The 57,671-nt window shown below is 39.7% G+C and carries 52 protein-coding genes and 1 pseudogene (2 of these 53 cut by a window edge); 27 read left to right on the forward strand and 26 right to left on the reverse strand.

The genetic code is table 11. The annotated features are described in order from the left end of the window. Window positions 1-205 carry the 3' end of a Maf family protein gene (locus tag NWP25_RS01440; protein WP_280652467.1) on the forward strand. Its footprint begins 389 nt before the window's first position, so the window shows 205 of its 594 coding nt (coding positions 390-594); its start codon lies off the left edge, out of view; its stop codon occupies window positions 203-205. A gap of 166 nt (window positions 206-371) precedes the next feature. Here the strand turns inward: NWP25_RS01440 and NWP25_RS01445 are convergent, their stop codons facing one another. After that, complete coding sequence (locus NWP25_RS01445; RefSeq protein ID WP_280698744.1) at window positions 372-1,004, reverse strand: hypothetical protein; 633 nt, start codon at window positions 1,002-1,004, stop codon at window positions 372-374. 407 nt (window positions 1,005-1,411) lie between these two features. On the opposite strand from NWP25_RS01445, the gene NWP25_RS01450 reads away from it, so the two are divergent. The 7 genes from NWP25_RS01450 (at window position 1,412) to NWP25_RS01480 (ending at window position 11,221) form a co-directional block, all read left to right on the forward strand. Further along, window positions 1,412-2,167, forward strand: coding sequence for a phycocyanobilin:ferredoxin oxidoreductase (locus NWP25_RS01450; protein ID WP_280652465.1), 756 nt, complete (start codon window positions 1,412-1,414; stop codon window positions 2,165-2,167). Between the two features lie 609 nt (window positions 2,168-2,776). Beyond that, window positions 2,777-4,216 (forward strand): HlyD family efflux transporter periplasmic adaptor subunit, encoded by a 1,440-nt coding sequence (locus NWP25_RS01455; RefSeq protein ID WP_280698745.1) that lies wholly within the window; start codon window positions 2,777-2,779, stop codon window positions 4,214-4,216. Between the two features lie 83 nt (window positions 4,217-4,299). Beyond that, the gene (gene devC / locus NWP25_RS01460) at window positions 4,300-5,454 is read left to right on the forward strand and encodes an ABC transporter permease DevC (protein ID WP_280652463.1); all 1,155 of its coding nucleotides are present in this window, start codon (window positions 4,300-4,302) and stop codon (window positions 5,452-5,454) included. A 249-nt stretch (window positions 5,455-5,703) separates the two neighbouring features. Further along, window positions 5,704-6,423 carry a DevA family ABC transporter ATP-binding protein gene (locus NWP25_RS01465; protein WP_280652462.1) on the forward strand — a complete coding sequence of 240 codons (720 nt, stop codon included), beginning with the start codon at window positions 5,704-5,706 and terminating at the stop codon, window positions 6,421-6,423. Between the two features lie 6 nt (window positions 6,424-6,429). Then, a complete protein-coding gene (locus NWP25_RS01470; protein ID WP_280652461.1) occupies window positions 6,430-7,248 on the forward strand; it encodes an HAD-IIB family hydrolase in 819 nt (272 codons plus the stop codon). A 507-nt stretch (window positions 7,249-7,755) separates the two neighbouring features. Next, window positions 7,756-10,338 carry a GAF domain-containing protein gene (locus tag NWP25_RS01475; RefSeq protein ID WP_280652460.1) on the forward strand — a complete coding sequence of 861 codons (2,583 nt, stop codon included), beginning with the start codon at window positions 7,756-7,758 and terminating at the stop codon, window positions 10,336-10,338. 388 nt (window positions 10,339-10,726) lie between these two features. Beyond that, window positions 10,727-11,221, forward strand: a complete 495-nt coding sequence (locus NWP25_RS01480) for a hypothetical protein (RefSeq protein WP_280652459.1) — start codon at window positions 10,727-10,729, stop codon at window positions 11,219-11,221. A gap of 21 nt (window positions 11,222-11,242) precedes the next feature. Here the strand turns inward: NWP25_RS01480 and NWP25_RS01485 are convergent, their stop codons facing one another. The 3 genes from NWP25_RS01485 to NWP25_RS01495 all read right to left on the reverse strand — a co-directional run bounded on the left by NWP25_RS01485 (window position 11,243) and on the right by NWP25_RS01495 (window position 12,515). Continuing rightward, a complete protein-coding gene (locus tag NWP25_RS01485; protein ID WP_280652458.1) occupies window positions 11,243-11,536 on the reverse strand; it encodes a TMEM165/GDT1 family protein in 294 nt (97 codons plus the stop codon). 47 nt (window positions 11,537-11,583) lie between these two features. Beyond that, on the reverse strand, window positions 11,584-12,015 hold the full coding sequence (locus tag NWP25_RS01490; RefSeq protein WP_280698784.1) for a TMEM165/GDT1 family protein: 432 nt from the start codon (window positions 12,013-12,015) through the stop codon (window positions 11,584-11,586). A gap of 149 nt (window positions 12,016-12,164) precedes the next feature. Further along, the gene (locus NWP25_RS01495; RefSeq protein ID WP_280652457.1) at window positions 12,165-12,515 is read right to left on the reverse strand and encodes a YkgJ family cysteine cluster protein; all 351 of its coding nucleotides are present in this window, start codon (window positions 12,513-12,515) and stop codon (window positions 12,165-12,167) included. 124 nt (window positions 12,516-12,639) lie between these two features. Between NWP25_RS01495 and psb30 the strand changes: the two genes are divergently transcribed. Then, window positions 12,640-12,762 carry a photosystem II reaction center protein Ycf12/Psb30 gene (gene psb30 / locus NWP25_RS01500; RefSeq protein ID WP_280652456.1) on the forward strand — a complete coding sequence of 41 codons (123 nt, stop codon included), beginning with the start codon at window positions 12,640-12,642 and terminating at the stop codon, window positions 12,760-12,762. A gap of 25 nt (window positions 12,763-12,787) precedes the next feature. Here the strand turns inward: psb30 and recJ are convergent, their stop codons facing one another. Next, window positions 12,788-14,944, reverse strand: a complete 2,157-nt coding sequence (recJ, locus tag NWP25_RS01505; protein WP_280698747.1) for a single-stranded-DNA-specific exonuclease RecJ — start codon at window positions 14,942-14,944, stop codon at window positions 12,788-12,790. 254 nt (window positions 14,945-15,198) lie between these two features. Here recJ and NWP25_RS01510 point away from each other — a divergent pair, with 254 nt between their 5' ends. Continuing rightward, complete coding sequence (locus tag NWP25_RS01510; RefSeq protein WP_280652454.1) at window positions 15,199-16,371, forward strand: polysaccharide deacetylase family protein; 1,173 nt, start codon at window positions 15,199-15,201, stop codon at window positions 16,369-16,371. Between the two features lie 7 nt (window positions 16,372-16,378). After that, window positions 16,379-18,007, forward strand: a complete 1,629-nt coding sequence (locus NWP25_RS01515; protein ID WP_280698749.1) for a protein kinase domain-containing protein — start codon at window positions 16,379-16,381, stop codon at window positions 18,005-18,007. 137 nt (window positions 18,008-18,144) lie between these two features. Here NWP25_RS01515 and NWP25_RS01520 read toward each other — a convergent pair whose 3' ends face one another. The 4 genes and pseudogenes from NWP25_RS01520 to NWP25_RS01535 all read right to left on the reverse strand — a co-directional run. Continuing rightward, window positions 18,145-19,401 carry an exonuclease SbcCD subunit D gene (locus tag NWP25_RS01520; RefSeq protein WP_280656459.1) on the reverse strand — a complete coding sequence of 419 codons (1,257 nt, stop codon included), beginning with the start codon at window positions 19,399-19,401 and terminating at the stop codon, window positions 18,145-18,147. Window positions 19,402-19,443: 42 nt separating this feature from the next. Beyond that, a complete protein-coding gene (locus NWP25_RS01525; RefSeq protein ID WP_280652451.1) occupies window positions 19,444-20,067 on the reverse strand; it encodes a tetratricopeptide repeat protein in 624 nt (207 codons plus the stop codon). 10 nt (window positions 20,068-20,077) lie between these two features. Next, the gene (locus NWP25_RS01530) at window positions 20,078-20,287 is read right to left on the reverse strand and encodes a hypothetical protein (RefSeq protein WP_280652450.1); all 210 of its coding nucleotides are present in this window, start codon (window positions 20,285-20,287) and stop codon (window positions 20,078-20,080) included. Between the two features lie 826 nt (window positions 20,288-21,113). Next, window positions 21,114-21,245: pseudogene (locus NWP25_RS01535) on the reverse strand (RNA-guided endonuclease TnpB family protein); the annotation flags it as partial. A 170-nt stretch (window positions 21,246-21,415) separates the two neighbouring features. On the opposite strand from NWP25_RS01535, the gene NWP25_RS01540 reads away from it, so the two are divergent. After that, entirely contained in the window at window positions 21,416-21,703 is a 288-nt protein-coding gene (locus NWP25_RS01540; protein ID WP_280651799.1) for a glutaredoxin family protein, read from the forward strand. A gap of 52 nt (window positions 21,704-21,755) precedes the next feature. Further along, window positions 21,756-23,240: a UDP-N-acetylmuramoyl-L-alanyl-D-glutamate--2,6-diaminopimelate ligase gene (locus NWP25_RS01545; RefSeq protein WP_280698751.1), complete on the forward strand. Its 1,485-nt coding sequence runs from the start codon at window positions 21,756-21,758 to the stop codon at window positions 23,238-23,240. A gap of 154 nt (window positions 23,241-23,394) precedes the next feature. Here NWP25_RS01545 and NWP25_RS01550 read toward each other — a convergent pair whose 3' ends face one another. Next, a complete protein-coding gene (locus tag NWP25_RS01550; protein ID WP_280651801.1) occupies window positions 23,395-24,834 on the reverse strand; it encodes a sensor histidine kinase in 1,440 nt (479 codons plus the stop codon). 289 nt (window positions 24,835-25,123) lie between these two features. Between NWP25_RS01550 and NWP25_RS01555 the strand changes: the two genes are divergently transcribed. Then, window positions 25,124-26,224, forward strand: coding sequence for a TRAP transporter substrate-binding protein (locus tag NWP25_RS01555; protein ID WP_280651802.1), 1,101 nt, complete (start codon window positions 25,124-25,126; stop codon window positions 26,222-26,224). 53 nt (window positions 26,225-26,277) lie between these two features. On the opposite strand, the gene NWP25_RS01560 is transcribed toward NWP25_RS01555, so the two are convergent. Both NWP25_RS01560 and NWP25_RS01565 read right to left on the reverse strand, forming a co-directional pair. Next, window positions 26,278-27,615 (reverse strand): TRAP transporter large permease, encoded by a 1,338-nt coding sequence (locus NWP25_RS01560; protein WP_280698753.1) that lies wholly within the window; start codon window positions 27,613-27,615, stop codon window positions 26,278-26,280. Continuing rightward, entirely contained in the window at window positions 27,599-28,069 is a 471-nt protein-coding gene (locus NWP25_RS01565) for a TRAP transporter small permease subunit (protein WP_280656494.1), read from the reverse strand. The genes NWP25_RS01560 and NWP25_RS01565 overlap by 17 nt, the downstream gene beginning before the upstream one ends. A gap of 291 nt (window positions 28,070-28,360) precedes the next feature. Here NWP25_RS01565 and NWP25_RS01570 point away from each other — a divergent pair, with 291 nt between their 5' ends. The 3 genes from NWP25_RS01570 to NWP25_RS01580 all read left to right on the forward strand — a co-directional run bounded on the left by NWP25_RS01570 (window position 28,361) and on the right by NWP25_RS01580 (window position 31,247). Beyond that, window positions 28,361-28,960, forward strand: a complete 600-nt coding sequence (locus tag NWP25_RS01570; RefSeq protein ID WP_280656463.1) for a cytochrome b/b6 domain-containing protein — start codon at window positions 28,361-28,363, stop codon at window positions 28,958-28,960. Between the two features lie 77 nt (window positions 28,961-29,037). Then, window positions 29,038-29,745, forward strand: a complete 708-nt coding sequence (locus tag NWP25_RS01575; protein WP_280651805.1) for a molybdopterin-dependent oxidoreductase — start codon at window positions 29,038-29,040, stop codon at window positions 29,743-29,745. Window positions 29,746-29,813: 68 nt separating this feature from the next. Continuing rightward, complete coding sequence (locus tag NWP25_RS01580) at window positions 29,814-31,247, forward strand: bifunctional orotidine-5'-phosphate decarboxylase/orotate phosphoribosyltransferase (RefSeq protein WP_280651806.1); 1,434 nt, start codon at window positions 29,814-29,816, stop codon at window positions 31,245-31,247. Between the two features lie 256 nt (window positions 31,248-31,503). On the opposite strand, the gene NWP25_RS01585 is transcribed toward NWP25_RS01580, so the two are convergent. The 6 genes from NWP25_RS01585 to bioB form a co-directional block, all read right to left on the reverse strand. After that, window positions 31,504-31,779 carry a hypothetical protein gene (locus tag NWP25_RS01585; protein ID WP_280651807.1) on the reverse strand — a complete coding sequence of 92 codons (276 nt, stop codon included), beginning with the start codon at window positions 31,777-31,779 and terminating at the stop codon, window positions 31,504-31,506. A 474-nt stretch (window positions 31,780-32,253) separates the two neighbouring features. Further along, window positions 32,254-33,057, reverse strand: a complete 804-nt coding sequence (gene pstB, locus NWP25_RS01590) for a phosphate ABC transporter ATP-binding protein PstB (RefSeq protein WP_280651808.1) — start codon at window positions 33,055-33,057, stop codon at window positions 32,254-32,256. A 61-nt stretch (window positions 33,058-33,118) separates the two neighbouring features. Continuing rightward, window positions 33,119-34,000, reverse strand: a complete 882-nt coding sequence (gene pstA / locus NWP25_RS01595) for a phosphate ABC transporter permease PstA (protein ID WP_280651809.1) — start codon at window positions 33,998-34,000, stop codon at window positions 33,119-33,121. A gap of 19 nt (window positions 34,001-34,019) precedes the next feature. Beyond that, window positions 34,020-34,973 carry a phosphate ABC transporter permease subunit PstC gene (gene pstC / locus NWP25_RS01600; RefSeq protein ID WP_280651810.1) on the reverse strand — a complete coding sequence of 318 codons (954 nt, stop codon included), beginning with the start codon at window positions 34,971-34,973 and terminating at the stop codon, window positions 34,020-34,022. Between the two features lie 216 nt (window positions 34,974-35,189). Next, complete coding sequence (gene pstS / locus NWP25_RS01605) at window positions 35,190-36,359, reverse strand: phosphate ABC transporter substrate-binding protein PstS (RefSeq protein WP_280651811.1); 1,170 nt, start codon at window positions 36,357-36,359, stop codon at window positions 35,190-35,192. A gap of 537 nt (window positions 36,360-36,896) precedes the next feature. Beyond that, window positions 36,897-37,901 (reverse strand): biotin synthase BioB, encoded by a 1,005-nt coding sequence (gene bioB, locus NWP25_RS01610; RefSeq protein ID WP_280651812.1) that lies wholly within the window; start codon window positions 37,899-37,901, stop codon window positions 36,897-36,899. Window positions 37,902-38,258: 357 nt separating this feature from the next. On the opposite strand from bioB, the gene NWP25_RS01615 reads away from it, so the two are divergent. Then, window positions 38,259-38,834: a GNAT family N-acetyltransferase gene (locus tag NWP25_RS01615; protein ID WP_280651813.1), complete on the forward strand. Its 576-nt coding sequence runs from the start codon at window positions 38,259-38,261 to the stop codon at window positions 38,832-38,834. Between the two features lie 106 nt (window positions 38,835-38,940). On the opposite strand, the gene NWP25_RS01620 is transcribed toward NWP25_RS01615, so the two are convergent. Further along, the gene (locus NWP25_RS01620) at window positions 38,941-41,832 is read right to left on the reverse strand and encodes a glycerol-3-phosphate acyltransferase (RefSeq protein WP_280698755.1); all 2,892 of its coding nucleotides are present in this window, start codon (window positions 41,830-41,832) and stop codon (window positions 38,941-38,943) included. Between the two features lie 156 nt (window positions 41,833-41,988). Continuing rightward, on the reverse strand, window positions 41,989-42,129 hold the full coding sequence (locus tag NWP25_RS01625; RefSeq protein WP_280651815.1) for a hypothetical protein: 141 nt from the start codon (window positions 42,127-42,129) through the stop codon (window positions 41,989-41,991). Window positions 42,130-42,385: 256 nt separating this feature from the next. On the opposite strand from NWP25_RS01625, the gene NWP25_RS01630 reads away from it, so the two are divergent. Further along, the gene (locus NWP25_RS01630; protein ID WP_280688386.1) at window positions 42,386-43,348 is read left to right on the forward strand and encodes an SGNH/GDSL hydrolase family protein; all 963 of its coding nucleotides are present in this window, start codon (window positions 42,386-42,388) and stop codon (window positions 43,346-43,348) included. Window positions 43,349-43,581: 233 nt separating this feature from the next. Here NWP25_RS01630 and NWP25_RS01635 read toward each other — a convergent pair whose 3' ends face one another. Both NWP25_RS01635 and NWP25_RS01640 read right to left on the reverse strand, forming a co-directional pair. Further along, a complete protein-coding gene (locus tag NWP25_RS01635) occupies window positions 43,582-44,604 on the reverse strand; it encodes a tetratricopeptide repeat protein (RefSeq protein WP_280698757.1) in 1,023 nt (340 codons plus the stop codon). 253 nt (window positions 44,605-44,857) lie between these two features. Beyond that, window positions 44,858-45,451, reverse strand: coding sequence for a hypothetical protein (locus NWP25_RS01640; RefSeq protein WP_280651818.1), 594 nt, complete (start codon window positions 45,449-45,451; stop codon window positions 44,858-44,860). A gap of 184 nt (window positions 45,452-45,635) precedes the next feature. Between NWP25_RS01640 and NWP25_RS01645 the strand changes: the two genes are divergently transcribed. Next, complete coding sequence (locus NWP25_RS01645) at window positions 45,636-46,202, forward strand: pentapeptide repeat-containing protein (protein WP_280651819.1); 567 nt, start codon at window positions 45,636-45,638, stop codon at window positions 46,200-46,202. Window positions 46,203-46,300: 98 nt separating this feature from the next. Here the strand turns inward: NWP25_RS01645 and NWP25_RS01650 are convergent, their stop codons facing one another. The 4 genes from NWP25_RS01650 to cas6 (NWP25_RS01665) all read right to left on the reverse strand — a co-directional run bounded on the left by NWP25_RS01650 (window position 46,301) and on the right by cas6 (NWP25_RS01665) (window position 50,103). Then, a complete protein-coding gene (locus NWP25_RS01650) occupies window positions 46,301-46,663 on the reverse strand; it encodes a hypothetical protein (RefSeq protein ID WP_280651820.1) in 363 nt (120 codons plus the stop codon). Window positions 46,664-46,992: 329 nt separating this feature from the next. Then, entirely contained in the window at window positions 46,993-47,643 is a 651-nt protein-coding gene (folE, locus tag NWP25_RS01655; RefSeq protein ID WP_280651821.1) for a GTP cyclohydrolase I FolE, read from the reverse strand. Window positions 47,644-47,757: 114 nt separating this feature from the next. Then, window positions 47,758-48,777 (reverse strand): CobW family GTP-binding protein, encoded by a 1,020-nt coding sequence (locus NWP25_RS01660; protein WP_280651822.1) that lies wholly within the window; start codon window positions 48,775-48,777, stop codon window positions 47,758-47,760. A 180-nt stretch (window positions 48,778-48,957) separates the two neighbouring features. Next, window positions 48,958-50,103 (reverse strand): CRISPR-associated endoribonuclease Cas6, encoded by a 1,146-nt coding sequence (cas6, locus tag NWP25_RS01665; protein ID WP_280651823.1) that lies wholly within the window; start codon window positions 50,101-50,103, stop codon window positions 48,958-48,960. A gap of 596 nt (window positions 50,104-50,699) precedes the next feature. Between cas6 (NWP25_RS01665) and cas10 the strand changes: the two genes are divergently transcribed. From cas10 to csx2, 7 genes are all read left to right on the forward strand, one after another. Beyond that, window positions 50,700-53,003: a type III-A CRISPR-associated protein Cas10/Csm1 gene (gene cas10, locus NWP25_RS01670; RefSeq protein ID WP_313959056.1), complete on the forward strand. Its 2,304-nt coding sequence runs from the start codon at window positions 50,700-50,702 to the stop codon at window positions 53,001-53,003. Window positions 53,004-53,079: 76 nt separating this feature from the next. After that, on the forward strand, window positions 53,080-53,484 hold the full coding sequence (csm2, locus tag NWP25_RS01675; protein ID WP_390902752.1) for a type III-A CRISPR-associated protein Csm2: 405 nt from the start codon (window positions 53,080-53,082) through the stop codon (window positions 53,482-53,484). A 2-nt stretch (window positions 53,485-53,486) separates the two neighbouring features. Next, window positions 53,487-54,464, forward strand: coding sequence for a type III-A CRISPR-associated RAMP protein Csm3 (gene csm3, locus NWP25_RS01680; RefSeq protein WP_280651825.1), 978 nt, complete (start codon window positions 53,487-53,489; stop codon window positions 54,462-54,464). 2 nt (window positions 54,465-54,466) lie between these two features. Further along, window positions 54,467-55,540 (forward strand): type III-A CRISPR-associated RAMP protein Csm4, encoded by a 1,074-nt coding sequence (gene csm4, locus NWP25_RS01685; RefSeq protein ID WP_280651826.1) that lies wholly within the window; start codon window positions 54,467-54,469, stop codon window positions 55,538-55,540. After that, window positions 55,524-56,810, forward strand: a complete 1,287-nt coding sequence (csm5, locus tag NWP25_RS01690) for a type III-A CRISPR-associated RAMP protein Csm5 (protein ID WP_280698759.1) — start codon at window positions 55,524-55,526, stop codon at window positions 56,808-56,810. The genes csm4 and csm5 overlap by 17 nt, the downstream gene beginning before the upstream one ends. A gap of 4 nt (window positions 56,811-56,814) precedes the next feature. Then, window positions 56,815-57,576, forward strand: coding sequence for a CRISPR system precrRNA processing endoribonuclease RAMP protein Cas6 (cas6, locus tag NWP25_RS01695; RefSeq protein WP_280656475.1), 762 nt, complete (start codon window positions 56,815-56,817; stop codon window positions 57,574-57,576). A 23-nt stretch (window positions 57,577-57,599) separates the two neighbouring features. After that, on the forward strand, window positions 57,600-57,671 hold the 5' end (the start) of the coding sequence (gene csx2 / locus NWP25_RS01700) for a TIGR02221 family CRISPR-associated protein (protein WP_280656476.1). It continues 1,173 nt past the right edge of the window; the window shows 72 of its 1,245 coding nt (coding positions 1-72); it begins with the start codon at window positions 57,600-57,602; the stop codon falls past the right edge of the window.

The following is a 57,671-nucleotide window of genomic DNA, read 5'->3' on the forward strand; positions in this document are numbered from 1 at the left end:
CAAAATGAGCGATCGCACCATCAAAGCCTATGTTGCCACAGGGGAACCCCTCAAGTGTGCTGGTGGTTTTGCTCTTGAGGGTTTTGGTAGTTTATTTGTAGAAAAAATCGCAGGTTGTCATAGCAATGTGATTGGATTGAGTTTACCTCTGCTGCGACATATGTTAGAAGATTTGGGATACGATGTTACTGATTTCTGGCATTAGCATTAGTTAATATTGCGTCAACCAGTGGGTGTTTGAGAAACAAAGTGGATTTTAATGTGGCAAATGCTTGCACCGTCTGCTTTTGAATCTCTAATTCAAATATTGAGGTTGACGCAGGTGTATTAAACTAGTTGAGAAAGAATCTCAAATTATGTATTTGTTAACATTAGTTAGGGAAAAGGTATCGGAAAAAACCGACTCCTGTTAAAGCTAGACCGATGAGTGGTGTAATATTTGTTGGTTCTGGAACTGATTGAGGAACTGTAATATAACCGTTGACTAAAGCCACACCATTTAAAATGGTAGTTTGGCCTAAATTTACGGTGTCTTCTTGAATAAAAGTTAGTGTACCTGTAGCATTTTTAAACATACCTGTACCCCCAGTAATGTTCAAAATACCGGAACCTTTAGCTGTTAAATTCTCAAAATCAATTGAAGCATTAGCATCAGCATTTCCAAATATTGTATTAGCACCATTGCCAAATGAGATGTAGCCCAATGGATATCCTTCCATACCAAACACTGTGGGGTCTATATTAAATGCTACGTTTCCGTTTTCATCGGTGAAAGAATATGTCAGACCTTCATATAGTCCTAAATTATAGGGGGCATTATCACTTACAGCTCTCTCAGATACTTGTGCAAGATTGTCTGAGATAGGTTCGATGATAATTGTGGTTTCATATTCACCACTAAATGGATATACAGTTTGTGCTAATGCTTTCGCCGGGTTTGAGTAAAGACTGACTGTAGTTACAACCAGTGGAATTAACCATCTATTAAATGAATCGAGTACCATTTAAAATCTCCTATACGGAAAATCATTGAATTTTTAAAAAGCCAAATTTTAAATTCTGATAGGATATTTAGAAAGTCCTGAGGAAATAAACAATTTAGGCATGTGAATTTAAGGGGTTAACAGAAATATCCTTGAAGCTTTTTAAAATTTAAAATATTTGAAATATAGTTATAATAAAAAATATTTTGATTAGGGTGTCAATTTTTTATTGATATTAAATTTTATATCCTCGACTTCTTGGAAAAGTGGGGAATATATTGTTGAATTTTTTACCAGTTGTCTGTAACTGAGCTCTTCTTTGGGTTTTTGCGGCCTGGTCAAAAAAAATATTTTCTTATGTTGCCAATTAAAACGAAGGGGTACAGCAGAAGGTAGACTGACAAATACATAGTATTTGTAAGAAAAAGATGTCAATTATTCCCACTACCTCGCTGCGAAAACAACAACATCCTTTAATTGAGGAATTAGCTAATTGTATTGAAGAAGTTTGGCATAACCACCTAGATCTGTCTCCTTACATTCTACCTTCAGAATTGGGGTATGTGGAGGGAAGACTAGAAGGCGAAAAACTAGTGATAGAAAATCGCTGCTATCAAACACTACAATTCCGCAAAATGCACTTAGAATTGGCGAAAGTGGGAAATATGCTAGATATCTTGCATTGTGTCATGTTTCCGCGTCCAGAATATGATTTACCTATGTTTGGTTGTGACGTGGTAGGCGGTAGAGGTCAAATTAGTGCGGCTATCGCTGACTTATCTCCTGTAGACTTGGAAGGCAAGTTACCATCCTCATATTATGGCAAACTCTCAGCATTGGTGGGGTTGAACTTTGCCCAACCCCGGGATTTACCGGAATGGGGTCATATATTCTCAGAATTTTGTATTTTTGTCCGTCCTAGTTCCCCGGAAGAAGAGACAAGGTTTGTTAACCGTGTGCAAGAATTTTTAGAGATACATTGCACTCAAGCCATGGCTTCCAGTCCAGTTGACCCAGAAAAATCTTTGCAAATCTTAGCCGGGCAACGCAACTATTGTACACAACAGCAACAAAATGACAAAACCCGTCGAGTATTAGAAAAAGCCTTTGGTAAAGACTGGGCAGAAAATTACATGACTACGGTATTATTTGATTTACCAGACTCAAAAAAGCTTGCTTTTTGAGATCCAGCATATTTGATTTTTGTGAAGTACACTGGGGTGGGCAAAATGCTGACCCCACAAGAGTTTTACCATTTATTTCTGTAATTTATCTACGGAAAAACTTTTTTATCTGTACATTATGTTACCTTTTTTGATAATTAATGAATGTAGAATTCATTCACAGACATTTTAACGGAGTGAAACAACAATAATAAAGTCTGCAATCAAGTTTAGGGATATTAGTTGACAGTATCCCAACATAAAAGACTAGGTAAGCAAACTTACTAATTGGTTGATGAAAAAGTTAAAGAAAAAGGTTTTTTTGCCACCGTTGGTGTAGTTTTTAATACTAAAAAGACTGTTTAGCAAGCACCATTGTAAAAGACTGTAGAGTTGAGTATACATCTGACAGTAAATTGTCAGCACTTACCAAGTTTTAACAATTGTTGTTTGTGTTTGTTGTTATCAGTGTGCTAATTACTAAAAACTGGTTGACTAAATTTAATGCCAATTGCAAAAAAGAGTGCAATAGATACAAAACTAATGCTTCTTAATTAGGAATTGGTATAGCTACCTCCGAATTACTTTTTTTTATTTCCATAAGCACTATTCAACAAACGAGCAACAACCATGTCAAGGGTGACTGAGAAGCAAAGCTCAAAAGAACTGCTACTTGATCCGGAACAACCTAAGATTTGGTGGGGTATCGCCGTGGCCTTACCAATTGTTATCGCTGCTGGGTTACTAACTACAGCTAAAGTTGAGCAGTTGAAAAAAGTCAATTTACCTGTCCCTGTAAAACCACTGGCTAACAGTATTAGCGCCGTGGGACGTTTAGAACCAAGAGGAGAAGTTGTGAAAGTTTCTGCACCAGCTGCTGGTTTACAATCTTCTTCACGAGTTAAGCAAATCTTCGTTCAAGAAGGTGAGCGAGTCAGGAAAGGTCAAGTACTGGCAATTTTAGATAACCACGATACCCAATTAGCAGCTGTAGAAGAGGCAAAAGCCAGACTGCAAGAGGCCCGGGCTAATTTAGCTCAGGTAAGAGTTGCTTCCCCTAGAGATATTGAAACTCAAACAGCAGTAATTGCTCGCTTACAAGCCCAGTTTATCGGAGAAAGGGATGCTCAACAAGCAGTAATTGCTCGGATAGCTGCTCAATTGAGTGGAGAAAAATTAGCTCAACAAGCAGGTATTAATCGCTTAGAAGCTGAACTCAGAGGACAACAAGAGAATTTAAGAGCAACTATTACCCGCATTCAAGCTGAACAGCGCAATGCTCAAGTTGATGCAGAAAGATATGAGATGTTGTACCGAGAAGGGGCTATTTCTCAGCAAGAACGGGATAGAAGAAGACTAAGTGCGGTAACTGCTAATCAACAACTTATAGAAGCCCAAGCTACTCTAAGACAAGCTCAGGGGACTTTAAGACAACAACTAGCTGAGGCGAGAGCCAATCAAGTACAAACTTTAGCAACCTTGCAACAACAACTGATTGAAGCTAAAGTAAACCGTGATAAAACTATGATGACTTTGCAAAGTCAAATTAACGAAGAACAATCAAGACTTAACCGAATTAGAGAATTTAGTCCTACTGATATTCAGAAAGGACAAGCTCAAGTAAGTAATGCTATCGCTAATGTTAAAAAAGCGGAAGCAGAACTGAAATTAAGTTATGTTCAAGCCCCAATTACGGGAGAAATTTTAGCAGTTCACACTAAATCTGGAGAAGCTATTAGTACGAATGGTATTGCTGAGATGGGAGACACCAATCAAATGACTGTTGTTGCAGAAGTTCCTGAAGATACTATTGGTGAAGTGCGTATAGGTCAAAGTGCTACTGTCATCAGTGAAAATGGAGCATTTAGCGGGGAATTAAAAGGTACTGTTATTCAGGTTGGCAGAAAAATTGGTAAAAAAGATGTTTTAAGTACGGATCCAGTTGCAGATGTAGACGCTAGAGTTGTGGAAGTAAAAATTGCTTTGCTTCCCGAAGACAGTCAGCGAGTTTCTGGTTTTACTAATGCTAAGGTAGTTGCCCAAATTAACAAACAAACAAATTCTGATTGATCTGATTGAATTGTAATTATTATCAATTTCAGCTTTGGCTCAAATATTACTGTCAAAATTGCATTAATTACGAATTAAACATAATGGCTCCTAAAATTCCTCTGTCTTGGCTACAACTGACTAGAGAAAAAAGTCGCCTCGTTGTGGCGCTAGCAGGTATTGCCTTTGCGGATATTCTGATGTTTATGCAAATTGGTTTTCGGGATGCACTTTATTATAGTAATGTTCGGTTGCATAGTAGCTTAAAAGCCGACATTGTTTTGATTAATAAACAATCTAATGCTTTATTAGCAATGCAACCTTTTTCTCAGCGCAGGTTGTATAAAGCTTTAGAGTTACAAGGGGTAGAATCTGTACATGCAATATATTTGGATTATACGATTTGGAGAAATCCATTTACAGGTCGTCCCCGGAGCATTCTTATATTTGGTATGAATCCAGAATCTCATGTGTTTGATTTACCTGGTGTGAAGGAGAACTTAGATAAGCTGAAACTACCTGATGTAGTGTTATTTGATGGTTCCTCTCGAGAAGAATATGGCCCGGTGGCGGCGGAATTGGAGCGAGGAAATACTTTAACCGCAGAAGTACAAAGAAGACGGGTGAAAGTAGATGGATTATTTACCTTAGGTACATCTTTTGGAGCAGATGGTAATTTGATTACTAGCGATGTTAATTTTCTGAGGATATTTGCTAACCGTCAACGCGGTTTAATTGATATTGGTCTGATTCGATTACAGCCGGGAGAAAACAGTAATGTTGTTGCTGAACAATTGCGGAATTATTTACCTGAAGATGTTAATATTTTAACTAAACAAGAATTTATAGATTTTGAGCGTAATTACTGGGCTAGTAGTACGGCAATTGGATTTATTTTTAGTTTAGGTACAATTATGGGTTTTATTGTAGGTACTGTAATTGTTTATCAAATCCTTTATACAGAAGTTTCTGATCACTTATCAGAGTATGCGACATTAAAGGCTATTGGTTATACACATCAATACTTATTAATGGTCATACTTCAAGAGGCTTTTCTATTGGCTTGCTTCGGATATATTCCAGGATGGCTTTTTTCTATGTTTATGTATTCCAAAGCCAGAGAAGCCACATTACTGCCAGTGTTGATGAGTTATGAGCGGGCAATAACTGTGTTAATTTTGACTATAACTATGTGTTTTATCTCTGGGGCGATCGCTGTACGTAAATTACGTTCTGCCGACCCCGCAGATATTTTTTAAGTTATCAATGATAAATTACGAATTAAATGTAAATTACTCATGTTTGTTAAAAAAACTCATTTATAATTGTCGAATGATATATAATTACTTTTGAGTTAAAAACTGCATTTATAACTCAGTACCACAAGATCTAATTACCCACTAACGGCATCTTGCAGGAATCTGAGGTACAGATAATGATAAAACCTTTGTGGGGTGGGCATTTTGTCCGCCCTTTTGTACCTAAGTCAGATGAAAGGCACTGTAAATATGAGACAAGAACCTGTAATTGCCATAAAAAATCTCAATCATTACTATGGCAAAGGCACACTAAAAAAACAAATTTTATTTGACATTAACCTAGAAATTTATCCTGGGGAAATCGTAATTATGACCGGACCTTCTGGTTCAGGTAAAACAACATTATTGAGCTTGATTGGTGGTTTGCGGTCTGTACAAGAGGGAAGTCTCAAATTTTTGGGTGTAGAAACATTTGGTGCTAGTCAGAGTAGATTAGTACAAATTAGGCGTAATATTGGTTATATTTTTCAGGCTCACAATTTGTTGGGTTTTTTAAGTGCTACACAAAATGTGCAGATGGCGGTGGAACTCAATGATAACCTTAGTGCTCATGAAGCAATTTCTAGGTCACAAGCTATGCTTGCAGCTGTTGGTTTAGGAGAGAAAGTTACTTACTACCCGGACAGCCTATCTGGAGGACAAAAACAAAGAGTGGCTATCGCTCGGGCTTTAGTCAATAATCCTCCATTGGTGTTAGCGGATGAACCAACAGCGGCTTTGGACAAACAGTCAGGACGGGATGTAGTAGAAATCATGCAGGGGCTGGCGAAAGAACAGGGAACTTCGATTTTACTGGTAACTCATGATAACCGCATTTTAGATATAGCTGATCGGATTGTAGAAATGGAAGATGGTGTTTTAGCCCGTGATTCCCAAACTGTAATCATCGCCGACAAGCGTAATTCATAAATCTATATGTACAGTTACCCAAATTTTTCTTTGGAACATCAATCAACTCTGAGACAACTGTCTGAGGCTTCATTCAATAATATTCGTGTAGTTGCTACAGATATGGATGGTACACTCACGACAAGAAACAAATTTTCTGGGAGATTGCTGCAAGCTTTAGAAAATTTAGCGGCTGGAGGGATAAAAGTATTGATTGTCACTGGGCGGTCTGCGGGTTGGATGAGTGCATTAAGTCACTTAATGCCAATTATAGGTGCGATCGCTGAGAATGGGGGTCTGTTCTATCCTTCTGGGTATGATCAACCAGTAACTTTAACACCTATTCCTGACCTAGAGGCCCATCGTCGGAGTTTAGGTCTGGCCTTTGCAGAATTAAAACAGAAATTTCCTCAAATCCAGGAATCAGCCGACAATCGTTTCCGTGTTACCGATTGGACATTTGATGTGGCGGGTTTGAGTTTAGATGAATTAAAAATATTGAATAATCTTTGTCAAGAAATGGGTTGGGGATTTACTTATAGTAATGTGCAATGTCACATTAAACCCCAAGAACAAAATAAGGCTGTAGGATTATTGGAAGTGTTGCGCGGATACTTGCCGGAATTTTCTCTGGAACAAGTGCTTACTGTTGGGGATAGTCCCAATGATGAAAGTTTATTTGATCCTGAGTATTTTTCTGTTTCTGTAGGTGTAGCAAATGTACGTAAATATGTAAATCAGTTGGAACATCAACCTACTTATATGACTACTGCTGCTGAAGGAGAAGGATTTTGTGAGTTATGTGATTATATTTTGCAAAGTGTGGAAATACAGCCAAAAATTTAATTAATCTTCATCGGTCATCCCTCAGCAGTTGTAAATTTTCTCGGTTTCACTAAAGGAATCAATTTCTAAGTTTTGTAGTTAACAAAGATGAGATGGTTAAATAGTTGCCAAAAAAGAGTAATTAAGGATATATTTACGGAAAAGCACTAATTTAGCCAGTTTTTGGGGAACTATATATTTAAAATAATCGTCTGTTAGGTAGCTAATTCCATATCTTGTAACTTATGAGCAAATTTGCATCTACCCAAACAAAGAATAGCCACCAAGGCTACAAAACCTTAATTTTTCTGTTTCCTTACCTGAAAACTTGGTTTGTACAGCCAAGTTATTATGGGGGTGTTCTTTCACTAACAACTGTAAGCTTTTGGGCATTTTCTCTCCTATCAACTAGGGTTGAAGTTATATTAGTTTAAGCTTGGTGTAAGATGTAACTAATGGCTGAATAGTTAGGTAAGGTCTTTGCTGTTGGTGATTGCTAAAATCTAAGGTTTATATCAAAAATTATTTATGTCAGTCCATGAAAATAGTTTTGGGGAGAATGCAGACTTAATTATTGGTATTAGCAACCAAGAACATCGATATTTGCAAGCAGGTTCTGCTGTAAATCATTTGGCGAGACAAAAAGGGACTATTTCAAAATTTCTCGCTCCTTTAACTCAGGATACTTTTAAACAAGTGGTTACAGAAGTTGAGCAAAAATTACAGATTGTGCATCAAACCTTATCAATGTTAAATTCTCAGGGGTTTGAAACAATTCTGCAAGAAATGCTACATTCGATTACTTTCAAAACAGGAGAATTGCTGGGAGCAGAACGGACGACGATATTTTTATTGGATGAAGAGAAAAAGGAACTGTGGTCAATTTTAGCTGAGGGGGAAGGAGAAGCTTCTCTAGAAATTCGGATTCCAGCAGATAAAGGAATTGCAGGTGAAGTTGCTACTTTGAAGCAAGTAATAAATATTCCTTTTGATTTTTATGAAGATCCGCGTTCAGGTTTTGCTAAACAGCAAGATAAAAGAAACGGGTATCGTACTTATACAATGTTAGCGTTGCCGCTATTGAATGAACAAGGAAAATTAGTAGCGGTAGTGCAATTACTAAATAAATTAAAATCTTCAAATAATCCAGATGATCCAATATCAGAGCGTATTGATACTGAAGGGTTTACCAAGGCGGACGAACAATTATTTCAAGAGTTTGCTCCTTCAATTCGATTGATGTTAGAGTCGTCACGCTCGTTTTATGTGGTGACGCAAAAACAAAAAGCGTTAGCAGGGTTGATGAAGGCAATTAAGTCTTTGAGTCAAAGTAGTCTGGATTTAGAGGATACTCTGCATCGGGTGATGGATGAGGCTAAGGAGCTGATGAATGCGGATCGCAGTACGTTGTGGTTGATAGATGGTGATACTAATGAATTGTGGAGTAAAATCACCCATGATAATGGTTGTACTAGGGAGTTACGGATACCAATAGGTAAGGGCTTTGCTGGTATGGTAGCTGCATCTCGACAAAAGCTGAATATTCCTTTTGACTTGTATGACCATCCTGACGCAGATACAGCCAAAGAAATGGATCGGGAAAATAGCTATCGTACCTGTAGTTTATTATGTATGCCGGTATTTAATACCGATCAGGAATTGATTGGGGTGACTCAATTGGTGAATAAAAAAAAATCAGGGGATTTTCCACCATATGATCCGGCTATGTGGCCGAAAGCCCCTGAATGCTTCCAAGCTAGTTTTGACCACCATGATGAAGAATTTATGGAGGCGTTTAATATTCAAGCTGGTGTTGCATTGCAAAATGCTAAGTTGTTTGCCACAATCAAGCAACAAGAACAAATGCAACAGGATATTTTGCGTAGTTTATCTAATGGGGTGATTTCCACTAATAAAGCTGGGTTAATTATTAGTGCTAATGCAAGTGCTAAACACTTATTGGGATTACAGCCTGAAGATCGTTTGGAGGGTAAATTAATTACTGAGGCTATCGCGATTCAAGAAGGTGACTTTAGTAAGTGGTATCAACAAGCCATACAACGCAATGATGTAAAGATTTCTCAGAAATATTTCCCTGATCGTACACTTGTGAGTCATGGTGTAGACCAACATAGTATTAACTTGTCTATCAATACAATTGCTGATGCTACGGATCAAGAGCAAGTCCGGGGTGCAGTGGTTGTCATGGAAGATATCAGTGATGAAAAGCGTCTCAAAAGTACGATGTATCGCTACATGACTCAAGAATTAGCAGAAGAATTGCTGAAATTGGATGATGCTAAATTAGGGGGCGATCGCAAAGAAGTTTCAATTTTATTTTCTGATATTCGCGGTTACACTACTTTGACAGAAAATTTAGAAGCTGAAGAGGTGGTGAGTTTGCTGAATGAGTATTTTGAATCAATGGTAGAGGCGATTTTTAAACATAAAGGCACTTTGGATAAGTATATCGGGGATGCGATCATGGCTGTATTTGGTTCGCCTTTACCTTTGAAAGATCACGCTTGGATGGCTGTGCAAACATCATTAGAAATGCGCCATCGCTTACAGGAGTTTAATCAACGCCGCCATGCTGCTGGTAAGTCAAGAATTAAAATTGGCATTGGCATCAATTCTGATACTGTGATTAGTGGTAATATTGGCTCTAGTAAGCGGATGGAGTTTACTGCCATTGGTGATGGTGTTAATCTTGGTTCAAGATTAGAAAGTATCACTAAGCAATACGGTTGTGACATTATTCTGAGTAAGAATACTTTTAAACCTTGCCAAGAACGTATTTGGACGCGAGAATTAGATTACATTCGTGTCAAAGGCAGAAGTAAGCCAGTAGCTATTTACGAATTGGTGGGTTTGCGTTCCGATCCCATTACTAGGGAAAAATTACAATTAATTGAGTATTATCACAAAGGACGGGAGTATTACCTCAATCGCCAGTTTAAATATGCTAGAGGTGAGTTTGCCAAAGTTTTAGGAGTTGATAACCAAGATAAAGCTGCTATGTTGCATCTTTTACGTTGTCAACATTGGTTGCAATCACCGCCAACAGATTTTGAATGGGATCAAGGAGCTTGGACTTTTGAAGAAAAGTAAACTACTAAAGACTGAACTACAGCACCTTGCAGGAATTTGAGGTATGGATAATGATAAAATTTTTGCGGGGTGAGCATTTTCCCTGCTGTTTTGTGCCTAACTGAGATGAAAGGCACATGAATATTTGTAAATAAAGTTAATATTTTATCAATATAAAAAAATAATGCTGTTGGTGATTTGACTTGTTAAGTCCAGTTGTGAAAACCTTGGTATAAAGGTAACTAGGAAGGTTTTTAGAGGAAACACATACTTGGTTTGAGCAACGTCAAAATAACAATTATGACTTTTTGAAGTTATAAGTCTATTTGTAAAAAAGAATATATATGTGCTGTAAGAACAATTCTTTCCGCTAAACTCGAAACATAGAACACAAGCCATTATTGTTTTTATGAATGCTACCTCTACATTTGAATTCAAGCGACCAACTTGGCAAACAGCTACTATTTTTGCCTTGGGTTTTTGGTTGAGTGGGAGCCTGGTTTTAGACTGGGTAATTATGCCTAGTCTTTACTTTTCTGGGATGATGAGTCGGACGGATTTTGCTACAGTAGGCTATGTGATTTTTTGGAATTTTAATCGCCTGGAATTGTTATCTGCGGCTTTAGTTTTCACTGGTGTGCTTGCTTGGGGCAAAACCAAATCTTGCTGGAGTAGTAAAAGTATTGTTTTTTCAGTAATGTTGCTGGGAATTACTTTGCTGGATACCTATTTTCTCACTCCACAAATGTGTGCTATTGGTAGTCGTTTGAATGTGTTTGAAACAGCGTTTACAATGCCAACAGAAATGAGTTTGCTACATAGTAGTTATTTTCTACTAGAAGTAGTCAAAGTATTGGCAGGTGGAATGCTTTTAAACTGGTGCTGGCGAGAACAACTCAAGTGAGGGTTTTTGTAGGGCGCTGTGTTATTCAGCATCGGCTGGTGCTTCATTGTTAAACAATAGCAGCCGTGCGGCTAGGATGGCAAAACCTACAGCGGCTATTGCTTTCAACAGGCGAGTAGGCAATAATTCTGCCACAGCACCACCTGCTAATGCTCCCACAAAGCTGGTAAGCAATAGTGCGCCAGCAGTACCGAAAAACACTGCTCGCCGAGACTGAGAACGGCCAGAAAGTGCGATGGCGGCTAATTGGCTTTTGTCACCTAATTCTGAGAGAAAAACTGTAACGAAGCTGAGTCCTAATAGATGCCAATCCATATGTCGATGTATATCTGTAGGTAGTAGAGAGCGGTTAAGACTGTCAATTAGGAATTACGAATTACATCCCAAAACAGCATGACGGAAATAAATAATAACATCATACCTGCTGATTTTTCTACAGCTTTTGGACTGAGACGATTGGCCATCCAAGCACCTAAAAGCACTCCTAACAAACTAGTGGTAATGAGTGCCATTGCAGAGCCTAGAAAGACTATCCAAGGTGCATGAGATTCTGCACTCATTAGTAAGGTAGATAGCTGAGTTTTATCTCCAATTTCTGCGAGAAATATAGTCAGGAAAGTGCTACCGAAAATTGCCGCTACTGATTCGTGGTTTTTTTGACTATCAGTAACTATGGGGTGAGGTGGCTCGATGATTGTAGCGGTTAAGTTAGATTCATTGCAGTGGTTTGTTTCTGGCTGGTTTTCTGTTTCAGATGTAACAGAAAAACTTGCAGTTACTGAGTCAAGTTTCACAGGCAGTAGTTGTAGTTGCGTGATTGCTTTCATATTGTTCTCATTTTCTCAGATTTTTGTCATAAATTTCAACCCCACTACCAAAAATGCCTTGTTGTCTAACAGGGGCTTGGTTCTCCTTTGTTAGTCAATGGTGTCTTCAAAAATTGCTAGAAACCAATGGTTTTGTTAAAGCGGAGGATTTCCAAACTGCGATGGCCATAAACCCCTTCTATGTGCTCGCGACAGCAGTCAATAGCAAAATCATTGAGTTCTTCTGGTTCAATCCCATACATATCGTGAAATATCTCTGGTTCCACACGGCAAAAACGGGGACGATTGGCGTAAATGCGGCATTCTCGGCTGGTATGGTCGAAATTAATGCACCATCCATGTTCGCCTACCATGCTCAGGTATAGTTCTAACTCTCGTGGTGTGAGGTATTCTTCCAGGTCTGGACGCTCGTCTGGGTTTAGATTACAGCAAGCGCCACATTGTTTAACACATTGCCAATTTGCCATTTTATTGATTTTCCTATAATTTTGTTAAGTAAATTAAATGTAACAGCTCATGGCCAGATATGATTAATGGCGAGTTGTTTGAGTTACTGTATTTTTCAAGGCAAATAAGAGGATAAGGGAAAAAATGTTTGACACTTTAAGCAATCTCAATTGGGAAGTCATTTTTCAGCTAGCTTCCATTGGATTAATCGTTATTGCTGGACCAGCAGTAATATTTTTACTAGCATTTCGCAACGGCAATCTGTAATGGTGCGATACTCTGAGTGCTGAGTTCAAGACATTTGTTTAAAATTGAAAATTGACTCAGGACTCAGAGATGATAATGCTTTAAGAGCAGCTTTGATAATTTTGTTGTACTGTGGTTGACATATGTCAACTTGTACACATTCTTGACGGTTTTTCCCTAATAAGCCAATGGTACGCCCTGGTTGAATGACTAAGATATTGCCTTCAGGATTTTTAATTCTTAATTCCGGTGGAAGATGGTTGTGATAAATACCACAAGTGTAATGTCCCTGGTCGTACTCAAAGTTAGTGGTTAATGGACTAGGTGGGGAATGAGAAAATAGGTGAGATGAGGGTGGTTGTTGGTAGTTAATGGCTTGGTGCTGATGGGGAAGTCTTATACCGACTAGTTCTAATTGTATGGTGGTGTTGCCATTAAAGTGATTTTCTCGCAGTCTGTAAGCAATATCTACTTGGGGGGGTAGAGGGAAGTATTGTTGCCAACGCCAGGCTATGGCTTGAATTTTATATTGTTGACTATGAATAGTTTGGCTGAAAGTTAATTTAATGTGACCCTTACCAATGATTTTTTGCTCAACAATTGCGACGTTAAATGTCCAAAACAAAGGGTCGGGATTCTCCATACCGCAGGGATGAAGATAATTGATGTGTTGGTAAAGCTGCTGATTGATTTGATTAAAGTCAACTTGAGTGTCAATTTTAATCAGTGGTTGGAGATGTTGCAATTCTAGACATTGATGAGCAAATTCGGATAATCGGCATCGCAACATTGGCAAGTTCTGGGCTGGTAAAGAAAAACCACCTGCGGCTTTGTGTCCACCAAATTTACCAAGTAAGTTGTGACAATATTGTAAAGCCGCAAACACATTAAACTCAGGAATACCACGAGCCGAACCACGAATTTTTTCATTATTTTCGTAAGTGCCAATGAATACAGGCACACCGTACCGTTCCACTAGGCGAGAGGCGACAATGCCAATGACTCCGTGATGCCAATGAGGTTGAACAATTACCAATACCCGGTCTTGTGAAAGAGAAGACACAAATTCTGATTCCACATAAAGAATAGCTTCTCGCTCAATTTCTTCGCACATTTCCTGACGGCGGGTGTTTGTTGATTCGCACTCTAAAGCTCGTGCTAGTGCTACCTCTGTATCATCTGTAGTTAATAATTCAATCACTATTTGAGGATCACCAATGCGACCAACAGCATTAATACGTGGTCCTAAACGAAAACCAATATCTTCTGGTTTTAAAGATTTAGAATTAGAGGAAGATGAAAGAGGAGTTTTTGGTGTTAATTCTTTTTGTCCGTCTTGTATTGCCTGTAATCCGGCGACTTGAATTAATGCTTTTATACCAGGTAGATTAGATTTGGGTAAAATTTTTAAACCGCGTTTCACCCAGCGACGGTTCACACCTGTTAAGGGAGCTAAATCTGCAATTGTTCCTAAAGTAAATAACGCTAACATTGGCTCTACTAAGCCTTTGACTTGTTTTAACTTTTGGGCTAGAGATATGGCTAAGATGTAGGCGACACCAACACCAGCCAGACTGCGATAAGGTGAGGATTCGGGGATGAGTTTGGGGTTGAGGATAGCGTTAGCTGGGGGGAGTTGTAGTGGGAGGTCGTGGTGGTCGGTGACGATTACATTTAAACCGAGTTGTCTAGCTCTGGCAATGGGTTCATAAGCAGAGATGCCATTATCTACAGTGAGAATTAGTTTGACATTTTCACGGTGAAACTCTTCAACAATGCGATTGTTAATACCATAACCATCGTGCATTCGACTGGGGATAGCGTAATTGATTTGAGCGCCCAAACTGCGGAGACTACGCAATAGCAACGCTGTGCTAGTCATGCCATCGGCATCATAGTCACCACAGATTGCTATTTTACCCTGGGAAGCTATGGCCTGTTGCAACAACTCTACACTCTCTTCTAAATCGGGAAATTCATCTAGGGGTGAAGGTAATACTATAGACTCTGGATCTAAAAAAGCTTTTGCTGCTTCTGGTGTTTTAATGCCACGATTAATTAATAACTGGCTAATAATGGGCAGAAGATTGGTGACTTGTCCCAGGTTTTCGGCAAGTTGTGGTTGCTGGGGATAAATTTCCCAGCGTTGGTTGGGTAAAGGCTTGTTGAAATTAGTGGGTTTTGGGAAAGCTTGTTCAACCATTAATATCTCATTTGTCAGTATTGCTTTGAAAAGTTTTTACTTAAGTTATTCTAATAACATTTTTTCTGGACTTAAACTAATCTACCTTGGTTATTAAGGATATACACAGACCGCCCCTGGAAAATTTCCATGAGGATGAATTTCAATGATGATAACTGCTTGATTAGAAATGGCTTCTTCTAATATCCCTGTATAATACTTTCATTGTTAATCAAAATTTTGTTGGCAAATATTTTTACCATATACCCAGATCCATGTATTTACTGAGAATAGTATTAATTGCTAATGTCATCAGCGCAATTATTGTGTATTTTTTGGTTAATCACCAGTCTACGAAAAATAATACCTCGAATCTTACTACAGATAGCCCTGTGGAACAAAAACAAGTTCCTCGTGTCAATTCACCATCTGATCAAGTCCTGATTCCTAATAGTTCCTTGGACAAAGTTACTTCTTCAGACATTAATTTTTTTAAGGGAAAACAAAATTTACAGAGTGTTGTAAAGGAATTAAATCACCTTTATAGAATTCCAGAGCCAAAGCAAGGGTTAAAGATTGTTAATCAGGTAATTAACGATTTAGGAATATCCCAAAATTTAATGCAATCAATTCCCTCAAATAGTAGTAACTATTTGAGGTCTCGTGAGTATTTAAAATATACTGAAGAATATCGACGGGTGGCAAATGCATGGCAAGATTTTTTCCTGAATCGCCTTGAACAGCAGCAGAGAATTGAATCTTTGCCAGTATCCCTGAAACCTGTATTTGTTGATTTATCTTTACAAAATAAATCTACTTTTTTGGCAGCGATGAAACGCCAATCTGTAGCCTTAACTTTTGATGATGGACCAACCAAGGAATATACTCCTCAAATTCTGAATATTCTCCAAAAAAATCAAGTTAAAGCTACTTTCTTTGTTGTTGGTAAGCGCGTGAGAGAAAACTGTGAAATTTTAAAAATGATTTATCAGTCAGGCCATGAAATTGGTAATCATAGCGATACTCATCCTGTATTTACTAAACTTAGCCCAATACAGCAACGTCAAGAAATTATTAAAGCTCAAGAAAGTATTAACCAATGTCTGGGGGACCATTATCCAACTCGATGGTTTCGTGCTCCTTACGGTAGGCAAAATGCACAAGTATTGGCAGCAGTTCATCAATTGGGTCTTAGTAGCGCTCAATGGATAGTTGATACCAATGATTGGCGAAAAAACAGTTCAGTTGCTTCTATTACTAAAGCTGTTGGCAGTGCCAGTACCCCCGGTGTTGTATTAATGCATGATGGTTTTTATACTAATCTTACATTCATACATTCCGAAGAAAGTCAGAGCCGTCAAAATACAGTTCAAGCTCTAGAACCGATTATCGCTCAATTGAAAAGTCGAGGATTCCAATTTGTCATCCTAAGTAAAGCCATTAATTAATATACATATGGATAAACTTCTGGTTAACCGTTATAAAATTGTTTCTGCTCTGGGTTTTGGAGGTTTCGGTGAAACCTTGTTAGCTCATGACACTCAAATGCCTTCCCAACGTCTGGTGGTGGTTAAACGTCTTAAACCCAATAACCAAAATGCTCATACTTCTCTGCAATTAATTAAACAACTTTTTCAAAAAGAAGCGGTAGTACTAGAAGAACTGGGAAATCATTGTGGTCAAATTCCGCAACTATACAGCTACTTTACTGATGGGGGTGAGTTTTATCTTGTGCAAGAATATATTGAGGGTAAAAATATGGCTCAGTTTGGTCAAATTACCTCAGAACACGCCACAATTATTCTTTCTTCCCTGTTGAACACATTGAAATACATTCACAGTAAAAATATTATTCATCGAGATATTAAACCTGAAAATATTATCCTCCGAGATAGCGCTCGCTTACCTGTATTAATTGACTTTGGCGCTGTTAAGGAAACTATGGGAGCCGTGACTTTAGGTTCAGGTTCTACAGTTAGTTCAGTGATAGTGGGAACTAGAGGTTTTATGGCTCCAGAACAAAGTGCTGGAAGAACAATGTTTAGCAGTGACTTATATGCGTTAGGAATGACTATCATTTCTGGGATGACGGGAAAATTACCCATTGAAATGTCGATGAATCCTCTTACAGGTGAACTGGATTGGCAAAGTTATGTAGCAAAACTTGAACCGAAATTAGCGGAAGTACTAGATAGGTCTATTAAAGTAGATTTAGGTAGTCGGTATCCTACAGCAGAAGCAATGTATCAAGATTTACATCATAGCAAACAAAGTGTAAGGTCAACACTTCCTAGTCAAGCCAATACATTTGTTATTTCACCAAAGTTTGATGGCAATAGGCAGTATAGTTCTGATTTACAAACCTTGGTCAATACAAAAGTAGCAAATAGCCAAGTAGCAGCTGATCAAATTAAAAATTTTTCCCAATTAAGTTTAAAGCCAATTATAGTTACGCTTCTGCTAATTACTTTAGGATTAGTCAGTGGACTTTTCATAACACAAGAGATTATGAAAACCCAACAAAAAGCTGCTCAGGCAGAACAGGAGAAGCAAGAAGCTGAACAAAAAGCTGCTCAGGCAGAACAGGAGACGCGAGAAGCTGAACAAAAAGCTGCTCAGGCAGAACAGGAGACGCGAGAAGCTGAACAAAAACGTCTTGAAGCTGAGAAAAAAGCGGTGCAGCAAGAGCAACAACGTTTGGCTACAGTAGCTCGACAAGCTAGAGAAGAACGGCAACGTTTAGCAGCAGAGAGAAAACGTATAAAATCTTTGGCATCATCTGATGTTGGTATTTCCAATACTATAAACTCAGAAGCTGTACAAGGAAATTCTAGTTCTTCTACTACATGGCAATCAACTTGTGGTCATTCCTATATTCCCGGCGCTCAATGGTGGGCTGTAAAAGGGCCAAGTAACGCTCTCAGTGCAGTAAAAAATAATTACTGTGGCGATGCATTCATCACTAAGAAAGAAACCCAGGCTGCAAGCTTTACCTCAGAAAGTGCTGCTTGGAGTTTTGCTAACAGGTTGAGTCAGGAATCTGGATTTCAATTTTGGGTAACTAAAAGTTCCCAAAGCCGTTGAAAGTTAGAAAATATTCATGATTAATGGAATTGAATATCAGTATATTCCAGATGATATTTGTCGTCTAGGGGAAACAGATAAGTTCAGATAAAAAGCTCTTCTATCGTTGCGAACAAACTCAGGGGTGGGGATGGTCTCTACAGATCAATTGTTGCGGCTTCTAACCAAATGTCTGCATCATCTGCGAGTAATTTTTCTGCTGCTTCTAACATAGAAGCAGCAATATCTTTTAAGTCTTCGCGATTATTTAAGTAAGTTTGCAAAGCTGATTTAGGGTCAATACTGCTGCTGGCGCTTAATTCTGGTATTCTGGGTCGAGCTAATTGACTGACTAATTCTGCCTGAATTGTATAGTTGTGAGCTAGAGTTAACGCTTCATGAATGGCGTTATTATCAATGAGCTCTATCTGTTCAGAACGGAGTTTATAAATTAACCTCACTACAGCATCTTCTATATGATTTTTAGCTATTGCTTTCATTAGAGCTCTTTGGGGATCATCGGCTTTGGATATATCTACTTCTATGGTGCGGAAAGTCCGAACCGGTAAAGGGCAAAATTCCCAGTCAGCTCTACCGCGCTCTAATTCTATGATGACATAGCCTTTATCTTCTTTTTCTTCGCTAAAATCTACTCTTTCAATACTTCCTGGATAAATTACTGGTGGGTTGTTAGATTTATGCAAATTTTGGTGGCAATGAACGTGTCCTAATGCTACGTAATCAAAACAAGGCCGGGTGAGTAAAGATAGAGGTAAGGTAAAGCCTTTACCTACTGCTAACAAGCGTTCTGCTCCTAATGTGGCATTGTCTGCCATCAAGTGAGCTAAAAGTACTGTGGGCACATGGGGGTCAAGACGGCGAATTTCTCCTTCTAAAACTACTTGTAGGCGTTGTGTTAACAGTTCATTGACTTCGGCTAAAGACGCGTTTTTGGTTTCTTGGCGGGTCATTAAGGTAGAACGAGTCAGCCAAGGTAGAGTAATGACTTGTATTTTGCCCCTGGGGGTATTAATGTTGTGAGTGGTTAAACTGTCACCTACCACAAACCCTGGCACCCCCAAGGTGCGGTAAATATTTAAGCTTGCTCCTCCGGTTCCTTGGGAATGTTGGTCGTGGTTTCCTACTAACAGTACTGTGGGAATATCTGCATCCACAAGTCGGCGAAACTGAACTGCAAAGGCTTCTTGCACGTATGGCGGCGGGGTGGCATCTGGGAAGGCATCACCACCAAACAAAACTAAGTCTACTGGATCTTCTATGGCTCGGTCAATACATCGAGATAATGTCTTGACAAAATCTTCTAATCGTGTATTTAATCCTGTGGCTGCATTGATGCGTCCGTGACAGAAACCGCTTCCCATGTGAATGTCGGAGAGATGCAGGATTTTAATCATTTTTGTCAGGTGTGATGGGGTACTGTAATTAATGTTTTAATTTTAGGAAAAAAGTGGCGATCGCAATTTTTGGTGTACGCAAGCCAGGTACCACATATAATCATCAATTTTTTCCTGAACCGCTTGCCCAATATGTTGCTGTGATAGTTCTATTTGGTTTTCTGCTTCAAAATACAATCCAACATAAAGATGACTGTAAAATTTAGTGCGTTTATCTTGATTAATAGTTAGTTTGAGTAAATCATCTGGGGAACAGCCACCTGCATACAAATCATATAGGCGGCGCATAACTAATCGAGGATCATTTTTTACTTCTAATAAACATTGGCGTGCTGGGGTAACACCATTGGTTTGAGCAACGCAAAGGTAGCGCCAGAGAGTTTCTTCCATGTCTTGATAGTTGACAGTTAAATCTACCTCAAACTGTCCAGCGCCTTCAGCAAATCTACCAGCATAGTAATAAGATAGCCCCCGTTGCCACAAATATGGTGTTAACCGGGGTTCAAGTTTTTCTGCATTGTCAAAATCAGCAATGGAAGCATGAATATTTGCTAGCTGAAAATGAACCATACCCCTTTGCACATAAGCTTTGGGGTCATGGGGATTGTTCGAGATAATTTCTTGCCAGCGGGCAAGCTTTTGTTCTAGGAGGTTTGTTGAGTTCATTATTTTCAATTTAATCGTCTAATAAACTCATCAAGGCGTGAATTTCCGGGTCTTTTGCTTCTGATAGTTGGTGTTGTAATTCTGATATTTGATTTTCCAATATTTGAGATGTGTAACTCATGTTATGTATTTTAGCCAGTTTTAATTGGGTTTCTCTTATCCTGAGTTTTCTTAACAATTCATTGACTTTATCAACACAGTTGTACTCTTGAGAATGCATAATTTTACACCAATTTAACAATACATTTGATTTGAGTAGGCACAAGAGCGGGCAAGATGCCCACCAGACAAAACTTTTATCGTTTATATCTGTATTTCGGATTATTGCAAGGATCTGTAAATCTCCTTGAAGATTTGTTTTTAGTATAAATTACTAGGAATTATAATATATACTGCTTCTTTTTATTACTCTAGTTGGTGAAAACCTGCTAGAGGAAATTCTGAGGTAGAATTTAGAACCTCCCTGGCTTTAGCCCCGAGGGTGTCAATGCTCTGAGGTATCTAGACAAAAGCAAACAATTATTGTAGGATTTGGTGATGATTAAAGTTTTTGCCAGACCTGTGGTGGGGTCAAAAATCATGGGGTCTTAGCAAATGCCCAGAACCTTGACAAGTCAATACTTATAGGGTTTCATCGGTTTGAGTTGGCAACTTTTCAAAGTCTGAAATTGAGTTTCTTCGTCAGGTTTGCCAAAACCACCTCTAGACTTGGCTTGCAGGATATGTTTCGGTTAGGGGTTTTTCTGCCCATCTAATCCTCGCAAGGGGACTGAAATATAATGCTACTAAGCTTAATTGCAGCGGGGTGGGTTTTCCCTAATCTAATCCTCTCAAGGGGACTGAAACTTAATTCAGCAAGTTCATTTTCAATATCAGTGCTATTGGCTTTCTGCTCACCTAATCCCCGCAAGGGGACTGAAAGAATGTCACTTTGATAAGTCTTTCCTTGTGTTTGTGCTTTATATTTCAAGATGGTGCAAAATATTCTCTATCTAAGTTGAGGAATGGGTTTAGCTAGTTTATGATTTTGTATCATGGTTTTAATATTAATATTGTGAGGACAAAACTTGGTTTTCGTTGACTATCCTAGCCAGTAGTTTGTGCAGAAAATCTTCACGGCAGTTAGTTATTTTTCTGTGAACTCTGGGAACTTTTTTTCTGGCTTTAATAGAATGATTAAAACCTTTTTTTCTAGATAACTGGTGGTGTTTGACTTTTAAGTTCTTTTTATGTGTGGTTTGGTGAGGGGCTTCTTGGGGTTTAAGCTAAAGTTGAATTAAGCCTTGGGGAAGTTAAAAGTGGGGTGGGGTAAAAATATTTTTGAGTATGTGATTAATTTATTGAGAAAATGCGATTAATTTTGTACAGCAAACCGGGGTGTCATTTGTGTGAGGGTTTACAGGAGAAATTACAAAAAGTCAGAAATTTCTGTTTTGAGTTGGAAGTTAGGGATATCAACACCCGTGAGGATTGGTTTTTAGCTTATCAGTACGAAGTTCCCGTTCTTTGTTTATTGAGCTACAGAATCCCGGAGGACAAAAAAGGGGAAACAGTGGAGGAGCGTTTGCCACGTCTTTCTCCTCGTGCTAGTGTGCAGCAATTAGAGCAAATGTTGAGTAAGTACTTATCTATGTAGGAAAAAATATTGCAGAATAATCCCAAGACAATTGTGTGGCGAGGTTTACCAAATGAAATTACGGGAATTATTGGCGGTGATAGATGGTATTGATTATTCGGCGGTACCCGATGTGGAAGTTAAGGGTTTGAAGACGAATTCTCATGCTTGCGGTGTGGGTGATTTGTTTATTGGTATGCCTGGAACGCGGGTAGATGGTGGGGATTTTTGGCCTAGTGCGATAACGTCAGGAGCCGTGGCGGCAATTATTTCACGGCAAGCATGGCAAAAAAATCCTCCTACAAATGAGGGGGTTGTTATGAGTGCGGTGGATATGACTGAGGTCTGCGCTCAGTTAGCGGCTGCTTTTTACGGTTATCCAGGACAAAAACTCAAGCTAGTGGGTGTAACTGGTACTAATGGTAAAACGACAACTACTCATCTGATAGAATTTCTGTTGAGTAGAGGGAATTTATCTACGGCTTTGATGGGAACTTTGTATACTCGTTGGCCTGGTTTTGAGCAAACCGCTATCCACACTACTCCTTTTGCTGTGGAATTACAACGGCAACTAGCTGAGGCGGTAAGTGCTGGCTGTGAGTTCGGCTGTATGGAAGTGAGTTCCCATGCTCTAGCTCAAGGTCGAGTTTTGGGGTGTGAATTTGAGGTGGGGGTGTTTACTAATCTCACTCAAGACCATCTGGACTTTCACCGCAATATGGAAGATTATTTTGCGGCTAAAGCATTGTTGTTTAGTGCTGATTATCTCAAGGAACGGGCAATTATTAATACTGATGATTTCTATGGTAGACGTTTAATTGCATCTTTAAATTCAGAACTTGTTTGGAGTTACAGCGTTAATGATCACAGTGCTGATTTGTGGATGAGTGATTTAAATTATCAGCCGAATGGTGTTAGCGGTATGTTACATACGCCAAAAGGTGATGTGGCTTTTCGCTCTCCTTTAGTTGGGCAGTACAATTTAGGGAATCTTTTGGCGGCTGTAGGTGCAGTTTTACATTTGGGGCTAGATTTGCAGTTGGTTGCTGGGGTAATACCTGAGTTTCCTGGGGTTCCTGGACGGATGGAACGGGTACAAATTAGTTATGAGCAAGATATCAGTGTGATTGTCGATTATGCTCATACTCCTGATAGTTTGGAGAATTTGCTCAAGGCTGCACGGCCGTTTATTCCGGGTAAGATGATTTGTGTGTTTGGCTGTGGAGGCGATCGCGATCGTACTAAGCGCCCAAAAATGGGTAAAATAGCTGCTGAGTTAGCTGATGTAGCAGTGGTGACTTCTGACAATCCGCGTACTGAAGACCCGGAAAGGATTTTACAAGATATTTTGGCGGGAATTCCTGATTCAGTTGAACCAGTGGTGATATGCGATCGCGCCAGTGCTATTCGTAGTGCAATTTTACAGGCACAACCTGGTGATGGGGTGTTACTAGCTGGTAAAGGTCATGAAGATTACCAAATTCTGGGCACTGAAAAAATTCATTTTGACGACCGAGAACAAGCACGAGAGGCTTTAGAGGAAAAATTCAAGCTCTAAAGTTAGTTGCCGCTGGGTTTGATTATTGGTAACACTTCTGCCACTATTTAGCCAGGGTGGGGTATACATACAAAATTAACTGCGGCGGGGTAGCCCCAGGGAAGTTTATTGTTGTCTTGGGTAGGTGATTAAATTTTGGGGGTTAGGAGTGGTCTTAAAGTTTTAACTTTTGCTTATTCCTAACATCCAGAGGCAAGAAAATAGTTAAGACTTCTCCATAGTGTTGGCGTTGGCGTACAATGAGTTTGCCGCCAATGGCCTGAAATAGATGCTTGGTTGCGGCAATATTTAAGCTAATAGTGCCTGTTTCTGGTTGAAACATGAGGAGTTGACCAAGGGCCTTGCGAATTGGTGGTGTGATGGTTTCTGTGGCTGGGTTTGTGCCTTGGCAATGGAATTGGGGGGATAGTTGTAACTTGAGTTGATCACCGGCTGGAATTACCTGGACTTGAATATGACCCCCTGGGGGTAAGCTGCGGGTAAAGTTTTCCATTAAGCCGGTGAGTACTTGATCTAAGATGTTGGGGTTGCTGACTACTGTTGGTAGTTGTTGGGGTAAGACGACATCTAGGGTCAAATTTCGCCGATGGGCTGCTTGTTGCCAACGGGGAACACTCTGGCGCAAGACTTGATCTAAACACGTGGGTGTCAGTTCGGTGCTAGGAGATTTTACGGGGGGAGAGTTTTCTAATTCTGCTGCTGTGAACAGCAATTCCATCCGGTCAATTTGATCAGTACATTCATGATCAATAATTTCTAGCCGACTGGTGACGTTGGGGGGTAGGTCTCGCTGTTTGAGTAGTAGGCGAGTCAGGGTACGAATTGTTGTTAACGGTGTGCGTACTTCGTGAGCAAAAGCCTGGAGCAGTTCTATATCGGGGGTTGGGGATGGGGTTGTGGGTTCTGTTTTGTGAGTGCTGTATGGAGGGTTTTCTGATGGTTCTTTATTGCTTTCTGGGTCTGTTAATTCTTGGAGTAACAACTGGCTGAAGTGAATTATGACTTGGTAATCTGGTGCTACTGGAGAGTATTTTTGTACTAATGTATCGAGTTCGCGGAAAAATTCTGGATTAGTTAACATTACCCTAGCACCAAGCGATCGCCAAGCTTGTTGTACTACTTCTGGCTGAAAGGAAAATGAAAAAGCTTTGTCACCGTTTTCTTGTTCTTTTAAAACCAGAACTAGTCTAAATTTGTCTGTAAAAACTAGGCAAAAGCGTTCTGTTGCCAGTGGATCGGCCGGTAGTAAAGGTAATATAGATTCTTGGGGAACTGTTTGTGTATTTGTTCCGGGAATAATGGTTGGCAGATAAAATGGCATGAGTGCCAAGGGGTTAAATGGCTTTGCCGTAAAAGTAACAGTTGGCAAATTTTGAGTTAATGTTGGCTGAGTAAATAGAGGTGCTGGTGCTGCTAAAACTAATCCTTGGGTGGTGTGAGGTGTAGCATCTGCTAATGTGTTGATTAGCAGTTGTTGCGTAGCTGCTAAACTCATGCGCCACTGTTGCTCTGCTTTTGTTGGTGAGCATTCAGCCATATTTGGTTGGTTTTGGGCTAAAATTTCACTGAGGCTTGGCAATATCCATTGATACACAGGTTTTCACCCCTTGACTGAAGAGCGATTAGTGGCCTTTCAATTAGGCATTACACTACTACCTATGAGATTATATTCTTTTGTTTGGTGGCAACAGTGGTAGAACCGAACAATATAGGTGCAATTTCCCCTGTTAAGGGTTGAAATTGAGCAAGGAAGGGGGGGGAGAGGTAGGGGGTAATTTTATGACACTTTCTGACTGGTGCAGTAATGGATACAGAGGTAGGGTAGGGTATGCAAAAAACTGGTAAATTACTTTATCACCAAAAAATTCAGTACGTAGCATACTATGAAACGTCGAAAAATTATTAATACAGCTGCCATTGCCACTGCAACTGCTGTGACCTTAGGTTCCTGTGCCCGTAACCAAACTGCGGCTAATGTGCAAACTGGATTGCCTAATGTGCGGTGGCGAATGGCAACTAGCTGGCCTAAATCTCTAGGGATTTTTAGTGGTGCAGATGTAATTGCCAAGCGAGTGAAAGAAATGACTAACGGACGTTTCACTATTACACCTTTTGCGGCTGGAGAAGTGGTTCCGGGGTTGCAAGTCATGGATGCTGTACAGGGGGGTACAGTGCAATGTGGACATACTGCGGGTTATTATTACGTCGGTAAAAATTTAGCTTTAGCTTTTGCTACCTCTGTACCTTTTGGATTAAACGCGCAACAGCAGAATGCTTGGTTGTATCACGGTGGAGGGTTAGAAGTCATGCAGAAGATATATGGTGACTTTAACATTATTAACTTTCCAGCTGGTAACACTGGGGCGCAAATGGGAGGATGGTTTAAAAAACAAGTCAACACTGTTGCTGACCTCCAAGGTTTAAAGATGCGTATCCCCGGTATGGGAGGACAAGTGGTATCTCGAATGGGTGTAAATGTGCAAGTGTTACCTGGAGGGGAAATTTTTTTGGCATTAGATCGCGGTGCAATTGATGCGGCTGAGTGGGTGGGTCCTTACGATGATGAAAAACTAGGGTTACATAAAGCTGCTGAATTTTACTATTATCCCGGTTGGTGGGAACCAGGTCCGACATTGGAGGTATTAGTTAACCGTGGTGCTTGGGACAAATTACCAAAGGAATACCAAGAAATTTTTAAAACAGCGACTCATGAAGCCAACATGAATATGCTGACTGAATATGATGCTTTGAACGGTCAAGCACTTTCGAGATTAATTGCCGATGGTACTAAACTAGTTTCGTTTAGTCCAGAAATTATGGAAGCGGCTCAAAAAGCTTCTGTTGAGTTTTTAGAAGAAAATGCTGGTAAAGACGCAACCTTCAAACAAGTTTACGAACAGTGGAAAAGCTTTCGTAAACAAGTTTTTGACTGGAATCGGGTCAATGAATTGAGTTATGCCAATTTTGCCATGTCCAAGGGTTAGGTCGTGGGAAGCGGGGGACAAAAACTGAGTTAACAGTCAATTGTCCCCAGGGCTTATTTACCCAAATTGGGCAAATAACTCACTATACCAGGAAAAATAATAATCAATAGCAAAACGAGGACTTGTAGCAAAATAAACGGGATAGCACCGCGATAGATGTCGGATGTGGTGACTTCTGGCGGTGCTACACCACGTAGGTAAAATAAGGCAAAGCCAAAGGGGGGTGTGAGAAACGAAGTTTGTAAATTTGCACCCAAAATTACACCATACCAAACCAGGTCAATTCCTAATTGCTGGGCTACTGGCACAAACAAAGGAATAACAATAAAGGCAATTTCAAAAAAATCAATAAAAAAGCCCAGAATAAATACTGTTACCATGCTGACAAACAAAAAGCCGATGTTGCCGCCGGGAAGATTAGCCAGAACATCAAACATAAATTGATCGCCATTGAGTCCCCTGAATACTAAGCTAAAGGCGGTGGAACCTAACAAAATAAACAGTACTATGGTGGTAATTTTTAAAGTGGTATCACAAACCTGACCCAGGGATGCTATGGTAAATTTGCGGTTGGCCGCTGCTAAAGCCATGGCACCTGCACAACCCACCGCACCTGCTTCTGTGGGGGTAGCAAAGCCAAAAAATATACTTCCCAGTACTAATAAAATCAAAATGAGCGGGGGTAGCATTACCTGAATTACGCGTTTTCCCAAAGCTTCACTACTAATATTCCTCACTTCGGCGGGCAAGGCTGGAGCTAAATCTGGCTTGAGAAATGCTACAATCAGGATGTGTAGGGCGAAGGCACCGGACATCATTAAACCGGGAATCACTGAACCGATAAATAAATCACCAACTGAAACCCCTAACTGATCACCTATTACTACCAAAACAACACTTGGCGGGATAATTTGCCCGAGAGTACCAGATGCGGCAATTACGCCTGTTGCTAGTTCCTTGTTGTATCCGTAGCGCAACATTATGGGTAGAGAAATTAAACCCATAGCCACCACGGTTGCAGCCACCACACCAGTAGTTGCAGCTAGGAGGGTGCCCACTATGACTACGGCTAAAGCTAGTCCGCCGCGTAAGCGTCCCAAGACAATGCCCATTGTTTCTAACAAATTTTCAGCTATGCCGGATTTTTCTAGCATGGACCCCATAAAAATAAAGTAAGGGATAGCTAGGAGGGTGTAATTGGCCATGATGCCAAAAATTCGCTGTGGCATAGCAGTGAGGAACACGGGGTCAAATACACCAAGTACAATTCCCACTATGCTAAATAGAATTGCTACTCCACCCAGGGAAAATGCTACGGGATATCCTAACGATAGCAGTACTAGTGCCCCAGCGAACATCCCTGGTCCGAGCCATTCATAATCCAGTGTCATGTTTTTCCTCCTGGGTTTCTGGTTTGCTTTGAAGAATTGCCCAGTTTTTAATGATTTGAGAAATTCCCTGGAAAATCAACAAGACAAAACAGATGATAATCATGGTTTTAATCGGGTAGCGGGGTAAACCATCAGGGTCTGGGGATGTTTCCCAAATTTGCCAGGAAGCGACAATGCTATCCCAAGAAAAAAATATGACCATAATAGAAAATGGAATTAGAAATAATACTGTTCCTACTAAGTCTGCCAATGCTTTGCCCTTAGGTGGCCAATTGCTGTAGAACACATCCACGCGGACGTGTTCGTTAGCTTTTAAAGTATACCCTGCACCCAACAAAAAAATTAAATCAAAAATATACCATTGGGCTTCTATGTAAGCGTTAGAAGTTACATTAATGCCAACAAGCCGCCCTAGATATCGTCCTGCAACATTCCATACACCAAGTGTGACCATGAGTAGTACTAGCCAAATGGTCAATTTGCCAATGCGTTCGGTGCATGCATCAATAAATCTGGCTATTGTTAATAATCTTGATAATTTTGCCAAGGATGTTTTAACCTCTTGAGTTGTGATGAGTGTTTTTAGTAGTTAATTATTGTTCTTTAAGGAAAAATGCTCAAACAAAAGGGGAGTCTTAGCTCACCTGCTACCAAGGCGATTTTGCAATGGCTCTAATAAGTTTCCATTGTGTTGAGGGTGGCAGGGGATGAGAAGATTAAAGTAGGTAAATTTTATCATTCATCCATGAGTTCAAATCTTCCTTCTTTGCAACGCAAATTACATCATCAAGCCCTAGGGGCTAAGATTTTCCATTCTATTAATATCATCAGCTTGTTGATCATGATCACCAGTGGGCTACAAATTTACAATGCCAACCCAGTATTTGGTGGACGTGCTGGTTTACACATTCCCCCTATATTGACGTTAGGAGGTTGGTTAGCAGGTGGTAGACACTGGCACTTTGCCTCCATGTGGTTGTTTTCATTAAATCTGCTGTGCTATGGAATTTATGTTTTTGTGACGCGACGCTGGCGGCATAGATTTGTTGGAGTCAATGATTTCAAAGCATTACAAAAAACTCAAAATTCTCAACGTTTAAGTTATGCTTGGCATCGCATAATTTACACTGCAATTATCCCTGTTTTACTTTTAGCATTACTTACGGGTTTAGGTATGTATAAACCTGCTCAATTTCCTTGGATTGTAGATATGTTTGGTAGTTGGCAAGGATTACGGATTGTTCATTTTTTAACTGTACCAATAGTAATTATATTTACAGTAATTCATGGATTTTTAGGACAAAAAGCTGGAGGTTCTCAACTGACGGAATCTATGTTTTGGTAATTTGACTTGATTAACATCCGGGATAAATTTACGTTTATTCATTAATGATTGGTCTATTGTGATTTTCTGGAGAAAAAATGAATTTTTATCACATACAGCGTCGTCAGTTTCTTAAAATTTCTGGATTATCTAGCATAAGTTTACTGCTAGGTGGTTGTGGTACACCTTTGTTTGAAGATATGGTAGGGACACTTACTGAACCACTTAATCGCAAAGTGGGAGAATTAATATTTAACTCTCTCAAGCCTGTACCAGAATTTACAGTTAGTCAAATTCAACCACAGGAATTAATAGTTAATAGTTTCAGACATACACCAGTTATTGATTTAGATAAATATCGCTTAATTATTGATGGGGAAGTGAACAAACCTCTGAGCCTTACTTTAGCTGAAGTTCAAACCTTACCTCGAAGTTCTATGATTATTCGTCATGTTTGCGTGGAAGGTTGGGCAGCAATCGTGCAATGGGGTGGCATACGTCTACGGGAGGTGATTGCTCTTGCGGAGCCTAAAGCCAATGTACGGTTTGCTTATTTTAAGTCTGCTGATGGTTACTATGAAAGTTGGGATATAGCTTCAGCTTTACATCCTCAAACTTTGTTGGCTGATGAGAAAAATGGCCAACCTTTGCCAGTTGACAATGGTGCGCCTTTACGTTTAGCTTCACCTGTTAAACTTGGTTATAAGCAAAGTAAGTGGGTAACTAAAATTTCACTGGTGAATAGTTTATCAACTTTTAAAGGCTACTGGGAAGATCAAGGTTATGATTGGTTTGCGGGAATTTAGCAGTTGACAAAGAGTAAAGAATGATGTTTGAGGGGTGCTTGCGATAATATCTATAATTAATTACCACCATGATTTTTTTTGACAAGTTACAGGCTAGCATATTGCAAAATCAAAGCTTACTATTTGTAGGTCTTGATCCAAATCCAGAGATGATGCCTTTAAATTATCAATCTGAGGATGTGATTTCTGGTTTGCATGATTGGTTACAATTTATTATTAGGGAAACGACTGATTTAGTCTGTGCTTATAAGCCAACGCTAGGATTTTATCAAGCTTTGGGAGTTCCAGGTATAGAATTGCTGGAACAAGTTTTAGCGGCTATTCCTAGCCATATACCTGTTATTTTAGATGCGAAACATGGTGATTTAAATACTAGTACTGTTTTTGCTCGTAAAGTATTTAGGGACTGGAATGTAGATGCTATTACTCTCAGTCCCTATACGGGACAAGATCATGTGGCACCGTTTTTAGTTTACCCTGATAAGGCAGTATTTATTTTATGTTGTAGTTCTAATCCAGGGGCGGAAGCCTTACAACAATATCCGACAAATGAATCACCACTTTATTTACAAGTAGTTAAAGAGTCAAAAAATTGGGGCACTCCAGAACAATTAGGGTTAGAAGTAGGTACTACAAATCCTGAAATTTTAGCTTTGGTTCGGCAAGTGGCACCTGAACGTGTTATTATGGCACGCAGTGTTTGGGCGGAAGGTAGTGATCTCAATCGAATTTTAGCAGCTGGCTTGACTGCTAAGGATGATGGATTATTAATCCCTGTACCTCAAGATATGTTGAATAAGCCCAAGTTGGCTGAAAATATTGACGCTTTATGTGCAGAAATTAATCAAAGGAAAACTCAAATTGTCCATGGTAATTCTAGCTGTACTTTGTGGTTACCTGATGTTTGTGTTTTAAATCAGCATCCCCAGCAAGACTTGATTTTACAACTATATGATCTTGGTTGTATTATGTTTGGTGACTTTGTTCAAGCTTCAGGAGCTACTTTTCCTTATTACATCGATTTACGGAAAATTATTTCTAATCCTCAAGTTTTTAATCAAGTTCTCAGTGGTTATGAGGAAATTTTAAAGCATCTCAATTTCGCTAGGTTAGCAGGTATTCCCTACGGTTCTTTACCTACTGCTACTGGTTTAGCTTTGCGTCTCCATTGTCCTATGATTTTTCCCCGTAAAGAAGTAAAAGCACACGGAACTCGGAAGTTGATTGAAGGTGATTTTTATCCTGGTGAAACTGTGGCGGTGGTGGATGATATTCTTATAACTGGCAAAAGTGTGATGGAAGGTGCAGAAAAGTTAAAATCAGCGGGGTTGCATGTTGAAGATATTGTGGTGTTAATTGACCATGAACAAGGTGTCAAGGACAGACTGCGAGATTATGGTTATCGAGGTCATTCTGTTTTCACTCTTTCCGAAATTACAGAAACGCTTTATCAAGCTGGTAGAATTACCCAAGAGCAATTTTTGGCGTTTAAAGAAAGTTAATTTGAGTTGTAATTAATAATTAACAAAATAATTACGGAAAATTAAGTGATAAAAAACTGATTGATGATGGGAAAAATCGCAGTTTTTACGCTACATATACTACCAGTAAGTCATTCATAGCAACGATGATTAGCTGTGCTGTGTCTGGAGTATCACGGCAGGGTCTTTCAATTGGAGTTTAGAGTAGACCATGGAAAATGACCCAGCAGGGCTGAGTTAATGAGAGACTTAGCAAAACTATGAATGATCTGGAATATTAAACAGTAACTGATGGTTTTTTAGGTGGACGTGATACTGTTTTTTTAACAATAGGACAGGGGTTTTGACGGTGACGCTTTTTTCCTGGTTGCCAACCAGGGGACTTTCCGCGAGGTTTGGGTGTAGAGGTGGGAGTACCAATGGCGACAAAAACTCTACCCATAGCTTGAGCAATTCTTCCAGGGGTCAAATTATCCTGAGACCTCTGCCAAGGTAGAGGATTGTCAGTGACCATATCATGGGCTAACCACAATTCCCAAGTCATTAAAGGCATGAGGTCACTCTATCTCTCACATTGCTTAAAAGTACCAAAGTTTGGTACAGTCCAAGGCAACCATAAAAGTTTAGACACCCCTTGATGGCTTTGGGCGTATGGCAGGTTGGCGGAAGTGTAAATCTTTCCACAAGCTCACACGCACAAGTCTTAATTTTGGGTCATTCACTTCCAACACAGATGTCGCTGTGGTCTGCTATCTTGTAGCGCCTCATATATACTTGGCCACTTGTGTCTAAATACTGGTGATAAAGACAACTCTGATTTAGTCTAAACTCCAGTAAAATCTATATCGACACAAAAGTTATCAGGGCTTTTATAAAAAAAACTGGTGAGCCTGCTCTTGGTTTTAGCAGTGACACCAATGGTTCCGATAACTTTCAAAATTACTGGGTCTCTGGTAGTAATTAAACTGTTTAACAATTATTAATTTTACGAGTTGGTGAAACTGATAACTGTTAACTATCTAATAATTTAACCAAATCTACCACTGACATAATTTCGCGTATCTTCTTGCTGCGGGTCATTAAAAATGGCTTGTGTAGAGTTGTATTCAACTAAATAACCACTGCGACCACCTTCTGAAACTTTCACATTGAAAAATGCTGTATAATCGGAAACTCGCGCCGCTTGTTGCATATTGTGAGTTACGATGACAATAGTATAATTTTGTTTCAGTTGATGAATTAGTTCTTCAACCCGCAGAGTAGAAACAGGGTCTAGGGCTGAACAAGGTTCATCCATGAGAATAATTTCCGGTTGTACCGCAATGGCTCTGGCAATACACAACCGTTGTTGTTGTCCTCCAGATAAAGATGCTCCACTTTGCCGCAGTTTATCTTTGACTTCATCCCACAAAGCTGCTTGTCGCAGACTTCTTTCTACTAATTCATCAAAATTACCTTTATACCCATTGATTTTTGCTCCAAAAGTGATATTGTCATAGATCGATTTAGGAAACGGGTTTGGTCTTTGAAATACCATCCCAATTCTCCGGCGCACCTCTACAGGATCAATATTTGGTGCATACAGATTATCATTGTAAAAATAAATTTTACCTTCGGCTCGGAACGAATCAATCAGATCATTCAGACGGTTATAGCATCGCAGCAATGTACTTTTACCGCAGCCAGAAGGGCCAATAAAGGATGTCACCTTATTTTTCGGGATATCCAGCCAAATACTCTGCAAAGCTAAAAACTTCCCGTAGTAAACGTTCAGATTTTCTGTCCGTAAAACGGTTTCAGTGTTATTCACCGTACTAGTGTTAGTAGACATAATCTATTGTAATGTAATGTAAATTTTAGCGATAGAGAAACGCAATTGAGCTACGGTTTCACTAAGCTTTTCGACTAGTTGCCCAACGAGCGAAAATGCTCGTAATCAAAACCATCAATACCAATACCAAAGAGCCTGCCCAAGCTAGTGATTGCCAATTTGCAAAAGGAGAAATTGCGAAGTTGTAAACTAAAACAGCCAAAGAAGGAGTAGGCTCCAATAAGCCATCAGGCCAAAATTGGGAGAATAAAGCCGTAAACAATAAAGGAGCAGTTTCCCCTGAAGCACGAGCGATGGCCAAGCTTGAACCAGTGACAATTGCTGGTAGCGCAGCTGGCAACACAACTTGTGTTACTGTTTGAAAGTTAGTAGCTCCTAAACCCACAGATGCTTGGCGCAAGTCTTGGGATACTAACTGTAACGCTTCATCTGTGGTTTTTACAATAATTGGCAACATCAAAATTGACAAAGCGAACCCACCACCAATAGCTGAGTATGAGCCCAAGTTCAACTTGACTAACCCCAAAACCACAATTCCGTAGGCAAATACTCCAGCAATAATTGAGGGAACTCCACTGAGAACGTTAGTAGCAAATCGTATCCATCTCGCCAGCTTACCAGTGCTGAATTCTGTTAAGTAAATTGCAGCTAAAACACCGAAGGGAATGCTAATCAATGCAGCAATGCTGACCATGATTATGGTTCCTACAATGGCGTTACCAAAACCTCCTCCCTGTCTCATGGGTGGGGGTGGTAGTTCAGTAAACACACGAAGTTCCAGACTACTAAAGCCCTTAATCACGATGTAAGTAATTACTGCCACTAAAGGCACTAACACTAGTCCCCCACAGATAAATGCTACCACGGTCATCACTGAATTAAACAGAGTCCGGGGAGATTGAGGAGAACGCGTTAAACTGCGTTGAGGAAATTTCGATGTCATAATTAAATCTAAAACCACCCTAGATTCGCTTCACTCGCAAAACAATCCACTCTGCCATGACGTTGACAAAAAGTGTAATAAAAAACAAAACCAAGCCTGCGTACATTAAAGCCGCAACTTGCAAACCACCAGCTTCCGCAAATTGATTTGCCAGCAGAGAAGCTATGGTATTAGCTGGAGCAAAAATTGAGATGTTAATATTGTTGGCGTTACCAATCAACATTGTTACGGCCATTGTTTCTCCCATCGCCCGACCAAGTGCCAGCATCACAGCACTGACAATCCCCGAAAAGGCAGATGGAATAATTACCATGAAAATAGTTTCCCAACGAGTAGCACCTAGTCCCATGGATGCTTGACGCAGGGCGGAAGGTACAGAAATTAGTGCATCACGAGATATAGCTGTAATGATTGGCACAATCATAATCGCCAAAATGACCCCCGCAGGAAACATGGATGGACCTGTGGGTGGAGTGCTAAAAAATGGTATCCAGCCAAAATAAGTATGAATCCATTTCCCTACTTGATTCAAAATCGGAATTAAAACGAAAATACCCCATATTCCGTAAACAACACTGGGAATAGCAGCCAGCAGTTCTACTAAAAATACTGTTACAGTGCGCACTTGAATAGGGAGAAAATTTTCGCTCAATAACACAGCAGTTCCGACACCAATAGGCACAGCTATGAACAAACCAATAAAAGAACTTAACAAAGTTCCATAAATTTGCGGCAGCACCCCATAATCATCGATAACTGGATTCCAAGCACTTTTAAATAAAAAGGCTACACCATATTTTTGAATGGCTGGCCAGGCTTCTAAAGTAACCTGTACAGCAATCCATAATAAAGTACCGGCTACAGCTAAGGCAAAAGTTCGAGTCAGCCAAATAAAGCTTCGGTCCAGAGAATTTCTCAGTTGAGAGCGACCTTTGATATCTGCCGATTGCAGAGTTGGAGAATTTGTAGTCATGACTACTAAATGTAACAATTAAATGGGATAAAAATGTGGTAGCGAAACAGGTTAATAAAGTTGTCGCTTTATCAACTTTGCAAGTTTGACATAGGCTTAGATGTCAGAATTGCCAGTTGCAAATGTTAGTAAAGCGACACTCTATTTAACTGCTCATTAACCTTTGATTTAAGCTAATCCACCTTTTCAATTGCTGCTGTTGGCAATTTCTGAGCACTAGTTGCTAGCACTACTACCACTGCCAGTTACGGATATTTGATAATCAGGACTAATTTTATCTGCCGCAGCTGCGACTTTTTCTGCCACAGGTTGGGGGATAGGAATATACCCTAATTCACCAGATACTTTTTGTCCTTCAGTTAAAACGTACTCAATTACTGCTTCCATTGCTTTTGCCTTGTTGGCATCAGGATAATTTTCGTAAGCAAGAATCCAACTAAAGCTTACAATGGGATAGGAATTCTCCCCATCCGGATCTGGTACAAAGGCACGGAGATTTTCTGGCAATTCTATCGCCGCTAAAGTTTTAGATGCTGATTCGTCATTGTATTTAACAAATTTGCCTGCCTTGTTTTCCAAGGTAGCAAAGTTGATGTTATTTTGCTTGGCGTAGCCATACTCAATGTAACCAATGGAACCCTGAGTTTGTTGAACTTGGGCAGTCACGCCTTCATTACCTTTGCCACCCACTCCCACTGGCCAGTCTACAGTTTTACCTTCGCCAACTTGATCTTTCCACTCTTGACTAATAGCAGCCAAGTGTTTGGTAAACACACCTGTAGTACCACTACCATCAGAACGATGTACCCATGTAATTGACTGGTCAGGAAGCTTGGCATCCGGGTTGGCTGCAACAATCCTGGCATCGTTCCATTTCTTCACTTTACCCAAAATAATGTCTACGTACAAGTCTCTTGGTAGCTTTAGTTCTGGGACATCAGGCAAATTGTAAGCCAGTACCACTCCACCTGCTGTCACCGGCAGCATAATTACGCCCTTGTCTTGTGGTACCTGCTGAATTTCTTCATCCTTCATAGCTACATCACTGGCACCAAAGTCTACAGTACCCTTGGTAAATTGCTCAACGCCAGCACCACTACCTACTGACTGATAGTTAACTCGTAAGTTAGGATACTTTTTGTTGATATCCGCAAACCAACTTTGAAACAAAGGTGCTGGAAAAGAAGCACCCGCACCAGTTAATGCCACGTCTCCACCCAAGTCTAATTTAACAGGAGTTGTAGCTGTAGCATCTGTAGCAGGAGTATCACTGGGAGTTTCTGAGGTTTGCTGTCCGCCACAAGCCCCCAAGGTCAATGTCAGTGCTAACATTGAAACTGTGGCGGCTATGCGACTGTTATTGATTACGTTTAGACGTGATAGCATTGCTGTGAATCTTTAGTTAATTTATGCAAATAAGCGATACCAGGATACCTCTAAGAAATGGATCTCAAGGTAAACAAAAGGTTAACAAACGTAAAAAACTATATTTATTTTTAGTAAGTTTGTCAATTTAAATATTTTTTTTAAATAAAATTTAAGCCCAGTAGGGTAGATAAGTAAGTAACCCAATTATATAACGAAAAAATACTTATTCTCCCAAGGAATTTCATACTTAACTTGAATAAAGTCAGCAGGGAATTAGCGCGCAAAAGCTTAAATATAGGACATTTGATCATGCTTTGTAGCAAATTAGCAAGCCTAAAATAATGCGCTAAATAATGCACCACTCCACAAGTAACAAATCACTGCTGAACAAGCCCATGAGGGGGACTTTGACTTTGCATCATACTAACTGTGGTGTTTACCTCTCCTCATCCTTGGTGTTACCCAAGGCGTTGTTTTCTTAAGCAACCCTGTTTGATGTCATGAGGAGTGTCAACGTAGCCTCCCTCAAAGGGGAGGCCTTGGGGGTAGAGTTCTTTAACCAACGACGGCCGGAGTGGCGGCTTTTTCTGGTCTTTGGTGAGGAGGACGCATTTCTAAACCCAGTAAATTTAGCATTTCTCTATCAGCGTCGTAATCTGGACAGGGAGTAGTAACTGTGAGCATTTTATTGTCGTCGCTGGAAAAGATCGAATTTGCCCCAGCCATAAAGCATAACGCTTGTTCTACTTGAGAAAGTCTCGCCCTACCAGCACTAAGACGCACATCAGAACTAGGCATAATAATTCTGGCTGTGGCTATCATGCGTACTACATCCCAAATGGGCACATCTGGTTGATTTTCTAGGGGTGTACCGGCAACTTGGGATAGAATGTTAATTGGTACTGACTCTGGATGAGGATGTAAATTCGCCAGAGTCTGTAACATTCCTACACGGTCATCCAAACTTTCGCCTAATCCCAGAATACCCCCAGAACAGACAGTTACATTAGTCTGGCGGACATGATCAATTGTCTTCAGTCGATGGCCATAAGTTCTCGTAGTAATAATGGTATTATAGTACTCCTGGGATGTATCCAAGTTATGGTTATAAGCATATAGTCCAGCTGCTTCTAGGCGTTTCGCTTGGTCCGTTGTCAACATCCCCAGAGTACAGCAAACTTCTAAACCCATCTCCGTCACTTCTTTGACCATTTCCAGAACCGTCTCAAATTGATAATTGTCCCGCACCTCCCGCCAAGCTGCACCCATGCAAACCCGACTTACTCCCGATGCTTTGGCTTTCTCGGCTATATCAAGGACTGTTTCCTTTTCTAGAAGTCCTTGGGGCTTTACCTCGGTTTTGTAGCGGGAAGATTGGGCGCAGTAACTACAATCTTCTGGACAACCACCTGTTTTAATTGAGATCAGCTTACAAACTTGTATTTTTCTTGGGTCATGATATTGGCGATGCACGCTAGCAGCTTGATAAATCAGCTCTAGGAATGGCGTGTTGTATATCGCCTGAATCTCTGCTTTTTGCCAATCGTAGCGTATTCCCACCTACATCACTATCCTTCTTAATAGACTGCATCGCCCTTGAGCGATTTTCTGTTGGATCTCGCAAAATACAGCTTTGGGATTGAAGAATTTCAATCTTAATGCTGTAAATATTAAAAATCAGCTTACCAAGATTTTGGGTATCTGGCAGATTAATTGTCAAAATAATCACAATAATATTTGCAACTAATGACTTGACCTCACCTATTAATCATCTGAGCTTTTTCAAGTATTACGATGATACAGCAAGAATGATTCAATTTATGATCTTTTGAGAAAAATCAGCATCATAAATTAGCCATTATAAAAGTTAAAAATTGTAAACCTACAAATAAAAACGTTAAGTTAATCAAGGGTTTTATGAACTCAGAACTACCACTCATCAACAGCCATCGCCTGACATTAAGAATTGCTATTAAAAAAGATATTCCACAAATACTGAAATATTTCAATGAAAACAAAAATTATTTTACTCCCTTTTACCCTGTTTTATTTGAGCATTTGTTTACAGAAGAATATTGGCAATATCAAATCGAAAATAATGTGTTGGAATTCATCCATGATCAATCATTAAAAATGTTTATTTTTCCGCAGAAAAACTCAACTAAAATTATTGGAACTATAAATTTTACCAACTTTATTCGAGGATCAGCCCATTTTTGCTATGTGGGATATAGTCTCGCGGAATGGGAGCAGGGGAAAGGGTATATGACAGAAGCCTTAAAAGCTGCAACAGATTATGTATTTCAAGAATTAAATTTTCATCGTATCATGGCTAACTATATGCCCCATAATCGCCGCAGTGCTAATGTCTTAAAAAGAGTGGGTTTTGTTGTGGAAGGATATGCTAGAGATTATTTATTAATTAATGGCAAATGGGAAGATCATATTCTCACAAGTTTAATTAATCCTCATTGGCAGCTAGATCAGTATTAATTTCTTGCTTTTTTAACTCATGCAAAACTTTAGCTTTATGAAAATAGCTCTTTAAGGGACTTCCACTATGAGCCAGGGAATTTATTCCCTGGTTCATAGTGGAAAATTAATCCGGTCTTAAGTCATTACATAATTCCACAATTCCCCTAGATCCATCCATCCGTACTCTTTGGCCATCCTGTAATATCCAAGTTGCATTTTGAACATCCATAATGGCAGGAATACCGTACTCACGAGCCACTATAGCACCGTGAGAAAGTCGTCCACCAGCTTCAGCAATTAAGCCGCCAGCCCTAACTAACAGAGGAGCCCACCCGGAATCTGTGTAAGGTACAACCAAAATTGTCTCGCGGTTGATTTCTGGTAAATCTTGTAAATTTCTTAGCACTTTGATTCTTCCTTCGGCTTGACCGTGACTAGCGGGAATACCCTGTAATACCTGATCTGAGTAAACAGACGAGGGTGATAAAGGATGGGGTGGTGTATTGCCGTAAACTAGCAGAGGAATTTGATTGAACTGACTATCTTCATCGAATTGTGATCGCCTCAATTGCACTATCTCAGACAAATGTGCCCTCAGTTCAAAATCATCACCAACTACTAAACGCCTTACTTCATCTAATTCCAGAAAAAAGATATCTCCAGTTTGTTGGAGCAAGCCTGATTTTAGGCAAATTTGCTCTAAAGCTACAAATCGCCACCGCAATTCAGCCAATAAACGAGAATACAATTCTGTAACTCGTCCTTTAATATCTACCCGACGCTGCACCATCCCTCGTTTGCGCTTTGCTGATGGAACCCGATTGATAGAATCTACACCTTCTGTTTCAGATCGGTTGTGCAATAACTGCACAAACAACTCCCTGATGAGTTCAGGTTTTTCTTTCCAGGTAGGAACAGCAATATTTGTCCCCACATCACTTAAGTAACCGTAATCTTGCAATAATTCGTTAAATTCATGAACAATTTTATTTCCCTCTGGAGTTTGTGCTAATTGCTCAAATACTTGATCCGGTTCACACTCACCTAATATTTCTTTTGCATCTGTAGCTAAAGCACTTAGCCATCGCAATGCTGATACTTCTGGGGTAATACTGTTATCAATTTCCCCATCTTTCACCCGAAAAATTGCCTGTCTCAGGGCTACACTCAACGGCGCTAAAATGCTGTAATAAGTTGCACTGCGAAGCAATTCCAGAATAAAATCTACTCTTTCCAACAGCTGTGACCCTGGGAGTGCTTCTGGAAATTCATCTGTTAATTGTGACAAAGCGGGAACAAAAACTCGACCATAATCCCGTTTAAAGTCTTTTTCTAAATTGAGTTCCTGCTTCAGCAGCCGTATTAATCCAGGCAAATTGGCCAAGGTAGATTTTAAAGGCGGTTTGCTCATTTTCGCACCCCTGGTTAAAAATTCCAGACTTTCCCGTGGTAAGCCCATGCGCAGAAAAATCTCTCCTAACAATGAGGCGTTAAAATAAGCCCTAGAATAATGCAGAGTTGCAGTTTCAGTAAAATCCAACCCCACAGCCCGATCCCCCAAAACCAAAGTAAAAATATCTCCCCACACTCCACAAGTTAAGGGGCGATTAATTGACCAAGTTAACGGGTGAATCACCCCAGGAATCACTTCTGCAGCTATTTTCCTTGTCCAGATAGGTAATAGGGTAGTAATGGGTCGAGACTGCAAAACCCAAAGATTCTGACTATCATAAGTCCACTCCATATCTTGGGGTATGCCGTGATACTGTTTTTCCAGTCGCCTGACTAAGTATGCTACTTGTTTGATTAATGCTTGTGGTACTTGTCCTTTTCCTTCTACTTGCACAGAGGAAATATTATCTGTTTCCATGACAAAAGCGCGATATTGTTCTGGTGTGACTTTGCCAGAAACAACTTGAATCGGGCTTCCTGGTAAAGCTTCAATTAAAATTGCATCGCCTTGCTGAGTAATAGGATCACGACTGAAAGCAACACCAGAATACACACTTTGAATTTGTTGTTGTACCAGCACGGCCATTGCTGTATCTGGTAACCCGCGATCGCGACGATATTGTACAGCCGATGGATGATTGTAAGAAGCTTGGACTTGAGCAATGGCTGCTTGTAATTCTGTTGGGCTAGTAACATTCAAAATTGTTGTGTACTGTCCCGCAGCCGAAGCTTTTTCAGAGTCTTCCCCAATAGCCGAGGAACGGACTACTAAGGGAGATAAATCAGAAGGCTGAAGCACAGCAATCAACTGTTCGGGATCATCAACCGCAGAAATTACCCATCCTTTCGGCACTGGATAGCCCCAGCGCTTAACTTGAGATAAAGTTGCAGCTTTTTGTCCGACTACAGCCGCATCTAACTCATCATCTAAAGAAAGAATCGGGCGATACCCTCGTAAATATGCAAAAGTTCCTTGTGAATCTGTATCTACTTCTTGGGCTGGTAAATTCAAATCATCGGGAATTTTTGTGTAAATCCAGGCCAACAATCCAGCCAGCACAATAGCCGCCATTATTTTGGGAAAATTTTCAACATTCAGAAGTATCACAAACAAAGGAAACACAAATAAAACCCCAAACTTTACCAGTTGCCTAGATTGTAGAAGTGTAAAACTGATAATTGCCAGTAAACCTGTAAATACTGCCACCAAAGGGTCATGTACCAAGAACCCCCAAACGACGTTGGTTGTACCTGCTCCTCTGCCTAGGCCATATCTACCTAATACTAAGGCAATGAGGGCAATTAATTCCCAAGGTGATCCTGGTGGAAAAAAAACACGAGACAGCAACACTGCCCCGATTCCCTTCCAGGCTTCTGATACAACAGCCAGAATTCCCACCCATGTGCCGCCATGATAAAAAGCGGCTGAAACGCTGATGTTCTTAGTGCCAATTTGTGATAATTGCCTGCCTTTAAGGAAGTAGGTAATCCAAGCAATAATTGGTAACCCGCCCAAAACGGGACAAGCAATTAAAATAACCAAGGCGCCCCAAATTTCTATCATTATGGGTTTTTGATTTTAGATTTATTTTTTATCTAAAACCGCAAATCTAAAATTATCAAGTTTTTCGGAAATTTTTTGACGTACTTGACGTAGTTGATGGACACTTGGCCCCAGCGGAAACCGTTGTTACAAGTGTCCTCCTTGGTTCCTAATTACTTAGTTTAACGCATAGGCAGCTTGGAGCGCCCAAACAATGAGGGCAGCAATCGATCCCAATAGCAGCACAGTAGAGATAGTGACTGCTCTGGGGGAATCTGCACCTTTAAATTTCATAATTCCTCGATTTAAATCGGACATAGCTTTGTAATCCTCCTTTGTTACAGTGCTAATATGTCCGTTTCGATTGTAGTCCTTCTATTTGCTGATTACTCTAAATTACATATAATATTTTTTTTAAGCTTTGCAACAAATATATTAATGAATATACATACCTTTTCCTCATCCGATGCAAAAAGCTAATAAGTGCTAGATGATAATATTTAATTTCCATAAGCCTTTAGACTATGTTAGTCAATTGGTTCTGAATACAAGTTGGCTCAGAGGGCGTTGACAGGTGAAATTAGCACTAATCATAATTTTGGCAACCCTAGGGTTATGTGTAATAGTTGAAGTGACATTGCGATCGCTCTTTGGTTTTGGTAATCCACTCATTTATATTGCCGACCAGCAGATTGGTTACTTATTGGCCCCTAACCAGCGCACCCGACGGTTTGGTAATCGCATTGAAATCAATCAATATTCTATGCGAAGTGGCCCCATCCAAACAATACCCCCACCTTCTACCCTGCGAGTGCTGATTATCGGAGATTCTATTGCTAATGGTGGCTGGTGGACAGACCAAGAGAATACAATATCCAGTCTCATGACCCGTTCTTTAAAATTATTAAATATTAGTAATTACTCGGAAATAGAAGTATTAAATGCTTCAGCCAACTCTTGGAGTCCCAGAAACGAATTAGCGTATTTACAAAAATATGGTAACTTTAAAGCCCAAATTGTCATATTACTAATTAATACAGATGATTTATTTGGCACTGCACCCACTTCTTTACCAGTAGGACGCCATGGCAATTACCCAGATAAAAAACCTGTCCTGGCATTAGCCGAAGTATGGCAACGGTATATTATCAAACTACGGACTATCCCGGAAATCAAAGCCGTACAGAAAGAAAGAGGGGACATGGTGGGAATTAATCTAGAAGCCATTAGCCAAATCCAAGCATTGAGTCATGAAAACAACAGCCAATTTTTGCTAGTGATGACTCCCTTATTGCGAGAAATTGGTGAACCAGGACCCCGGAACTATGAAATTAAAACCCGTCAAAGATTGATTGATTTTACCAAAACCCAGCAAATTACTTATATAGATTGTTTACCATTACTCAACGCACACCCCCAACCAAAAACCTTGTATCAAGATCACATACACCTCAACTTGGAAGGTAATCAGTTTGTCACTCAAGTTATCAAGCAATGGCTTTTACAAAACCTCCCCTCCAATCCCTCTCCTAACTAAAGCCACAGTGTACATACAAATCATTAAATTACTCCAAATCCTGTTTTGTAGGGTGTGTTGTGGGGTTTCCCAAGGCAACATCCTTATTTTCGGTAGGCCAGGAATCAATCCATGACGCACCCTACTGGCGCAGTAAAGGCCTCAAATAGTGCAATAAATACCTGGTGGTAAAGAATGTAGAAGAGGGGTTCAGTGGAACCTCTCCACAAGGCTTCTATAACCACCTAAGCTTTTTACAGAGCATCCATACATTGCTGTATCTTCTTCAAGAGTGGCTGAGACTCAATAGCTTTAGCTAAAACTCGCGCATCGTGGTAGTAGGATAGGGCTAACTTTTTCCGTTTACCCCTAGCGTAAATATTACCCATATTCAGCAGCGTGGAAACTTCTCCCATAGAATCACCAATTTCTTGATAAATCGTGATCGCTTCCTGGTAGTGTTTCAAAGCCTGACGGTGATTCCCCAGCAGATTGTAGGTAAAACCAATATTATGTAAAGTTGTTCCTTCACCAGCGCGATCATTTATTGCGCGACGTGTCAATAAAACTTGATAGTAAAGTAACAATGCTTTTTTAGGTTGTCCTAAATCACCATACACAGAAGCAATATTATTTAAAGTAGTTGCTTCAGCCATGATATTCTTGACAGCGCGTTGAATCGGCAGCGCTGCTTGCAAAAATTCTAAAGCTTGCTCATACTGACCTAAAATACTATAAGCATAACCAATACCGTTGAGGGTAGTTGCTTCACCAGAAAAATCTCCTAGTGCTCGACGGATGGCCAAAATTTGGTGCTGTAGCAACAGCGATCGCTTTGGTTGCCCCAACTTTGTATAAATTATTGCTACATCATTAAGACTAGAAACTTCTCCTTGAGTATCTTGCAAATCTCTGAAAATTCGTAATGCTTGATCAAAATACTCCAGCGACCGTAACAATCGCCCCAGACGACTGTAGGTAGAACCCAGATTGCTCAGAGCGATGGCCTCAGATCGCCTGTTACCAAGTTCCATAGCTACCAAACGAGCTTGCTGAAAACACTCTAATGCTTGTAAAGGTTGGCCACAACTCAGATGAGCTAAACCAATATCATTCAATGTATGGCCTTCCCTAGCTCGATCTGGAATTGCTCTAGCTAAATGCAAATTCTCACTAGCAAAATTCAGATATTTTTGAAACTGGCCCTGCTTGTAGTAGCGGCTGGCTTCCTCACGCCTTTGTTCCCACTCTTGGACTTGATTAAAAGCTTGCGTCATCTGACCCCGGTTAAACTCTGCGATGAATTGGCAAGTTATCTTTGGGAATCAACCCTTTGGAGGTTTCCCAAAATTGAGTTAATCGTTATTTTCTCTCTTTAGAGATAAAAAGTAAATAGAATTGAAACAAAAAAATACATCTATAGATACAAGAGTGGGGGTTGAATCTCAAAACTGATTTAACCAACAAAAAAAGCGTAAATACCGACTTATTGCTATTTATGTGTGTTTATCCATGTTCAACTGTAGTTCCTTACTGCTCACGAATCCAAAGTGCTAACCCACCCCCACGACCACGAGCCGCAATTAAATCTTCCGTCACTAAAAAGAAAACAAAGAAAGGTAATTTAGCTATGGGCTCGTCATAGAAATTGTGAGTTTGACCTTCACCAGAGCGAATCGACTTGTTGTAAACCATAGAACCAAACAGGCGCAAAACCATGTAGTTAAAGTCAAACGCCAATAAATTTTTCTTACCTAAATATTTTGCTGGCCCCGTCAGCTGCAACAAAACTGGCCCCAATTGTACCTGATTCCCGATCTCACCTTTACCTGAATCCTGCTCTAAAGTCCCACTAAAAGAAATATGGACAGCTAGAAATTTTGGCAGATACAAACCCTTCCCCAACAGAGTTCCAGCTCGTTTCCTCGCTTTTTTAGTCCCAGTTGCAAAGCAAAGTTGCCATTTACCCACCAGTGATTCCAATGGATAACTCAGCCCTTGCTGCTGGGAAGCTTTTTCGGCTTGTAACAAGGCATTTACCATTGTTTCACCAGTGGGAAGTACCCGCCCTTTTCGGCAATATGCAGCCGCTGCTTCAGATAGGGTAGATGTGAAATCAGCCATTGAGTTAATAAGTATATTTCTATTAAGGTTTTTTTAAAATAGCCTCTAATTATAGCACAATTAAGTAACAAGTTTGCCCAAAAATTCAGTTGCTGGCAACTCAAAAAATTGTCTTTGGTGTGGTTTGGGTAGAGTGTAATTTATAACTCAACTTAGTGACCTGTAGACATTGGGAGGTGACAACATGGATAGTCAAAAAATTCTCAATCTTTATGCAGCAGGAGAACGCACATTTAATAAAGTGAATTTACATCAAGTCAATCTTTCTGGTGCTAATTTAAGTGGTGCTAATTTTACTGAAGCTGACTTCAGTGGAGCTAATCTGACTCAAGCTAATTTCAGTGGATGTAACTTTAGCCGAGCAAATCTCACTGATGCTGACCTGAGTGGAGCACAATTAAAAGGTGCAAATTTAAGTGAGGTCAACTTGATTGGCGCTGACTTGATTAGGGTCAACTCAGAAAAGTGCAACTTAAGTGGCGCAGATTTACGAAGTGCAAATTTAGAAATTGCCAACCTAGTAGGTGCAAACCTCAGTCAAGCAGAAATGAGTGGGGCAAATTTAAGAAACGCTAATCTCAGGAAGGCAAATTTAACTGCTTGCAATATCAATGAAGCAGAACTCGATGGTGCAGACTTAACAGGAGCAATCATCACTGACCAAGAGCAAGAAGGAGAAGTATTGCATATGGGACTATCTCATAAATGGGTAACTTGGGCTAGTATTTATACTCAAGTGCTTATTTCCTGAGTCCAAAGTAAAATCCCGGTAGGCTAAACATACCGGGATTCTCAGAACCAGAAAACCCACCAGGGAAACAAACTTTGTGGTATCCCTATTTACATATCCTAATAAACTAAGGGAGTTATGCCACGCATCTGGCGTAAAGTATTTATACAAGCTGGACAATCACAGTTAAATAACTTGACTGCCATATCACTTTCTTCAATATTAAAGGCTAGTAAAGGAACTTCATTTTCAGTAGCAGAAAACTCGATACCAGGTTGGTATTCAGGGATTTGAGCTAATGCAGAAGCTCTAGCGCACACCGGACGCCTTATGTGTTCATTGCGGATACAGGTGAACTTATTGTTTGTGTTTTCTTTTTCTAGTTCAGCCGCCTGTGCTTGATTTACCATTGTTCCCATAGCCAGTATTGAACTAACTAGCATGGGAGTGGAAAGCAAACTAAGTATAGTTTTTTTATTCATTAGGTTACCTTTCAAAACAATCCTGATTGCCCAGATTATCCGATTAAAACTTACGATTCAAGTAAATGTCCATCAGGAATTTAAATCAGTTTAATCATCGGATTCGTCAATTCAAAAATGCCGATTTACCGTAATTAATCATAAATACCATCGTTTGCAGCGAAATTCTGGCCTTTAAGAGCTATTTGTCCTTGCTGCATTCAAGTTCAAATTTCCTCATCAATTAACTTGCTAGTGGCCGTTGTGGGCTGAACTACCCCAGGGATGAATCCCGGGGAGGGTAGTTCAGTCACAGCACAAGCTAATAGATTTAGCTCTATGATAATGATTTAATGAAAGTTAGCATTATGCCGAATTAAATTCATAAATTCTTCACGAGTTCGATAATCTTCTGCAAAAACTCCGCGCATAGCGCTACTAACAGTCCAAGAACCGGGTTTTTGCACACCGCGCATTACCATACACATGTGGGTAGCTTCCACCACTACTGCAACACCTTGGGGTTTGAGCAATCCTTGCAATGCATCAGCAATTTGGGTGGTGAGACGTTCTTGTACTTGTAAACGTCGGGCGTACATTTCACAAATACGGGCAATTTTAGATAAACCGATTACTTTACCGTTAGGTATATAGGCAACATGAGCGCGGCCAATTATTGGCAGGATATGATGCTCACAAGAACTGAAAATATCGATGTCCCGAACTAACACCATTTCATTGGCATTTTCTGTAAAGACTGCTCCATTCAGCAGTTCGTCCAAGGATTCAGTGTATCCCTTTGTGAGAAACTGCAAGGCTTTCATTACCCTTTTAGGAGTATCTTTTAGTCCTTCGCGGTCTGGATCTTCACCTAGTCCAATCAATAAAGTCCGCACAGCCTGCATCATTTCTGCTTCTGTTACTTTTGGCCGCTTTTGAGCAACGAAAGACGATAGTACCTGATCGGCAGAAGTTAGATCGGGACGAATCGATAGAGTCATTTTTTGAGTTTTGTATGAATGTTTTGATGAATTAGTCGATTGTCAGATTTGCGTCATGATTAAGCTTTGACTACCTCTGACTAAAAAAGTGTAACATAACTTTACACGTTCTCATCATACCAAACATTTCTTTAACTGCCATTTGATTTCATTGCTGTCCAAATTTCTGCCGATAAAAACTAGCTGATTTTTTGGTTGACAATACCATTCATCAGCGTATAAATTATAACGCGGTCCGCTCAGTTGGAAAATATGGCGCAATTCACTATCATTGAACCAAAGTATGCCTTTAGCGCGAAATACACCCGCTGGCATTTCTTCAGTAAGGAACGTTTCAAACTTACGGACATCAAACGGGCGATCGCTTTGGAAGGAAATCGAAACAAAGCCATCATTATCTAAGTGGTCTGAGTGATGGTGATGATGTTCATGTTCATGATGATGTTTTTTGTGGGCATCTTGTTCCACAATAGACACATACTGTTGTTTCGGTGTTAACGCTGTACCCAAAATCAATGGTAATGGCACTTGTGCATATTGGGTATGTAGAATCTTCGCCCCAGCCTTGACTTTATAGATGTAGCTTTCAACTGCTTGTAGTTTTTCTGGATTAACGAGGTCAACTTTATTCAGGAGAATAATATCACCATAGGTTATCTGTTTCAAAGCTGATTCACTTTGAAAATGTTCCGCGTCAAAAGCCTCTGCATCTACCAAAGTGAGAATAGCATCGAGGTTGGTTAAATCTTTGAGTTCTGTGCCTAAAAACGTTAAAACAATTGGTAACGGGTCAGCCACACCAGTGGTTTCAATTACCAAATAGTCAATACCTTCTTCTCTTTCTAATACTCGATAAACAGCATCCACTAATCCATCATTGATGGTACAGCAAATACAACCATTGCTCAGTTCCATCATATCTTCGTCTATGGAAACTAGCAATTGGCTATCAATATCAATATCCCCAAATTCATTGACTAAGACGGCAATTTTTAAGTCTTGTTTGTTTTTCAGTATCTCATTGAGGAGTGTGGTTTTACCACTACCTAAAAATCCAGTAATTATACTTACTGGCATTCCTTGCTTGGGAATTTCTGATAAAACTCCAGCTGCTGATGGTGTGAAGGTGCTCATATTAAGTCTAATGGTGAAATTTTATCGTTGCTCAAAGCCAGGGCTAAGATGTCAGCGCAGACGTGGCGAATCTGTGAATGCATACCAAAACTAACCATGGCTAAAATTAATGATAATCATTATCATATTAGCGCAAAAAGAATCCTCTGCAAGAAAAGATTTGGATATTGGGGAACGATACTAAAAATTTCCTGGTTTAAGTGCTCGCCTAGCCAACTTAGTGTAAGTTTTAACAGTAGAAACAGGCATTTCTAAATCTTCTGCTATCACCTTCAAAGATTCCCCGGCTTCTCGTCGTGCTAAAATCGTAGCCCAGGTAGCCGCTACTTTATCAGTGCGATCGCCCCCTGTGCGTTTGCGTTGTGCTGTGAAAATTGCAGTTAACTCCTCAATGCGTTCTCCCAGAATATTTGTTAGTAACTGCGTCGGTGTCCTAGGTTCTGGTTCCACCCAATCTAAACAAGTTTGTCCCAGTCCAAAGGTAGTTTTATGTCCTGTTCCACAGTAAGGAGCAAGTTTCACCAAAGCATAAAACAACCGAGTAAATTCAGTATTAGCCAAACCAGCCTTACTTAACCCGCAGCAAATCGCCCCAGTAAAACCCGTAACTGAACCTTGTTTACCAGCTGCTACCTTAACCGATTGCAAACGGTGTCCATGAATAATCACATTTTCGTCTATCCAATTCAGAAAAGACTCTTGTAACACTGGTAAGTCCGAAAAATCATTCCAGCGACGCAGGTAGCTATGAAACAGATTCACAGGTACAGGAAGGGGGAAATGATGACTTTTGCGGCGAAAGCTGGTTGGTGAAATAAAACTGAGGTTAACTTTAGAGCATTTTGCTGGTAGTTGCAACAATTGGGCATAAGTTGTTGGTGGATGACAAATTCTCACTTGTTTAATCCGTAGAGAAGCATCTCTTAATTTTAGAGTTTCCGGCAATTCAGTTAACCACTGTTTAAGAAACTGCACCACCCTTGCAGATAAAACATTAACTTGCCACCGTAAAGTTTGGTTTATCTCCAATTGTAATTTTTTACCAGCCGGAAGTAGTTGACCTTCTAAACCTGATATATTGAAAGGCTTTTCTGACTTACCATCATGGAGATAAGCAGAAAGGTCTGGGTCAAATTGTCGCACTTGGTCAAGAAACCAAGCATGGAGAGCTATGGTGTATTGAGAATAGACAGAGCTGGTGTTCAGTGCTTCTAGGTCAAACTCCAATCCCAACAATTCCGTATCATTTCCCCACGTGGGAAAGCTAGAAGTAACTTCTGATTTAGTCCTGACTTTACGAGTAGTAACTTTAGCTGCTCTTGGCATTACCGATTACTATGCAAATATTGTTAAATATTTTAGTTAATTTCAGTCCCCTTGTAGTCAATTGCTAAACCGGACAACACACAGCCTTATCACGCCACCATATCAAAGACAAGCTTCTTTGGAAGGAGCCTCTTCTAATGCCATGTATAATATAACCATTGATAACAACACTTAAAATCATGACTACCTACAACATGGAATTAAAAGACAGAATATTACAAGTGAGTTTTGGCAAACTTCCTTACAAGAAATCAACCAGAAGCGTGAAAGCCCTTGAAAAGAGGCAACATGGCTGCGTGCTTTGGACAAAAACAAGAGACTCAATTAAGTAAAACAACTCAATCTTTTGTACAAATATTAACAGCTAAACTAAAAGAACGGATATTCTTGCAAATCTGAACAGTGACATTCAAGGTCAATAAAATACAATTGATACTATCTTTTCAGTATTAACCAGCAGTATCCATTACCTTGCACCAGGAGAGGATATTTACAGTCCTCCAATAGTTTAGACCTTCGCGCAGTTGTTGGTGGGGTTCTCTAGAAAGAATTAACAGAAGAAGCGCCTACCATTGCAGTTTAAATGGAAAGTTTTTATGATGACAAATTCTCAAAAAGTTGCATTACACGTACTTCAACAGGCCATCGCAACCTTAGCTAAATGGGCACACCATAATATTCAGCTACCTTTTGAGCCTGAATCTCTTAACGACTCAGAAAAAACAGCAGTCAAAAATGCCCAGAAGCTTGTAGGTTGGGAAGAAAATCAACAAGTTGGAATATTAAGCTTACTGTTTGACAGCGTAAACTTATCTGATGAACCTAGAAACGACACAACAAAACCCCATTACCATCCACTCAAAGCAATTGACAATGACCATAAAGAATATCCTGATATTCCCTATCCCTTAAATTCCGCACCAGACGAAGAAGCACAAACAGCTTTTAAAGTAGAGATTAATGAGGCACTTGCTAACTCCATCAAAGATAACTGGCAAAACCTCTCTTTACTGATGCTAATCTTAGAAAAATTTGCCTCATGTCTTAGCTTTGGGGAATCTGATGTAGCTTTAGTAGACATAGCCAGAACCACAGCAGCCCTTGCAGTAGCTTTATTAAATAATCCTACTCAAGAAATTAGTTTAATTGCTGGTGACTTATCAGGTATTCAAAAATTCATATATAGTATTTCTTCTGAAGGAGCACTTAAGTCATTAAGAGCTAGAAGTTTTTATCTAGAATTAGTTACAGAAGAAGTTGTACAACAATTATTATATCAACTCCAGTTACCAAGAACAAATATAATTTATGCAGGTGGTGGTAACTTATATATTTTGGCCTCTGCAACCCCAGAAAATCAAAATATTGTCAACCAAATCCGTAAGCAGTTTAACGAATGGCTTTTAAAAGAATTCCAAGGTAAAGTCTTTCTGGCTTTAGATTGTTTAAACTTTTCCATTAAAGAACTTAAAGATAAATTTGCTGAAAATTGGTCAAAAGCCACCAAAAACCTAGCTGTATATAAATCTCGTAAATTTGCTGAAAATAAATTTAGTGAATTTATCACTCCTAGTCATAGTCATGAACCTTGTCGCGTCTGTCATCGTGACGACGTAGAAACTCTAAAACCCCTCAATTCCCAAGAACCAGATTCAGTTTCAGCTTGTGAAACTTGTCGGAGTATGTTTGATTTAGGAAGTCAACTGTTTGGGGTAAAAGCAATTGTCCGCTCAACCAATAAAGAAATTAACAACGCCTTACATACAATCTCCTTTAAACTTCCCTCTGGAGATATCCATTATCATTTGTTCAAAAAATGGAAACAAATAGATACTAATTCTGACATGGTTTTGTTAGTCAATGATTGGCATTTAGAACATTATCGATTCAAATCTTTTAAAAATGCTGCTCCCCTCTTACTAGGGAACTATGGTAAGGAAGGTAACCCAAACCCTGAAAATTCAAAAGAACCTATAGGTTTTATCCGTGCTGAAGAAATGGCTGTAGAAGCCAAAGGAGCAGACAGAGTTGGTTATCTACGCATGGATGTAGACCGATTAGGACAAATATTTGCCAAAGGTTTATGTGAAAAACAAACCCTAACCAGACTGGCTGGTTTATCTCGGCAAATGAGTTATTTCTTTAAAGTCTACCTCAATAGTTTGGCAGCAGATAGAAAAACCAACATCCCTGAGGAAATTAAACAACTAACACCAAACCATCAGCGATTAAATTTACTATTTATTTATGCAGGTGGTGATGATTTATTTATTAGTGGTGCATGGAATGAAATTGTAGAATTTGCCTTTGATATTTATCAATCATTTCGTACCTATACAGGTAATAATGAACATATAACCCTTTCTGGAGGTATCAGCATTGATAATACTAAATTTCCCTTATATCAAGCTGCAAAATCTTCAGGAGAAGCCGAAGATGCAGCCAAAGCCAACGGTAGAGACAGCCTAGGCTTATTTGGTCAAGTTTTCAAATGGGATGAATGGCTAGGAAAACAAAATTCTACTACACTTGATAGTGATGTCAAAAAATATCTCCATTCCGAGAAAACACCAAACTTATTCGGTGTTTACCCCTTTGTTGACAGATTAGAACAGCAACATATAGGGGTGAATTATTCCCGGAATTTTGTACGTAACCTCCTCATCGCCGCACAAATCCAAGAACAGGCATTAAAAAAGTTTAAACAAGAAAAAAAATCACAGGAGGCTTTAGGAACTCGCTATTATTTACACTTACCAAAAATAGCTTACACCCTAGCAAGATTACCCAACAATATATTGAAAGATAACGATTTTCGGACTTCTCTCAAAAATCCGTACAATGCGCCTTATTTTCGCGCCATAGCCACTTGGATTGAATTATTAAACAGGGGAAATTAATTGCATGAATAAGCAAATTCCATCAAAACCTAATTCTTCACCAGGACATGCCAAACAATCAAATACCCCAGCAAATATGAATCAAAACAACAATATTGTCAAAGAAATCATTGATAAAATCAATAATTTACAATGTTTACAAGCATATCCCATTCGTGATTTAGTTAACCAGTCCGCAGCCTTTGGTCCTTATCTTAAACAACAAAGATTAGAAACTAACCAAGTCCGCAAATTTTTAGATGCCGTAAATCGGTTAAAAGCCGACCTAACTGAAAAAGGTGAATTTTCAGCAATAGAAACAGAAGTGGTGCTGCTCAAACCTAAACTTGCATACGCCGCAGCTAGACAAAGAGCCGCAAAACCATTAGGTGATGTCATATCAGCCGCCATCGATAAAGTTAATACCAAAGAAGATTTTGAGCGTTTAGTGCAATTTATTGAATCAATTATTGCTTATCACAAAGCTGAAGGTGGAAAATAATTATGCCAGTGTCATACGAACAAACACCCCTACTTGGTAAAGTAACTCTCACTTGTCAACTCATCGCCAAAACAGGACTGCATATTGGTGGAGGTGGCGAAAATTTAGACATAGGTGGACTAGATAAACCTGTAATTCGTGACCCTTTAACCAAGTATCCTTATCTCCCTGGTTCATCCATCAAAGGTAAACTCCGCGCCACATTAGAACGATTATTAAAAAAACCCCTCAATCGCCCAGGTGGAAGTGGAACATGGCGCTATGAAAGTGATGATTTAGCAGATGGGTTTACTGAAGTTGAAGCTGGACAATTTATTACCTATGAAGGGGCTAAAACCTGTCAAATTAGTCGATTATTTGGCTCCACTGGCGGTTCTGGGTTTTGGATGCCCATTGAAAGTGCTACAAACGAAGGATTATTTTCAGACAAGAATCCTACAAAAATAATTCAAGGTCAAAACTGCGTCAAAATTAATCGTGGACGTAATGCCCCCAGTCGCTTAATTATCCGTGACTGTCACTTATCAGAAGACTCAGCAGAGAAGTTGAAAAAAGTTGACACTGGTTTATATATGACCGAGTGGAAATTTGAAAACGGCATTGACAGAGTAACAGCAGCCGCCAACCCCAGACAGTTAGAACGTGTACCAGCAGATTCAAAATTCAATTTTGAGTTAATTTATACCGTCGAAAATCCACAGCAAGACGTTGAAGATTTGCAGAATATAGCCATCGCACTTGCTTTTCTTGAAGATGACGCATTGGGTGGACATGGTTCTAGAGGTTACGGCAAAGTCAAATTTGAGAACTTTAAGTTTAACTGTCGCAGCTTAGAACAGTATCGTCGAATTGCCAATGCACCCCAAGGAACATCAACTTTACAAACCTTAGACACTATTCCCAACACCCAAGGACTATTAGACAACTTCAGAAGCTTACGGGAGTACATCAAACAAAAATTATTACCAGAGGGAAATTAATCATGAGTGTTTGGAAACTAGTAAAATTGAACTTTGGACGCAACCTTGCTCACTTTGGGGAAGTAGGAATAGGTCTAGAACAAACAAGCGATCGCATCCGTTCAGACAGTTTATTTAGCGCCTGGGTAACTAACTATGCGCGGTTGTTTAAAAAACAAGGAGTAGAGGAATTATTACAGCTATTTCCCACAGATAAACAACCCCAACCTATACCCCCTTTCCGCATCAGTTCTACATTTATCTATCGACAAGTGGGGAAAGAGACAATTTACTATCTTCCCCGTCCCCTTAAATTTCCCATCAACTACCCAGAGGAAGATTTAGCATTTTTCAAAACCTACAAAAAACTCAACTATTTACCTTTAGAAATCTGGCAAAAATGGTATCAAGGAACAGGATTCACCACAGATGATGCCAAGGAATTAGAAACTTACACCCCCGATAAACCCAAAGGAAAACTAGCAACAGCAGGAACATTTGACTACAGTAAAGCCTATAAAATTAAACAACTCCCCAAAATAGCCATAGATAGAAATACCAGAGCCACAAACATTTACCATACAGGCTTTGTTCAATTTGATTGGCAAGAAAACCCCGCAGGTTTATACTTTCTTCTAGAACTTTCTCCAGAAGGTGAAAAATTAGCCCATAAACTCCAAGCATCTCTACACCTTTTAGGAGAAGAAGGAATTGGCGGAGAGCGTTCCAATGGAGCAGGAAGATTTGAAGCTCACTGGTCAGAATTACCAGAAAAGTGGCAAAAAGTAGTTAATTTTCATCCAGGAACTCACCACACCCTCATCAGTTTATTTTGGGATTTATCCATAACAATTGACTTTTTAAATAAAGCCAGTTACGAAATTCAAGAAAGAGGTGGTTGGATAGCACAAACTCAGCTACGTCGCCAAACGGTACGAATGTTTAGTGAAGGTTCTGTCTTTTCCACGCCACCACAAGGAAAGCTGGTAGATGTCAGACCAAAAGAATTCACAAAACACGGTATTTACCGCAGTGGTATCAGCTTAAGTTTACCAATTAAAGTACACGAACAAGAAAATCATGGTTATTGCGCCTGAATCTCCACTCAAAAAACCTGACTTTTACCAATCAAAACGCATACAGTTAACCAGTCCACTTTTACATATTGGTTCATCTGTATCGATGTTAAATCCATTTGAATATGTGCAGACAGCCAAAAAAGTTTATCTTCCCAATCAAGAAGCCCTAGCTAAAGGATTATTAAAAAAGGGAGGAAGTTTTCTCAACGACTATATTCAAGCAATTGAAGAACGTCGAGACATCACGAAACTTTTACAGCAAGCCTTTGGTGACGAATGCTGGAATGCAAAAGACACAGACGGAAATGCCATTTTTCCCCCAAATGCAATTAGCCAAAACTTTGCCCAAGATAAGATTACAGACTTACGCCCGATGATTCGCAACGGTATGGGATATTTATTTATCCCTGGTTCCTCAATCAAAGGTGCAATTAGAACAGCCATAGCTTATCATTTACTCAAATACCCTGACCGTTATCAAATACCTCCACAAAATCGGGTCAGCGAAATTGAAAATAATCTCAAGGAAAGATTGGGAGAACTCAGTAACAAACATAAACAGAAATTTAGTGATGATAATTTATTTATGGAAAGTTTATTTTCCAACTTTACCCTCAACTATCAAGGTAAAACATTATCTGGTAGCAGTCAGAATACAGACTTTTTACGCTGCTTGAAAGTCAGTGATTCTGAACCCATAATTGAAACCAAAGTTCCCAGCAGAACAGGTAAATTAATTCCCGCAAATTTTTCCATTGTCGCTGAAGTCATAGTTTCCAGCAGATATCCTGATTACTTAGCCAAATGTAAAGCCTCTATCTATGCTGAAATGGCGCGGAATGTCATCACAGAATTTACCCTCACCTTAGATCCAGAAATGCTGTCATGGTTCCAGCATAAACAGGGAATGAAATTACCCTTTAATAATCTAGATGAACTACTGAAAATATGCGAAGATTTTACTCAAGAACAATGGGACTATGAGCATGATTATTGGAACGCAATAGAAAATAACCCTAAAGCATCTGGTAAAAACCTAGACTTTAATCATATCCGTGATATCTACAAACCAGAAAAATGTCCCTATATGTTACGCTTAGGTTGGGGTAGTGGAATGACAGGAACCACTGTTGGCTTATGTTTTGACGACCAACTCAGAGCAGAACTCCGTGACATTTGTGGTATTCAAGCACCAGGTTTTGAAGCACCAAAATCTCGGCGAACTGTCATGAATAGCAATGGCGAAATTAAATTTGTTCCTGGATGGGTGAAATTCAACACTGTATAGACCTATGCTAATTCACACCACCTGGACATTAACCGTATCCACACCAACAGTGTTACCCCGCTCCCATAGCTTAGAACTAGTAAAGCAACTGCATCAGCAGCTAGGTTTAGAAATGGGAAGCGAAACCATACCCCCTATTTCCTACTCAGGTATAATCGGTTTTTCTTCCAATTCCAGAGATTTTATCACCTTCCATCCCCAAGAGTTTTACCAACTATCTCTATGTGGACTAAACGAAGTTTCAGCTAAAGCCATTTCTCATCTAAATCTTGCTGACACTCTAGAATTTCTGGGTGCAAAATTCAACATTATCAATGGAGAAGAGGAAATCACCAGCTATGCAGAATTATATACAAACTTAGTAGGCAATGAACCAGATCCAGTGAGAAGTTTTGACTTGAAATTTATCACACCTACAGCCTTTGCTCAAGGTGGACTAAATTTACCTTTACCGTTACCCAACTTAATGTTCCGCAGTTGGTTAGAACGCTGGAATAATTTCGCACCTGTTTATTTAGGAAGCGATGAATTAATTGCTTATCTGAGTAACGCTGTTTTCCTTAAAAATCACAAAATTCAAACCCGAAGTTATCAACTACATAAAGGTTTTGTGAATGGATTTGTTGGCGATGTCAGGTTACAAGTTTTAAGCCGTGCTGATCCTCTATTGGCAAATATCGCTAATTTATTGGTTCAATATGCGCGCTTTTGTGGTACGGGTATTAAAACTCGTTTAGCAATGGGACAGACTGCTGTAAAACTCTAAAACTCAAGGATTAAATACATATTATGAAAGCAATTTCATTTCTAGGTTTTAACAAAAGAGGTTATCAAGAAACCACTTACCTCAATCCAATTGCT

This window comes from Umezakia ovalisporum Ak1311 (assembly GCF_029891685.1).
Taxonomy (GTDB): Bacteria; Cyanobacteriota; Cyanobacteriia; order Cyanobacteriales; family Nostocaceae; genus Umezakia; species Umezakia ovalisporum.

Excerpts from the sequence above, each read along its gene's own strand:
- folE (WP_280651821.1), bottom strand. The coding sequence starts at position 47,643 with ATGACTCTATCGATTCGTCCCGATCTAACTTCTGCCGATCAGGTACTA.
- devC (WP_280652463.1), top strand. The coding sequence starts at position 4,300 with ATGGCTCCTAAAATTCCTCTGTCTTGGCTACAACTGACTAGAGAAAAA.
- NWP25_RS01620 (WP_280698755.1), bottom strand. The coding sequence starts at position 41,832 with ATGATAGAAATTTGGGGCGCCTTGGTTATTTTAATTGCTTGTCCCGTT.
- NWP25_RS01615 (WP_280651813.1), top strand. The coding sequence starts at position 38,259 with ATGAACTCAGAACTACCACTCATCAACAGCCATCGCCTGACATTAAGA.
- NWP25_RS01545 (WP_280698751.1), top strand. The coding sequence starts at position 21,756 with ATGAAATTACGGGAATTATTGGCGGTGATAGATGGTATTGATTATTCG.
- psb30 (WP_280652456.1), top strand. The coding sequence starts at position 12,640 with ATGTTTGACACTTTAAGCAATCTCAATTGGGAAGTCATTTTTCAGCTA.
- NWP25_RS01530 (WP_280652450.1), bottom strand. The coding sequence starts at position 20,287 with ATGCATTCTCAAGAGTACAACTGTGTTGATAAAGTCAATGAATTGTTA.
- NWP25_RS01580 (WP_280651806.1), top strand. The coding sequence starts at position 29,814 with ATGATTTTTTTTGACAAGTTACAGGCTAGCATATTGCAAAATCAAAGC.
- NWP25_RS01635 (WP_280698757.1), bottom strand. The coding sequence starts at position 44,604 with ATGACGCAAGCTTTTAATCAAGTCCAAGAGTGGGAACAAAGGCGTGAG.
- NWP25_RS01575 (WP_280651805.1), top strand. The coding sequence starts at position 29,038 with ATGAATTTTTATCACATACAGCGTCGTCAGTTTCTTAAAATTTCTGGA.
- NWP25_RS01445 (WP_280698744.1), bottom strand. The coding sequence starts at position 1,004 with ATGGTACTCGATTCATTTAATAGATGGTTAATTCCACTGGTTGTAACT.
- pstC (WP_280651810.1), bottom strand. The coding sequence starts at position 34,973 with ATGACTACAAATTCTCCAACTCTGCAATCGGCAGATATCAAAGGTCGC.
- NWP25_RS01465 (WP_280652462.1), top strand. The coding sequence starts at position 5,704 with ATGAGACAAGAACCTGTAATTGCCATAAAAAATCTCAATCATTACTAT.
- NWP25_RS01565 (WP_280656494.1), bottom strand. The coding sequence starts at position 28,069 with ATGGTCACACTTGGTGTATGGAATGTTGCAGGACGATATCTAGGGCGG.
- NWP25_RS01450 (WP_280652465.1), top strand. The coding sequence starts at position 1,412 with ATGTCAATTATTCCCACTACCTCGCTGCGAAAACAACAACATCCTTTA.
- NWP25_RS01470 (WP_280652461.1), top strand. The coding sequence starts at position 6,430 with ATGTACAGTTACCCAAATTTTTCTTTGGAACATCAATCAACTCTGAGA.
- NWP25_RS01640 (WP_280651818.1), bottom strand. The coding sequence starts at position 45,451 with ATGGCTGATTTCACATCTACCCTATCTGAAGCAGCGGCTGCATATTGC.
- pstB (WP_280651808.1), bottom strand. The coding sequence starts at position 33,057 with ATGTCTACTAACACTAGTACGGTGAATAACACTGAAACCGTTTTACGG.
- NWP25_RS01570 (WP_280656463.1), top strand. The coding sequence starts at position 28,361 with ATGAGTTCAAATCTTCCTTCTTTGCAACGCAAATTACATCATCAAGCC.
- pstA (WP_280651809.1), bottom strand. The coding sequence starts at position 34,000 with ATGACATCGAAATTTCCTCAACGCAGTTTAACGCGTTCTCCTCAATCT.
- NWP25_RS01540 (WP_280651799.1), top strand. The coding sequence starts at position 21,416 with ATGCGATTAATTTTGTACAGCAAACCGGGGTGTCATTTGTGTGAGGGT.
- NWP25_RS01485 (WP_280652458.1), bottom strand. The coding sequence starts at position 11,536 with ATGGATTGGCATCTATTAGGACTCAGCTTCGTTACAGTTTTTCTCTCA.
- recJ (WP_280698747.1), bottom strand. The coding sequence starts at position 14,944 with ATGGTTGAACAAGCTTTCCCAAAACCCACTAATTTCAACAAGCCTTTA.
- NWP25_RS01660 (WP_280651822.1), bottom strand. The coding sequence starts at position 48,777 with ATGAGCACCTTCACACCATCAGCAGCTGGAGTTTTATCAGAAATTCCC.
- NWP25_RS01650 (WP_280651820.1), bottom strand. The coding sequence starts at position 46,663 with ATGAATAAAAAAACTATACTTAGTTTGCTTTCCACTCCCATGCTAGTT.
- NWP25_RS01645 (WP_280651819.1), top strand. The coding sequence starts at position 45,636 with ATGGATAGTCAAAAAATTCTCAATCTTTATGCAGCAGGAGAACGCACA.
- csm4 (WP_280651826.1), top strand. The coding sequence starts at position 54,467 with ATGAGTGTTTGGAAACTAGTAAAATTGAACTTTGGACGCAACCTTGCT.
- pstS (WP_280651811.1), bottom strand. The coding sequence starts at position 36,359 with ATGCTATCACGTCTAAACGTAATCAATAACAGTCGCATAGCCGCCACA.
- NWP25_RS01495 (WP_280652457.1), bottom strand. The coding sequence starts at position 12,515 with ATGGCAAATTGGCAATGTGTTAAACAATGTGGCGCTTGCTGTAATCTA.
- NWP25_RS01525 (WP_280652451.1), bottom strand. The coding sequence starts at position 20,067 with ATGAACTCAACAAACCTCCTAGAACAAAAGCTTGCCCGCTGGCAAGAA.
- csm2 (WP_390902752.1), top strand. The coding sequence starts at position 53,080 with ATGAATCAAAACAACAATATTGTCAAAGAAATCATTGATAAAATCAAT.
- cas6 (WP_280651823.1), bottom strand. The coding sequence starts at position 50,103 with ATGCCAAGAGCAGCTAAAGTTACTACTCGTAAAGTCAGGACTAAATCA.
- NWP25_RS01480 (WP_280652459.1), top strand. The coding sequence starts at position 10,727 with ATGAATGCTACCTCTACATTTGAATTCAAGCGACCAACTTGGCAAACA.
- cas6 (WP_280656475.1), top strand. The coding sequence starts at position 56,815 with ATGCTAATTCACACCACCTGGACATTAACCGTATCCACACCAACAGTG.
- NWP25_RS01475 (WP_280652460.1), top strand. The coding sequence starts at position 7,756 with ATGTCAGTCCATGAAAATAGTTTTGGGGAGAATGCAGACTTAATTATT.
- NWP25_RS01560 (WP_280698753.1), bottom strand. The coding sequence starts at position 27,615 with ATGACACTGGATTATGAATGGCTCGGACCAGGGATGTTCGCTGGGGCA.
- csm5 (WP_280698759.1), top strand. The coding sequence starts at position 55,524 with ATGGTTATTGCGCCTGAATCTCCACTCAAAAAACCTGACTTTTACCAA.
- NWP25_RS01585 (WP_280651807.1), bottom strand. The coding sequence starts at position 31,779 with ATGCCTTTAATGACTTGGGAATTGTGGTTAGCCCATGATATGGTCACT.
- NWP25_RS01515 (WP_280698749.1), top strand. The coding sequence starts at position 16,379 with ATGGATAAACTTCTGGTTAACCGTTATAAAATTGTTTCTGCTCTGGGT.
- NWP25_RS01520 (WP_280656459.1), bottom strand. The coding sequence starts at position 19,401 with ATGATTAAAATCCTGCATCTCTCCGACATTCACATGGGAAGCGGTTTC.
- NWP25_RS01555 (WP_280651802.1), top strand. The coding sequence starts at position 25,124 with ATGAAACGTCGAAAAATTATTAATACAGCTGCCATTGCCACTGCAACT.
- csm3 (WP_280651825.1), top strand. The coding sequence starts at position 53,487 with ATGCCAGTGTCATACGAACAAACACCCCTACTTGGTAAAGTAACTCTC.
- NWP25_RS01455 (WP_280698745.1), top strand. The coding sequence starts at position 2,777 with ATGTCAAGGGTGACTGAGAAGCAAAGCTCAAAAGAACTGCTACTTGAT.
- cas10 (WP_313959056.1), top strand. The coding sequence starts at position 50,700 with ATGATGACAAATTCTCAAAAAGTTGCATTACACGTACTTCAACAGGCC.
- NWP25_RS01510 (WP_280652454.1), top strand. The coding sequence starts at position 15,199 with ATGTATTTACTGAGAATAGTATTAATTGCTAATGTCATCAGCGCAATT.
- NWP25_RS01625 (WP_280651815.1), bottom strand. The coding sequence starts at position 42,129 with ATGTCCGATTTAAATCGAGGAATTATGAAATTTAAAGGTGCAGATTCC.